Origin of the sequence: Lamprocystis purpurea DSM 4197, from assembly GCF_000379525.1 — a bacterium.
GTDB lineage: Bacteria > Pseudomonadota > Gammaproteobacteria > Chromatiales > Chromatiaceae > Thiodictyon > Thiodictyon purpureum.
Genome location: NZ_KB902507.1, coordinates 1 through 56,719, shown reverse-complemented (window position 1 = coordinate 56,719; position 56,719 = coordinate 1). Strand labels below are relative to the sequence as shown.

At 65.4% G+C, this 56,719-nt stretch carries 52 protein-coding genes (1 of these 52 cut by a window edge); 23 read left to right on the top strand and 29 right to left on the bottom strand.

Annotated features, from left to right (window positions below; genetic code table 11):
- On the bottom strand, positions 1-713 hold the 5' portion of the coding sequence (locus tag A39O_RS0117925) for a phospholipase A (protein ID WP_020506045.1). Its footprint begins 382 nt before the window's first position; the window shows 713 of its 1,095 coding nt (coding positions 1-713); its start codon is at positions 711-713; the stop codon falls past the left edge of the window.
- Positions 714-986: 273 nt separating this feature from the next.
- The gene (locus A39O_RS0117920; protein ID WP_020506044.1) at positions 987-2,456 is read right to left on the bottom strand and encodes a GntT/GntP/DsdX family permease; all 1,470 of its coding nucleotides are present in this window, start codon (positions 2,454-2,456) and stop codon (positions 987-989) included.
- 395 nt (positions 2,457-2,851) lie between these two features.
- On the opposite strand from A39O_RS0117920, the gene A39O_RS0117915 reads away from it, so the two are divergent.
- Positions 2,852-3,976: a patatin-like phospholipase family protein gene (locus tag A39O_RS0117915; protein ID WP_020506043.1), complete on the top strand. Its 1,125-nt coding sequence runs from the start codon at positions 2,852-2,854 to the stop codon at positions 3,974-3,976.
- Between the two features lie 85 nt (positions 3,977-4,061).
- Here A39O_RS0117915 and A39O_RS42735 read toward each other — a convergent pair whose 3' ends face one another.
- A complete protein-coding gene (locus A39O_RS42735) occupies positions 4,062-4,262 on the bottom strand; it encodes a GxxExxY protein (RefSeq protein ID WP_245561924.1) in 201 nt (66 codons plus the stop codon).
- A 520-nt stretch (positions 4,263-4,782) separates the two neighbouring features.
- Between A39O_RS42735 and A39O_RS0117905 the strand changes: the two genes are divergently transcribed.
- Positions 4,783-4,989: a cold-shock protein gene (locus tag A39O_RS0117905; RefSeq protein ID WP_020506041.1), complete on the top strand. Its 207-nt coding sequence runs from the start codon at positions 4,783-4,785 to the stop codon at positions 4,987-4,989.
- A 317-nt stretch (positions 4,990-5,306) separates the two neighbouring features.
- On the opposite strand, the gene A39O_RS0117900 is transcribed toward A39O_RS0117905, so the two are convergent.
- The 6 genes from A39O_RS0117900 to A39O_RS0117875 form a co-directional block, all read right to left on the bottom strand.
- Positions 5,307-7,139: an AMP-dependent synthetase/ligase gene (locus A39O_RS0117900; protein ID WP_020506040.1), complete on the bottom strand. Its 1,833-nt coding sequence runs from the start codon at positions 7,137-7,139 to the stop codon at positions 5,307-5,309.
- Positions 7,140-8,179: 1,040 nt separating this feature from the next.
- The gene (locus tag A39O_RS34035; protein ID WP_020506039.1) at positions 8,180-9,256 is read right to left on the bottom strand and encodes a cytochrome-c peroxidase; all 1,077 of its coding nucleotides are present in this window, start codon (positions 9,254-9,256) and stop codon (positions 8,180-8,182) included.
- A 240-nt stretch (positions 9,257-9,496) separates the two neighbouring features.
- Entirely contained in the window at positions 9,497-9,688 is a 192-nt protein-coding gene (locus tag A39O_RS34030) for a hypothetical protein (RefSeq protein ID WP_020506038.1), read from the bottom strand.
- A 232-nt stretch (positions 9,689-9,920) separates the two neighbouring features.
- Positions 9,921-11,324: a sensor histidine kinase gene (locus tag A39O_RS0117885; protein ID WP_020506037.1), complete on the bottom strand. Its 1,404-nt coding sequence runs from the start codon at positions 11,322-11,324 to the stop codon at positions 9,921-9,923.
- A 228-nt stretch (positions 11,325-11,552) separates the two neighbouring features.
- Positions 11,553-12,245 (bottom strand): response regulator transcription factor, encoded by a 693-nt coding sequence (locus A39O_RS0117880; protein ID WP_020506036.1) that lies wholly within the window; start codon positions 12,243-12,245, stop codon positions 11,553-11,555.
- A complete protein-coding gene (locus A39O_RS0117875; RefSeq protein WP_020506035.1) occupies positions 12,245-12,580 on the bottom strand; it encodes a PepSY domain-containing protein in 336 nt (111 codons plus the stop codon). Before A39O_RS0117875 ends, A39O_RS0117880 begins: the two co-directional genes overlap by 1 nt.
- A gap of 149 nt (positions 12,581-12,729) precedes the next feature.
- On the opposite strand from A39O_RS0117875, the gene A39O_RS0117870 reads away from it, so the two are divergent.
- From A39O_RS0117870 to A39O_RS0117850, 5 genes are all read left to right on the top strand, one after another.
- Positions 12,730-13,359 (top strand): cytochrome b/b6 domain-containing protein, encoded by a 630-nt coding sequence (locus A39O_RS0117870; RefSeq protein ID WP_020506034.1) that lies wholly within the window; start codon positions 12,730-12,732, stop codon positions 13,357-13,359.
- Positions 13,356-13,766: a DUF1924 domain-containing protein gene (locus A39O_RS0117865; protein ID WP_020506033.1), complete on the top strand. Its 411-nt coding sequence runs from the start codon at positions 13,356-13,358 to the stop codon at positions 13,764-13,766. The genes A39O_RS0117870 and A39O_RS0117865 overlap by 4 nt, the downstream gene beginning before the upstream one ends.
- 25 nt (positions 13,767-13,791) lie before the next feature.
- The gene (locus A39O_RS0117860; RefSeq protein ID WP_026199505.1) at positions 13,792-14,370 is read left to right on the top strand and encodes a diheme cytochrome c; all 579 of its coding nucleotides are present in this window, start codon (positions 13,792-13,794) and stop codon (positions 14,368-14,370) included.
- 334 nt (positions 14,371-14,704) lie between these two features.
- The gene (locus tag A39O_RS0117855; protein WP_020506031.1) at positions 14,705-15,439 is read left to right on the top strand and encodes a P-loop NTPase family protein; all 735 of its coding nucleotides are present in this window, start codon (positions 14,705-14,707) and stop codon (positions 15,437-15,439) included.
- Between the two features lie 311 nt (positions 15,440-15,750).
- Positions 15,751-16,080 (top strand): YhbY family RNA-binding protein, encoded by a 330-nt coding sequence (locus A39O_RS0117850; RefSeq protein ID WP_020506030.1) that lies wholly within the window; start codon positions 15,751-15,753, stop codon positions 16,078-16,080.
- Positions 16,081-16,313: 233 nt separating this feature from the next.
- Here the strand turns inward: A39O_RS0117850 and prsT are convergent, their stop codons facing one another.
- Together prsT and A39O_RS0117840 are read right to left on the bottom strand one after the other, a co-directional pair.
- Positions 16,314-19,091 (bottom strand): XrtA/PEP-CTERM system TPR-repeat protein PrsT, encoded by a 2,778-nt coding sequence (gene prsT / locus A39O_RS0117845; RefSeq protein WP_020506029.1) that lies wholly within the window; start codon positions 19,089-19,091, stop codon positions 16,314-16,316.
- A 270-nt stretch (positions 19,092-19,361) separates the two neighbouring features.
- Positions 19,362-20,090: a hypothetical protein gene (locus tag A39O_RS0117840; RefSeq protein WP_020506028.1), complete on the bottom strand. Its 729-nt coding sequence runs from the start codon at positions 20,088-20,090 to the stop codon at positions 19,362-19,364.
- A 280-nt stretch (positions 20,091-20,370) separates the two neighbouring features.
- Between A39O_RS0117840 and A39O_RS0117835 the strand changes: the two genes are divergently transcribed.
- Entirely contained in the window at positions 20,371-21,225 is an 855-nt protein-coding gene (locus A39O_RS0117835; RefSeq protein ID WP_026199504.1) for a hypothetical protein, read from the top strand.
- A gap of 379 nt (positions 21,226-21,604) precedes the next feature.
- On the opposite strand, the gene A39O_RS38705 is transcribed toward A39O_RS0117835, so the two are convergent.
- Positions 21,605-21,781 (bottom strand): DUF433 domain-containing protein, encoded by a 177-nt coding sequence (locus A39O_RS38705; protein WP_020506026.1) that lies wholly within the window; start codon positions 21,779-21,781, stop codon positions 21,605-21,607.
- Positions 21,782-21,995: 214 nt separating this feature from the next.
- Between A39O_RS38705 and A39O_RS0117820 the strand changes: the two genes are divergently transcribed.
- The 9 genes from A39O_RS0117820 to A39O_RS0117780 all read left to right on the top strand — a co-directional run bounded on the left by A39O_RS0117820 (position 21,996) and on the right by A39O_RS0117780 (position 29,313).
- Positions 21,996-22,322, top strand: a complete 327-nt coding sequence (locus A39O_RS0117820; protein WP_020506025.1) for a BolA family protein — start codon at positions 21,996-21,998, stop codon at positions 22,320-22,322.
- A 137-nt stretch (positions 22,323-22,459) separates the two neighbouring features.
- Positions 22,460-23,599, top strand: a complete 1,140-nt coding sequence (locus A39O_RS0117815) for a branched-chain amino acid ABC transporter substrate-binding protein (protein ID WP_211211627.1) — start codon at positions 22,460-22,462, stop codon at positions 23,597-23,599.
- Positions 23,600-23,633: 34 nt separating this feature from the next.
- Entirely contained in the window at positions 23,634-24,557 is a 924-nt protein-coding gene (locus A39O_RS0117810) for a branched-chain amino acid ABC transporter permease (RefSeq protein ID WP_020506023.1), read from the top strand.
- Positions 24,558-24,563: 6 nt separating this feature from the next.
- Positions 24,564-25,691 carry an ABC transporter permease subunit gene (locus A39O_RS0117805; protein WP_020506022.1) on the top strand — a complete coding sequence of 376 codons (1,128 nt, stop codon included), beginning with the start codon at positions 24,564-24,566 and terminating at the stop codon, positions 25,689-25,691.
- A complete protein-coding gene (locus A39O_RS0117800; RefSeq protein ID WP_020506021.1) occupies positions 25,675-26,478 on the top strand; it encodes an ABC transporter ATP-binding protein in 804 nt (267 codons plus the stop codon). Before A39O_RS0117805 ends, A39O_RS0117800 begins: the two co-directional genes overlap by 17 nt.
- Positions 26,475-27,185 (top strand): ABC transporter ATP-binding protein, encoded by a 711-nt coding sequence (locus tag A39O_RS0117795; RefSeq protein ID WP_020506020.1) that lies wholly within the window; start codon positions 26,475-26,477, stop codon positions 27,183-27,185. Before A39O_RS0117800 ends, A39O_RS0117795 begins: the two co-directional genes overlap by 4 nt.
- Before the next feature lie 118 nt (positions 27,186-27,303).
- Positions 27,304-27,978 (top strand): inner membrane-spanning protein YciB, encoded by a 675-nt coding sequence (locus A39O_RS0117790; protein ID WP_020506019.1) that lies wholly within the window; start codon positions 27,304-27,306, stop codon positions 27,976-27,978.
- A 1-nt stretch (position 27,979) separates the two neighbouring features.
- A complete protein-coding gene (locus A39O_RS0117785; RefSeq protein WP_020506018.1) occupies positions 27,980-28,282 on the top strand; it encodes a YciI family protein in 303 nt (100 codons plus the stop codon).
- 110 nt (positions 28,283-28,392) lie between these two features.
- Positions 28,393-29,313, top strand: coding sequence for a peptidylprolyl isomerase (locus tag A39O_RS0117780; RefSeq protein WP_051088847.1), 921 nt, complete (start codon positions 28,393-28,395; stop codon positions 29,311-29,313).
- Between the two features lie 253 nt (positions 29,314-29,566).
- Here A39O_RS0117780 and htpX read toward each other — a convergent pair whose 3' ends face one another.
- The 5 genes from htpX to yajC form a co-directional block, all read right to left on the bottom strand.
- Entirely contained in the window at positions 29,567-30,460 is an 894-nt protein-coding gene (gene htpX / locus A39O_RS0117775) for a protease HtpX (protein ID WP_026199501.1), read from the bottom strand.
- Between the two features lie 344 nt (positions 30,461-30,804).
- Complete coding sequence (locus A39O_RS34025) at positions 30,805-31,887, bottom strand: FAD:protein FMN transferase (protein ID WP_245561923.1); 1,083 nt, start codon at positions 31,885-31,887, stop codon at positions 30,805-30,807.
- Positions 31,888-32,100: 213 nt separating this feature from the next.
- Positions 32,101-33,036 carry a protein translocase subunit SecF gene (gene secF, locus A39O_RS0117765; RefSeq protein WP_020506014.1) on the bottom strand — a complete coding sequence of 312 codons (936 nt, stop codon included), beginning with the start codon at positions 33,034-33,036 and terminating at the stop codon, positions 32,101-32,103.
- A 10-nt stretch (positions 33,037-33,046) separates the two neighbouring features.
- A complete protein-coding gene (gene secD, locus A39O_RS0117760) occupies positions 33,047-34,903 on the bottom strand; it encodes a protein translocase subunit SecD (protein WP_020506013.1) in 1,857 nt (618 codons plus the stop codon).
- Positions 34,904-35,058: 155 nt separating this feature from the next.
- A complete protein-coding gene (yajC, locus tag A39O_RS0117755; RefSeq protein ID WP_020506012.1) occupies positions 35,059-35,409 on the bottom strand; it encodes a preprotein translocase subunit YajC in 351 nt (116 codons plus the stop codon).
- A gap of 613 nt (positions 35,410-36,022) precedes the next feature.
- Here yajC and A39O_RS34020 point away from each other — a divergent pair.
- Positions 36,023-37,102, top strand: coding sequence for a polyamine ABC transporter substrate-binding protein (locus A39O_RS34020; RefSeq protein ID WP_020506010.1), 1,080 nt, complete (start codon positions 36,023-36,025; stop codon positions 37,100-37,102).
- A gap of 5 nt (positions 37,103-37,107) precedes the next feature.
- Positions 37,108-39,585, top strand: a complete 2,478-nt coding sequence (locus tag A39O_RS36785) for a putative bifunctional diguanylate cyclase/phosphodiesterase (RefSeq protein WP_020506009.1) — start codon at positions 37,108-37,110, stop codon at positions 39,583-39,585.
- 9 nt (positions 39,586-39,594) lie between these two features.
- On the opposite strand, the gene A39O_RS0117735 is transcribed toward A39O_RS36785, so the two are convergent.
- The 11 genes from A39O_RS0117735 to A39O_RS0117690 form a co-directional block, all read right to left on the bottom strand.
- Complete coding sequence (locus tag A39O_RS0117735) at positions 39,595-40,032, bottom strand: CoA-binding protein (RefSeq protein WP_020506008.1); 438 nt, start codon at positions 40,030-40,032, stop codon at positions 39,595-39,597.
- A 344-nt stretch (positions 40,033-40,376) separates the two neighbouring features.
- The gene (locus A39O_RS0117730) at positions 40,377-41,276 is read right to left on the bottom strand and encodes an alpha/beta hydrolase (protein WP_020506007.1); all 900 of its coding nucleotides are present in this window, start codon (positions 41,274-41,276) and stop codon (positions 40,377-40,379) included.
- A gap of 3 nt (positions 41,277-41,279) precedes the next feature.
- Positions 41,280-41,597 (bottom strand): hypothetical protein, encoded by a 318-nt coding sequence (locus A39O_RS0117725; protein WP_157640240.1) that lies wholly within the window; start codon positions 41,595-41,597, stop codon positions 41,280-41,282.
- A gap of 133 nt (positions 41,598-41,730) precedes the next feature.
- Entirely contained in the window at positions 41,731-42,120 is a 390-nt protein-coding gene (locus tag A39O_RS42235) for a hypothetical protein (protein ID WP_026199500.1), read from the bottom strand.
- 67 nt (positions 42,121-42,187) lie between these two features.
- Entirely contained in the window at positions 42,188-43,006 is an 819-nt protein-coding gene (locus A39O_RS42230) for a type I restriction endonuclease (protein ID WP_026199499.1), read from the bottom strand.
- Between the two features lie 298 nt (positions 43,007-43,304).
- Positions 43,305-43,865 carry a hypothetical protein gene (locus A39O_RS42225; RefSeq protein ID WP_211211625.1) on the bottom strand — a complete coding sequence of 187 codons (561 nt, stop codon included), beginning with the start codon at positions 43,863-43,865 and terminating at the stop codon, positions 43,305-43,307.
- Entirely contained in the window at positions 43,789-44,943 is a 1,155-nt protein-coding gene (locus A39O_RS34010; protein ID WP_211211624.1) for an AlbA family DNA-binding domain-containing protein, read from the bottom strand. Before A39O_RS34010 ends, A39O_RS42225 begins: the two co-directional genes overlap by 77 nt.
- Positions 44,944-45,456: 513 nt before the next feature.
- Positions 45,457-46,029: a type I restriction-modification system subunit M N-terminal domain-containing protein gene (locus A39O_RS0117705; protein ID WP_020506005.1), complete on the bottom strand. Its 573-nt coding sequence runs from the start codon at positions 46,027-46,029 to the stop codon at positions 45,457-45,459.
- A gap of 213 nt (positions 46,030-46,242) precedes the next feature.
- Positions 46,243-47,391 carry an HsdM family class I SAM-dependent methyltransferase gene (locus A39O_RS0117700; RefSeq protein ID WP_020506004.1) on the bottom strand — a complete coding sequence of 383 codons (1,149 nt, stop codon included), beginning with the start codon at positions 47,389-47,391 and terminating at the stop codon, positions 46,243-46,245.
- Positions 47,392-47,539: 148 nt separating this feature from the next.
- Positions 47,540-47,977: a hypothetical protein gene (locus A39O_RS0117695; protein WP_020506003.1), complete on the bottom strand. Its 438-nt coding sequence runs from the start codon at positions 47,975-47,977 to the stop codon at positions 47,540-47,542.
- Between the two features lie 8 nt (positions 47,978-47,985).
- Complete coding sequence (locus tag A39O_RS0117690) at positions 47,986-48,699, bottom strand: SDR family NAD(P)-dependent oxidoreductase (RefSeq protein ID WP_020506002.1); 714 nt, start codon at positions 48,697-48,699, stop codon at positions 47,986-47,988.
- Positions 48,700-48,977: 278 nt separating this feature from the next.
- Here A39O_RS0117690 and lapB point away from each other — a divergent pair, with 278 nt between their 5' ends.
- The 4 genes from lapB (at position 48,978) to A39O_RS0117670 (ending at position 54,541) form a co-directional block, all read left to right on the top strand.
- Positions 48,978-50,183, top strand: a complete 1,206-nt coding sequence (gene lapB, locus A39O_RS0117685) for a lipopolysaccharide assembly protein LapB (RefSeq protein WP_020506001.1) — start codon at positions 48,978-48,980, stop codon at positions 50,181-50,183.
- 52 nt (positions 50,184-50,235) lie between these two features.
- On the top strand, positions 50,236-51,108 hold the full coding sequence (galU, locus tag A39O_RS0117680) for a UTP--glucose-1-phosphate uridylyltransferase GalU (protein ID WP_020506000.1): 873 nt from the start codon (positions 50,236-50,238) through the stop codon (positions 51,106-51,108).
- A 44-nt stretch (positions 51,109-51,152) separates the two neighbouring features.
- Positions 51,153-53,141 (top strand): hydantoinase/oxoprolinase family protein, encoded by a 1,989-nt coding sequence (locus A39O_RS0117675; RefSeq protein WP_040528109.1) that lies wholly within the window; start codon positions 51,153-51,155, stop codon positions 53,139-53,141.
- Between the two features lie 206 nt (positions 53,142-53,347).
- Entirely contained in the window at positions 53,348-54,541 is a 1,194-nt protein-coding gene (locus A39O_RS0117670; RefSeq protein ID WP_020505998.1) for a DesA family fatty acid desaturase, read from the top strand.
- A 372-nt stretch (positions 54,542-54,913) separates the two neighbouring features.
- Here the strand turns inward: A39O_RS0117670 and hldE are convergent, their stop codons facing one another.
- Positions 54,914-56,350, bottom strand: coding sequence for a bifunctional D-glycero-beta-D-manno-heptose-7-phosphate kinase/D-glycero-beta-D-manno-heptose 1-phosphate adenylyltransferase HldE (gene hldE / locus A39O_RS0117665; RefSeq protein WP_026199498.1), 1,437 nt, complete (start codon positions 56,348-56,350; stop codon positions 54,914-54,916).
- Between the last annotated feature and the right edge of the window lie 369 nt (positions 56,351-56,719).

Here is a 56,719-nt window from a genome sequence, read left to right as displayed (position 1 = left end):
CTGCGCGAGATCGGGTCGGCACGGCCGTTGGATTGGTGGGTGTAGCCGATATTGAACAGTTCCCAACGCCAGCCCCAGAACGCGATCCCCGGCCGGAAGCTGCCGATCAGCTCAGGCATATAGTTGTTCTCGCGAAAGGGGCGCGAGAGTTCGCCGTTATAGACCTGCCACTGGCTCTGCTGCGTATAGGCCGCCCAGACGCCGAAACGGCGATCCTCGGTGCTCCACAGCCGCGCCTTGAAACTGATCTGAAAGCGTGCTTCGGTCGCGTCCAACTCGGCGTCCGGGGCCTGTGCCGCATCGAACAGTTGTTTGAACGGCGTATTGTTCGGCTGGCTGGAAAACCGGGCAACCTGGAGATAATTGGGTCGATAGAACGCAATGGTGTAGCGGCTGGAGTCGGGAGTGAAGCCCCAGGCGTTGTCGATCATTGACGGTGGCGCCGGCGCCGCGGTCTGGGTTGAGCCGGCGGTCAGCGGGGCGGCCGGCGCCGTCATGGGTGCGCTTGGCGGCGCCGTGTCCAGGGCGGGAGCGGTGGGGCGTCCGCTGGCACGATCGTAACAGGCCAGCCGCTCCCGATCGGCGGTCACCGCGGCACAGCCGGCGAGGTCGGCCGGCAGGGACCGCGCGCCGACCGGGGCGCAGCAGGCCGTGCCGAGCCCGATCAGGATGAGCAGTGCGGCCGGACGCTGCCGCTGCAAGCGAGTGTTCATACTTCAGGGTTACTAGAGTTCATGGGTGTACAAGATTCCTGCGCGGGCCTGATCCGGCGAATGACCATGGAGGGAACATCAAGCCACCCCGGAAGATGAAAGTCCCCCGTGGGAGCGGCGTCCCGCCGCGATGCGGTGCCGCGGTGACCGCGAACGCTGCGGTGACACGCCCGACCCCATCGCGGCGGGACGCCGCTCCCACAGGGTCGCTGCGCGACTTTCACCTTCCATGCGCCGCCGGGATGTTGATTCCAGGGAATCGCCATCAACCGCTCAAAACGAGCCGAACATCGTGCCGAGCACAATGATTGCCGCCAGCGCGATGATGGCGCCCACAATGGCGACCATCACCATATCAAAATAGCTTTCCTTGTGGGTCGAGCCGCAGACCGCCAGCAAGGTGACCACGGCGCCATTGTGGGGCAGACTGTCCAGGGTGCCGGCGCCGATCACCGCCACCCGGTGCATGAGCGCGGGATCGATGCCCAGTTCCGCGGCGAGCTGCATGTAGGTCGAGCCGAGTGCTTCCAACGCGATGGTAAGCCCGCCCGAAGCCGAGCCGGTGAGCGCGGCCAGCACGTTGGTGGAGACCGCCAGCGAAACCAGCGGGCCGCCCTCGATCCCGAGCACCCAGGCGCGTACCAGTTCAAAGGCGGGGAGCGCGGCCACCACGGTGCCGAAGCCGACCAGGCTGGCCACGCTGATCACCGGCAGCACCGAGGCGTTCAGACCGGCGTCCACGCTCTCGCGCAGTTTGGGCAGGCGTTTCCAGTTCAACGCGAGCAAGGTCAGGATGGCGGCGATGAGCGCCACGATCACCGACCAGATGCCGCTTACCGCGGCCGGTGAGGTGGGACCCCAGCGGTCTTCGGCCAGGTAGCTCAGGTCCAGGCGCGGCAGGATCAGCAGGCTCATCACCAAATTGACCGCCACCACCACGAGCAGCGGCAGAAAGGCGATGAAGGCCGGAGGCAGCGCGGGGCTGGCCTGGCCCCGCTGCACCTCGGCCGGATCGAAGGCGTTTGCCGTGGTGGCGCGCTCCCGCACCAGTGGGTCATTCGCGGCCTGATCGGGCGCCAGTGCGATACCCAGGTTGCCGCCATACCCGATGCCTTTGCGGCGAGCCGAGGCTTCCGCCCGACCCAGCCACCAGAGCCCGAACAGCAGCATGATGGCCGCGGCGATCAGCCCGAGACCGGGCGCGGCAAAGGGCGTGGTGCCGAAGAAGGGCATGGGGATGGCATTCTGGACGGCCGGGGTGCCCGGCAGGGCGGACATGGTGAAGGTCGAGGTGCCGAGCGCGATGGCGGCCGGCATCAGTCGACTCGGGATGTTGGCATCCCGAAACAGCGTCTGCGCCATGGGTGCCAGCACGAAAAACGCCACGAACAGGCTGACACCGCCATAGGTGACCATGGCCCCGGCCAGCACTACCGCGAGGATGGCGTGCCGCGGCCCCAGGCTGTTGCCGATGAAGCGGGCCACCGATTGCACCGAGCCGCTGTCCTCCATCAGTTTGCCGAACAGCGCACCGAGCAGAAAGATGGGAAAAAACTGTGCTAGAAATCCGGCGGCACCGCCCATGAAGGTCTGGGTCCAATGCGCCAGCAGCGGCTCGCCCGCGAACAGGGCGGCGATCAGGGCCGCGACCGGGGTCAGCAGCAGCACGCTCCAGCCGCGATAAGCGAGCCAGATGAGGAGTGCGAGTCCCAGCAGAATACCGATCAGGCCCATGGTGAACATCCCCCTTGCTACAGACTCCAAAACAGACTTTGGTCGTGGGGACGTTGGTCGCGCCGCGACGGGCCTGAACTCTAACATCGGTTGGCGGGCGTCGCCATAAAGGGTCTCGATCGTGGTTCCAGCCACAAGAAAACCGGTTGAGGCTTTCCCGTGCAAGTCGCCCGGCGACCCCGTGGGAGCGGCGTCCCGCCGCGACGGGCCGGGAGCGAAGCCGCAGCGCTACGATTACCGCGGCACCGCATCGCGGCGGGACGCCGCTCCCACGGGGGTATGAACGACTGCCGGGCACCGGCCGCGACGATGATCGAGATCCCTGAATACCCTCTCCCGCGGGCCGGGCGCTGTCACACCTGCAAGATTGCCACATGGCGTAGGGGTCGAGTAACCTTGATCCCATGTCAAACTTTACAGAGCCCTCGGGGGCCGCCATGACCACCGCAGTCAAGAAGATCGACCTCGGCCTCCAGGGCGGCGGCGCCCACGGCGCCTTCACCTGGGGCGTACTCGACCGTCTGTTGAGCGAAGAGCGGATTCAGATCGAGGGGATCAGCGGCACCTCGGCCGGGGCGATGAACGCGGTGGTCGTCGCCGATGGTCTCGCGCAGGGAGGGCGCGAAGGCGCGCGCGACGCGCTGAAGCGGTTCTGGCGCGCGGTCAGCGAGGCCGGGAAAACCAGCCCGATCCAGCGCACCTGGGTCGACCAGATGCTCGGGCGCTGGTCGCTCGATTACTCGCCCGGCTATATCGCGATGGATCTGATGAGCCGGCTGGTGTCGCCCTATGAGATGAACCCGCTGAACCTCAATCCGTTGCGCGACCTGGTGGCAAGTCTGGTGGATTTCGATCGGGTCAACCACTGCAAGTCCGTGAAACTGTTCATCAGCGCAACCAATGTCCGCACCGGCCGGCCGCATGTCTTCAAGTCACCGGACATCACGGTCGATACGGTCATGGCCTCGGCCTGTCTGCCGTTCGTCTTCCAGGCGGTCGAGATCGACGGTGAGGCGTACTGGGACGGCGGTTTCATGGGCAATCCCGTCCTCTATCCGCTGATCGACGAGACCACCGCGCGCGATCTGGTGATCGTCCAGATCAACCCGCTGATTCGCGAGGGCGTGCCCCGGACCGCCCGCGACATCCTCAATCGCATCAATGAAATCGACTTCAATTCCAGTCTGCTGAAGGACATTCGCGCCATCCTCATGCTCAAGATGCTCGGTGCCGCCCCGGAGCACCAGGATGAACGCCTGCGCGACCTGGCGATCCACCGGATTCACGCTGAGCATGACTTGGCCGATCTCGGTGTGTCCTCGAAGATGAACGCCGAGTGGGCCTTTCTCGAACACCTGCACGACATCGGCCGGCGCGCCGCGGAGCGCTGGATCAGCGAACATTGGGAGGATCTCGGCGTCCGTTCGACCTATCCGCTCGATCACGTCCTGTGGGGTCTCGACCCCGTCATGCGAGGCGCCGCCCGGGCCGCCGCTTTCCCGTTCGAGGCGAAGGGCGACGCGCCATGAGCGGCACAACGGCCTGCTGGCGCTGGCCGGGATTAAGATCAAGGTCTTCGCGCGAGATACTTTTCTCCCCGTGCTCGCGCGAAACCTATTCCGGTCCCCGGTTAATCCGGAGCCGCGACGATGCAGTATCAAGGTGATGATTGACGACCCGCTTAACGCCTTCCTTGAAAGTAGACGCACCAAAATTAATGAGAAGCCCGAGTGGGAGATTCATCAGGCGCAGATAGGTCAAGACTTGCTTGGCGTGAACTGCGGCAAGTTGTTCCACCGATTTCAGTTCGATCAATAAAGCCACCAATGATGTCTGTAACCAGGGGAGTCTCGCGCGAGGATCCGGACGAAGAAGGGTCTCACGCGAAGGCGCGAAGGAAGAAAGCGCACAACTCATCGCGTGCCGTTCATCACCGGACGCTATCGCTCTCCCCCCACATTTCGTCATCGCAAATATTAGATTATCAAATCTCACTTATCTTTCTTTCTTCTTCGCGTCTTCGCGCCTTCGCGTGAGTCATTCGGACTATCGGTTCAGGTGTCCGCAGGGTCGGGGCGCCCGCGGCACCGCCGGGCGTGCGCACTCGATGCGTGTGCTGGTCGACCACCGGGATGCCTGGCATCATGATCCGGCCCTGGTCTCGTTGGCGTCACCGTCCCTGCCAAGCAGAGCCAAGTATTTAAGTAATTTATAATAAAGATGTTGTTTTGCAATAGGTCCGATGGTAGTTTCCGATTGCTGACTCGTAGTTCAGTCGGTACAACGCGCGCGGCTTGGGTCGCGCCAATCCATCCGATCGATAGAGGGTGCGAGCATGTTGACCGGTACGGTAAAGATATGGAACGCGGATAGGGGGGTCGGTTTCATCGCCCGGGATGACGGTGGTCACGATGTGTCGGTACGATCCAATGCATTGATGACGAACGGCTTCAAGGCGTTGGCGACAGGCCAACGGGTGCGGTTCATCGTCGAGCGCGGCGACCGCTGTCCGCGGGCAGGCATCGTCGAGCCACTCATGTGATCTTCGGCGTTTCTTGGGAGTAAGGCTGCCGGCAAAATCCGCATGGCTGTTGGGGCGACTGGAGGGGCGACTTCAGTCGCCCCTGAACGTAGGTCGATCCTCTCCCGAAAATCACCTCAGGTGCTTTCTCTGGCGTTGACCATCGTTCCGGCCTCGCGCACTGGAGGTCGAGGCTTGACCGCGAAAGTGCGTAGTCAGGCTATCCTGGCCTGGCGGCGTCGGGGTTGGAACAGTCAGGGCTGGAAGCCCTGACTACGCCGTTTCCGTCAAAGCCGAGCAAACATCCGGCGTGTCCTGCACGACTCTTTATCCTCCATTCAAGACGGATCCTGTGGGACCTCCCGATGCCGGTAGAGTTGGCGTATGACCGGCGCGAACCGGGTCTCCAGGTCGTAGCGCTTGACCTTGGTGGTCGGCGTGATGAGACCATTCTCGATGGTCCAGGGCTCCAGGCTCAGGTGCACCGCGCGCACCTGTGCGTAGCCCGGGAACGGCCGGAGACGCTCCCGCACCCGGGCCAGGATGGCAGCGACGGCCGTCGGGTGTTGCAGCGCGGTCGGTGCCCGCGGATCGAGCCCAAGACCCTCGGCCAGGGGTGTCCAGAGGTCCGGCTCCAACACCAGCAAGGCCGCCAGATAGGGGCGTCCCTCGCCCAGGACCATGGCCTGAGCGAACAGCGGGTCCATGGTCAGGGCCATCTCCATTTCGACGGGGGACACCTTCTCGCCCGCCGAGGTGACCAGAATCTCCTTCAATCGTCCGCGGATATAGAGGTAGCCATCCCGCACCTCCGCCACATCGCCGGTGCGCAGCCACCCGTCCGCGTCGATCATGCCCGCCGTCGCCTCGGGGTGGTTCCAGTAACCCAGCATCATTCCCGGCGTGCGCACGAGCAATTCATCCGCCGGTCCGCTACGGACTTCCAATCCGGGCAAGGGGCGGCCGACTGAACCTGGGATGCAGTCCTCCGGCCGGGTGTTGCTGAGCACGGGGGAGGTCTCGGTGAGCCCGTAGCCCTCGGTGAGCGGCAGTCCGAGCCCGATGAAGAACCGTGCCACCACCGGCGAGAGGGGCGCACCGCCGCTGACGGCGACCCGCAGGCGACCGCCGAGCCGATCCAGCACCTGCGCGGCGACCAGGCGCCGCAGCAGGCGCAAGGTCAGGCGCTGAACCACTCCGAGCGCCGGGGCCTGCCCCTGGCGCGCGCGGAATTGTCGCCAACCCAGGTCGACGGTGGTGTCGAACAGCCGCCGTTTGAGACCCCGTTCGCCAAGCCGGGTCTGGATGGCCAGGTAGATCTTGTCGTACACCCTGGGCACCGCGAGCAACACGGTCGGGCGCACGATCAGCAGATCCTGGCGCAATAACTCGACCGAGCGTGCGAAGCTGATCCGGCTCCCCGCCATCATCGGCAGGTAGTAGCCGACCGTTCGCTCAAAACCGTGCGCCAGCGGCAGGAAGGAGAGGAAGCTGTCCGTGGGCCAGGCCGGAATGCGGCGCAGCACGGCCTCCGCCGTCCAGAGGATGCCGCGATGCGACAGCATCACCCCCTTGGGTCTCCCGGTCGTTCCCGAGGTGTAGACGATGGTGGCCAGGGTGTCCGGTGCCGTGACCCGCTCCGGCCCAGCGGTTGCGGTGTCCGGCAGCCAGTCGGTGAGGTACCGGACGCTCTCATCCTCGGTGGGGACCTCGCGCAGCAGACAGAGCACCCGCCGCAGCTCCGGGAAGGATTGACGCCTGGAGGCGAGGGCCGACCAGCGGCGGTCCGAGTCCAGGAGCAGCAAACGGGCCCCGGAATCGCCGAGGATATGCGCCAGATTGTCCGGGCTGTCGGTGATGTAGAGGGGCACCGGGACCAGGCCGAGACCAAGTGCGGCCTGGTCGAAACAGACCCAGTCGACACTATTGCGCAGGCTCAGCGCCACCCGGTCGCCGGGTTGCAGCCCTTCGCCCGCCAGTCCCTGTTGCCAGCGTGCGACGCGTGCCGCGACCTCCGACCAGGTGTAATCGCGCCAGGTCTTGTCCTCGAACTGCTGGTAGGCGACCGCCGCGGGGGACTGCGCGACCCGCTGCCGGAAGAGCCCTGGAAGGGTCCCGGCCGCATCGCAGCCGATGCAGCCAATGGGCGTGGAGGATTCATTGAGGTGCATGGTATGACCCCTTGTGGATTGCCTGAAACCGTTGCGGTTCACCGGCAGGGCGCAGGGTCCCGAGGGTGTTTGTCGGTCGGTGATGCGACTGCGCTGCCTCGGTCCGCAACGCCATGGGCGCTGCTCGCGCCGCGGTCCTATTTGTAAGCAGTATAGGCATCCAACGTGATCATCGGATGTAGGGGCGGGTTTTAAACCCGCCTTGCGCCAAGGTCCTGTTCGGATATCAGGTGTGAAGGCGGACCTTAGTCGTCGTTCCGGCCGCAAGAAGACCGGAGGTCGAGCCTTACCGTGAAAGTCGCGCAGCGACCCTGTGGGAGCGGCGTCCCGCCGCGATGGGGCGGGCCGTAGTCCTACCCGTTCGAGGTCACCGCGGCACCCATCGCGGCGGGACGCCGCTCCCACGGGGGACATTCATCTTCCGGGGTGGCTGATGTTCCTTTGGTTTTTGCGGTGTCGCGTTGCCTGATGGTTCGCTGACAAGGCCGCACAGGGTGTGGTCAACCGCGTGGCGTTAGGCTGCACTCAAGGTCGCGATCAGCCGCGGCCGGGTCGCTTTCAACGCAACGATAGGAGCGCGAACCGATGAATGCACATGCGATCACAGGTCTTGAGAATACCAATCCGCCGCGGGCGAAGGCACCGTTTCGCAGGAGAGGCGGCGCGGCATGGGTCGGGAATCGGCGGATGGCGGAGCCTGGCTATAACGCTGCCAACAGTGCTCTCCCGATCGGGAAGGAGGGACTGATCTCGGAAGCCTCCTCAATTGAGGAGGCGATGGCACGATTCGTTGATGCAAATCCCGCACAACTCTATCGTGGCGGAGCATGATCGCAATCAATAACGAGTCGGAAATATCATCTCGATTACGACAACGACAACGACCGAGACGCCAAAGACGTTCACTCATGGACTTGTTTGATCCGGCTCCCGCGCTCCAGCGAGGGAGCAAGCGCGACACGGAAGGCGTCGCGTGGTGCCACGGGCCGCTGGAGCGGCCGGACTGCATTCCCACGCTGGAGCGTGGGAACGAGAAGCGCTTAACGATGCGCTTTGACCTTCAGGTGCGGGTCAACCGGCGGGATTACGCTCATGTTCGGCGTTCCCGGCAGCCGCGGCAGCGCCATCTCCGGGAACTCGCCGGTCAGCGCGTTGAGGAAGGCCACCAGGTCCGCCGTCTGGGCCTCGGTCAGGTCCTTGTTCAACTGGACCTTGGCCATGACCTGTACTGCCATGTCCAGGGTGGGGACCTGGCCGTTGTTGAAGTACGGTGCCGTCAGGGCGATGTTGCGCAGCGTCGGTACCCGGAACAGGTGCCGGTCGGCGGCCTTCTTGGTGACCTCGTAGCGGCCCGGATCCTTGGTCAGCTTGTACTTGGCGTCATAGGCACTGCCCGGATAGGTGGGAAACTTCATGAAGAAGCCCGTTCCGATGGGCAGCGTCGGGCCGCTGAAGTTGGCCCCGGAATGGCAGGAGGTGCAGCCCAGGGTGTCGAAGGTCTCCATGCCGCGGATTTGCTGTTCGGTCATGGCGGTAGCGTCGCCCTTCACATAGCGGTCATAGGGCGAATTGGGGGTGATCAGGGTGCGCTCGAAGGCGGCGATCGCCTTGACTGCATTGTCGCCGGTGACCGGGTTGGTCTCGCCCGGAAAGGCGGCCTCGAACAGCGGCTGGTAACCGGGAATCTTGGCGACCCGGGCCATGGCTTCGTCCAGGCTTGCCATGCCCATCTCGATGGGGTTGGCCACCGGTCCCTTCGCCTGATCCTCCAGGGTGGCGGCGCGCCCATCCCAGAACTGAACCGAGTAAAAGGCCGCGTTCCAGACGGTCGGTGCGCTCCGCCCGCCGCGGGCGTCGTGCATGCCGATGGAGTTGGGGCGGTTGTCGTCCCCGCCGGCCATCACATTGTGGCAGGAATTGCAGGACAGGGTGCCGTGCTCGGAGAACCGCGGATCAAAAAACAGGATCTTGCCGAGTTCGATTTTGGCTTCGTTCGGAGGGTTATCCGCCGGGAACGGGGCTTGATCAGGCAAAGCCTGCCAATCGGCCGCGAGAGACGGATTGGCGACGCTGAGGGTCATGAGACTGCCGAGCAGCAGAGTGGCTTTCAAACGCATGATGAATCTCCTTGGTGCGCTGTTGGGTCGGTGAAAGGAAGCAGATGGGCGGCGAGGCCGCGGGGGGAACAGTCGTTGTCCGTTTCCTGACCCATGGGTTTCTGCTCCTTAGTGCGCGTGCGCTTCGCAGCCTCTGCCGAGCGGCATTATGGACCCACAGTGCTGACGGTTCGCTGACAACTCCCGACAAGAGGGGTTGGCAGCGGACAGTGCGGCCAGGTTCGAGCCGCTTTCACCGGATCAGGTGCTCGGCTTGTCGTCGTCGTCCGATTGCGGCTCGACCGCGTGCGCAGCCGTTTGGTCGTCCGTTTCCTCAACCACTTGCGGTTGGTCGTCACTGGGTGTGGTTTTCCGCTTGCGCTTCTCTTCCTTTTTCTGCTTCTTGGCAAGGTCTCGTTGACGCTTCTCGAACGCATAATTGGGAGTGGCCATGTGACACCTCTTCGACCAGGTTTAGGGGACAGGATGTTGGTGATCGGCGACGGCGCGGGTGTCGGAGTGGCCCAGCCTCGCGAGATGATCCGCAGTTTACCCTAAGGCCGCTCGGGTGGACGGCCGACGGTGACGTTTTCTCGGCGTTGCCCGCGCGTAGCCTCGGCCGCTCGGCGGTCGGGATGGCCGCGCCAGGCGCCGCGGTTCTGTTTCCGCCGCCGCGCTGAGGGCTTCAGGCGCCCCGACCGGGCAGGTGCAGGGTCACCGCGAATCCGCCCAGGTCGGCGCGGCTGAAGGCCAGGTCGCCACCGTAGGCGTCGCAGATGTCCTGCGCGATGGCCAGGCCCAGACCGGAGCCCTGGGTGCGCTCGTCCAGCCGCAGGCCGCGCTGGCCCAGGTTCTTGAGCGCCTCTTCCGGGACACCGGGGCCGTCGTCCTCGATCTGCACCCTGATGCGGTCGCCGGTCTCGGTCCGCACCAGCACCCGCGTGTTGGCCCAGTTGGACGCGTTTTCCAGACAGTTGCCCAGGAGTTCGGTCAGGTCTTCCGGGAGGATCGCCACCGCGAGCCGGTCGGGACAGTCCAGATCCCAGTGCAGCCGTGACCCGTTGGGGGTGCGCTCCAGGGCGCGGACCACGCGGCTCAGGGTGTCGGGCAGATCGGCCCCCGGCTCATTGGCCCGGCGCGCGGGGCCAACGCTCTCGCGGGCGTCGGCGCGGGCGCCGGCCCGTGCCCGAACACGGGCGCGGATCAACTCCCGATCCACGCGTCGGCGCATGGTTTGGGCCAGTCCGTCCAGATCGTCCGCCAACTCGGATTGACCCAGGTCGCGCAGACGCTCGGCATCGGCCGCGAGAACCACCAGCGGGGTCTTCAGGCCGTGGGCCAGGTCAGCGGTCCAGGCCCGCGCACGCTCGATCGCCCGTGCCTGCGCATCGAGCAGCGAGTTCACTTCTTCAGCCAGGGGCTGAACCTCGTCGGGGTAATCGGCCGGCAGGCGTTGCGCCTCGCCCGAGCGGATGGCGCGCACACCCCGGCGCACGGCGTCCAGCGGGGCCAGGCCGATGCGGACCTGGCCCCAGGCGGCCAGGCCCAGCACCGCGCCCAGCAACACCAGATAGGGGACAATGTCGGCGGCGAAGTCGCGGCTCGCTTGGGCCAACTCCCGCCGGTCCAGCGCGACCGCGACCCGCACCCGCCGCTCGTCTGACCCGATCCGGAACAGCACCCCCCGCTCGAGAACCAGCAGCGACTGACCGGCGGGTCCGGGCAGTTGATGACGGTGTAGCGCCCCATCCGGCAGGGTGTCCGCGGGCAGGTCCAGTACGACATCCCAAAGCGAACGTGAGCGCAGCAAGGTCGGCCGGTCCTCGTCCTGAATCTGCCAGTAGAGTCCGCTCAACGGGGTCTGGAAACGCGGATCGGCCAGGGCCAGGTCGAACCGGAGGCGTCCTCCCGCAGTGGCCTCCAGGTGACCCAGGATCTGGCCCAGGGTCTCGTCGAGCTGCGCCTCCAGCCGCCGCGTCACATGGTGCTCGAACAGCGCCGTGAGTCCGACCCCGGCGGCGACCAAGGCCAAGGTGATTGACAGGGCGGCCGCCAGGAGCAGTCGAAAGCGCAGGGAGCGGCGGGTCATCGTGTTGCGGCCGCTAAGGAAGGGTTCACTAACAAGTTAAACATGTCCATTAGTGAAAACCTTGGTGTCTAGGTCGTTGTCGTTGTCGTAATCGTTATCGGATTCCGGATCGATCCAAGGCCGCCTGCAAGCCTGCGAAGCGGCTACCCCAGCCGCGTGCGTCGTGCCTCGATTACGACAACGACAACGACAACGAGTGTATTCGTTGTTTTACGCATTACCGACGCGTTACGCATCATCGTTGTTTTGAGTGGATGCCTGCTCGGGATCGTCCACCAGGTACCCGAAGCCGCGGCGGGTCTGGATCAGGTCGGCGCCGAGTTTGCGGCGCAGCCGGCCGACCAGGACTTCCACGCCGTTGGTGTCGCGCTCGATTCCGTCGGCGTAGATTTGATCGGCCAGTTCGCCTTGCGAGACCACCGAGCCCTTGTGGTGCAGCAGGACACACAGCAGCCGGTACTCCTGAGGCGAGAGATGGATGGGGATGCCGTCCAGGGTCACTCCCATTTGCCGGGTGTCCAGGGCCAGCCCGCCGGCCCGCAGGACCGGCGAGGTCTGCCCGGCGGCACGCCGCAGAATGGCGCGCAGGCGCGCCAGCAGTTCTTCCACCCGAAAAGGCTTGGGCAGGTAGTCATCGGCACCGGCATCGATCCCCTCCACGCGCTCGCTCCAATCGCCACGGGCGGTGAGGATCAGCACCGGCAGGTCGCGGCCGGCGGCGCGCCAGCGCTTGAGCACCGCGAGCCCATCCATGCCCCGCAGCCCCAGGTCCAGGATGACCGCCGCGTAGGGTTCGGTATCGCCGCGAAACCAGGCGTCTTCACCATCGCCCGTGTGGTCCGCCAGATAACCGGCGGCGGTCAACGCGCGGATCAGGATATCGACGGTGCGGGGATCGTCCTCGACCACCAGGATGCGCATCACTCTTTCTCCTCATGGTCCAGGATCGCGCCGGTGCGCGCATCCAGTTCGATCTCCTGGAGCCGACCGCGCGGGTCCAGGATCTTCAGTTCATAGACCCAGCGCCCGTGCTCCCGCTCCAGTTCCGCCTCCAATACGCGGCCTGGGACTTGGGCTGCGACCCGGGTGTAGACCTCGGACAGGTTGAGGATCTCACCGCGTTCGGTGGCCCGTCGGGCGCGGTCGTGGCTGTGATCGTCGTCTTCCCAGTCATGTGCACGACCATAGGCGGCGGACCATCCAGTTGCCAGCAGCAGCGGCAAACCAAGGATCAGGCGAAAGTGATGTGTCTGCATAACCTTGATTGTAGGCCAATCTATCCTGTCGATCCGCTGACAGTCCCGCTCAGTCGGCGTTCATGGCCAGTCCGGCATGCTGTGCCCAAGCGCTGGATCGAGACTCGTATCGAACCAGGAGCCAAACCTACCGGGAGCGATCGACCGCCATGAGCAACACCAATGAACCTGTCGCCGGCCATCAGGGCCCGCGCGCTACCGCGACGCCGTCGGCGGATCGGGTACGCGTCTGGGATCCCTTTGTCCGCTTTTTCCACTGGGCGCTCGGCGCCGCCGTGCTGATTGCGTTTCTGACCGAGGATGAACTGCTGGGACTCCACACCTGGGCCGGCTATGCCGCGCTCGCCCTGATCGGTGCACGGTTGCTGTGGGGCCTGATCGGTCCGCGCCACGCCCGTTGGTGGGATTTCGTGTGCGGCCCGCGGGTGACCCTGGCCTATCTGGGGGATGTCCTGCGCGGTCGGGCCGACCGCTATCTGGGTCACAACCCGGCTGGTGCGGCGATGGTGATCGCGCTGCTCACGGGCGTCACTGCCACCGCCGTCACCGGCATGGCCGTGCTGGGTGCCGGGGAGTTCGCCGGACCCCTGGCGCCTTATCTGCGGGGGGTCTCGGCGACGACGGCGCATGATCTGAAGGAGGTCCATGAGTTTATCGCCTACGCGACCCTGTTCCTGATCCCCCTGCACGTGCTGGGAGTCGTCCTGGCCAGCCTGCAACACCGCGAAAACCTGATCCGCGGCATGATCGATGGTTACAAGAGAGGAGCATCGCAATGACTGTGAAACCAATAAGTGTATTCGCACTGGCCGTCGGCCTCGGGCTGGGCACCCAGTTGGTGTCCGCGGCCACCGGCGACGACCTGATCGCGACCTACCAGGGGCAGGGCGCCGGTCCCTTCAGCGCCGCCGCCGGCGCGCGGGCCTGGACCACGAAGCATCAACCGGAAGGGGCTGGCGAACAGCGCAGTTGTGTCACTTGCCACGGAACGGATCTGACCAAGCCCGGAAAACATGCGACGACCGGCAAACCCATCGAGCCCCTGGCCGTCTCCGCCAATTCCGAGCGGCTGACGGATCCCGCCAAGGTGGAGAAGTGGTTCGGCCGCAACTGCCGCTGGACCCTGGGACGCGATTGTACGCCCCAGGAGAAAGGCGACTTCGTGCGGTATATCCAGTCCCTGTGAGATGCAACAACCGGAGATCGGACTGATGAGCAAGGCATTCATTGCCGCCGCGGGCGCGGCCCTGATCGCCCTCGGGGCGAGCGGTCTCGCCTGGAGCGGGCACGACGATGACGACCACGACCGCAAGGGCCATCGTGAAGGCAAGGGCCTGATGGCCCGCGGCGACCTGGCCCCGGTAACCAATGCGCGTTATCGCGCCGAATGCGGCGGCTGCCACTTCGCCTACCAGCCGGGGCTGCTGCCCGCCGCGTCCTGGGCGCAGGTCATGGGCACGCTGGACAATCACTTCGGTGACGACGCCACCCTGGAACAGGCGGTCACTGCCGAACTGCTCGCCTACCTCGAGGGCAATGCCGCGGACCGCAACGACCGGGTCCGCTCGCGGGCCTTCGCCGCGCGGCCGATCCAGGGCGAGGGACCGCCGCGGATCACCCAAACGGCGTACTTTCAGCGCAAACACGACGAGGTTCCGGCGCGCTACGTCAAGGACAACCCGAAGGTCGGCAGCTTCGGCAACTGTCAGGCCTGTCACCGCGGGGCGGATACCGGAGACTTTGACGAGCACCAGGTGAACATACCGGGTGTCGGCCGCTTCGAGGATTGAGACGATCCGTCGGTCGTCGGTCGTCGGTCGTCGGGGATTTTGCCGTGAAAGTCGCGTAGCGACCCCGTGGGAGCGGCGTCCCGCCGCGATGGGGCTTGGCGCGCAGCCGCAGCGTTCGAGGTCACCCGCGGCACCGCATCGCGGCGGGACGCCGCTCCCACGGGGGACGGGAGCCTTCAGTACGCGCTTCCCGGGCACTGGCCGGAACCATGGTCAAGACCGGTTCATGCTGAAGAGCACTCCGGCTGCTGGCAGCCGGCCGCGTGAGGCTCTACCATGCGGCCCCGGCGAGTCTCCGCTCGCCGAGTCCATTTACACACAGACAGGCGGCAGCATGAGCAAGATCCATTTCGTTGGCGGTGAGAAGGGTGGGGTCGGCAAGTCCGTCCTGGCGCGACTCCTGACTCAGTATCACATCGATCACCAGCGTCCCTTTACCGCCTTCGATACCGACCGTTCCCATGGCGCCCTGCTGCGCTTCTACGCGGGTTTCAGCCGGCCCATCGCGCTGGATGAGTTCGAGAGCGCCGATCAGTTGATGGAGGCCGCACTGGCGGCCGACCAGGATGTCCTGGTGGACCTGGCCGCCCAGACCTCGCTGCCGCTGCACCGCTGGATCGAGCAGAACGATCTGCTCAGCCTGGCCGCGGACGAGCAGGTTCCGGTGGTGTTCTGGCATGTGCTCGACGACGGCGCCGACGGCATCGCCCTGCTCGACGCCCTGTTCGAGCGTTACAACCATGCGGCTTCCTATGTGGTGGTGAAGAACTATGGCCGCGGCAAGGACTTCTCGGCCTTCGAGTCGTCCCCGGTCCGGACCCGTGCCCAGTGGCTGGGGGCGGCGGTCATCGAGCTGCCGGAACTGCACGCCGGTACCATGCGTAAGATCGACCATCAGGGCACCAGTCTGTGGGCCGCGACCCACAACCGTGACTCCGGCCTGGGCCTCATGGACCGCCAGCGGGTGAAGGTCTGGGTGCGGCGGGTTTATCAGCAGCTCGATCAGGTCAGTGCCGACCTCTTTACCCCCGCGCCGGCACCGGTTCCCGAACCGACTGACCCGGCGTAAACCTGTGTTCTGGCCTGCGGGCCTTGATCATCAGTTCCGGCCAGCGGCGCTCGTTTGGAGTCCAGGGCCGTAGGGTGGACAAGCGTTACCGCAGTCCACCGAATCCCGTGCCGCCGCTGGTGGACTGCGCTACGCTTGTCCACTCTACGATGCCGCGTGGCCGAAACGGTGATCGAGGCCGCGCCGGGTTTTCGCCGGCCAAGGTTGCCAAGGGTCACATCCGTAGCGGCTATAATCAGGGCCACTGCGCAAGTCACCGCCGCGTCCGGCGGCGGACTCAACGCATCGGCGCGACTAACGGATACAGACTCATGATGGCGATCTCAAGCTCGATCACTCCGGCGATCACCCCGGCGCAGCGGCGTTGGCTCAGGGGCGAGGCCCATCCACTGAAACCGGTGGTCATGGTTGGTCAGGCGGGACTCACCGAGGCGGTACTGGCCGAGCTCGAACTGGCGCTGAGTCACCATGAGTTACTCAAGGTCAAGATCAACGTCGGGGACCGGGCGCTGCGCGACGCCATCCTCACCCCGATGGTCGAGCGCACCGGGTCGGAGCTCGTCACCCGCATCGGCAATGTTGCCGTGCTGTTTCGGGCCAACCCGAAAAAGCGCAGCCCCATGGTGCTGCCGGCCGCCTGAGTCCGGCGGGCGGGCCTTGGTCATAGAGCATTCGGACGTGATAACCGGACGTAGGGGTGGGTTTCAAACCCGCCCCTGCACCAAAGGTCTGTCTGGATATCAGGTACGAAGGCTATAAAACCTGCCATCGCGCGATCTGCACGGCGGGCGGTCCGGTCCGCACAGCGGACCCTACGGGTCACGACGTTACCGTAGGGTCCGCTATGCGGACCGTCCGCGGCAGCCGCGGCTGTTCAGGGCGCAAGCTGTTTGAGCAACTCCTGGGCTTGCACCTGCTCCGGAAACGCGAGATCCGTGATGGTCAGTAACACCGTCTGGGCCTGGGCCGGATCGCCGTCCGCCGCCAGGGCGCGCGCGTAGTGGAAGGCGACGGTGGGTTCCTTGGGCAGGGCGGCATAGGCCTTGGCCAGTGCCTGCACCGCGCCCCGGGTGTCACCGGCGGCGAGCAGCGCCAGACCCAGGGTGTCCGCCACCGCCGGGTTCTGCGGTGCCGCCGCGGCGGCCGCCCGTGCGGAGGTGACGGCCCCGGCCGGCTCCCGATCGATCAGCAGCATTGCCAGGTTGTTGTTGTATTGGGCGTTTTGCGGTTCTTCCCGCAGCAGTTCACGGTAGGCCTGGAGTGCTTGCGCGACCCGCCCACGCCGGGCATCGATCTGGGCCAGCAGAGCGCGGGCCTCACGATCGTCGGGATGGGCGCCGACCCAAGCCTGGGCGGCCTGGCTTGCGGGGAAGAGTTCATCGGCCTTGACCTGGGCATTCAGGAACTCCATGAAAAGCGCCCGATCGTCCGGCCTCGCCTGCACCAAGTCCCCGAATAATCGCAGGGCGTCCGGGTAATGCTCCGCGGCGAGTAAGAGACGGGCCTGCAACAGGAGGATCGCGGCGCCGGCGCCGGCTTGATCTCGCAGCGTGTTTACGAGAAGGTCTTTGAACGGCGAATCCGGTATAGCGGCAGCCACGCGATCGAGGGTTGTCGCCGCCAGTGGGGATTTGGGATCGATCCGGTAGCCTTCCAGTAACTGCCATTGCATCTCCAAGACCCTATTGCCGGCGGCATAGGCGGCGGCGAGCAGGAAGTGGGCCGGCGCCGAATCCGGCTGCAACTGAATCAGGGTTTCCAGGGTCTGGACGGCCTCGCGGGTCTGACCGGCCGCCAGCTCGGCTTGCGCCTGCACCATCAGAAAGGTGGGGTCGGCGGCCGCGGACTGCGGTCGGTCTTTGAGGATGCGCTGTGCGGCCGGGATCGCGCCCGCGGCGAGATAGCCGCGCGCGAGGTTGAGCCGCAGGGCCAGGTTCCCCGCATCCTTGGCGAGCGCCTCACTCAGCCGTTCGAGCGCGGCCGTGCGCCGGCCCGCCGTGACCTCGAGTTGGGCCAGCAGCAGCAAGGCGTTGGTGTGCCCGGGCTGGGCGGCCAGCACCTGTTCGCACAGAGCCCCGGCGACCTGGGGATCAGGCTCGCGCCGCGCGGCGGCGACCAGATTGAAGGCCGCGTCGGCAAAACCGGGTTCGCTCTCCAACGCACGCGCAAAGGCGCCGCGTGCCGCCGCCGGGTCACCGTTGACCTGATGGGCAAGGCCCAGGGCGTTCAGGGCGCGGGGATCTTTCGGAGCGATGGCGATCAGGCTCTCGGCCTCGGTCAGTGCGGCCTTGGGGTCCGGCTTCTCCAGGTAGATACGGATCAGCATCAGCCGTGCGATTTGATTCCCTGGGCTGGCCTGCAGCACCGCCCGCAGTTCCGGCTCGGCGCCGACCGGATCCCCGGCCGCCAGCATGGCTTCGGCAAGCCGCAAGCGGGTTATGGCGCCATCAGGACTTGCGGTGACCGCCGTGGTCAAGAGGTCGCGCGCCTCAGCCGCCCGCCCCTGGCCCCGGACCGCCTGACCCAGGAGTTCCTGGATTCCGGGGGGCGCGTCCGGCTGATCGGCCAAGGGCCGTAACACAGCCTCGGCACCCGCGAAATCCTGATTCGCGAGCCGCACGGCCGCCAGGGCGGCGGCGCGGGTCGGTGTTGCCGGAGCGGCGCGGTAGGCGCGTTCCAGATATTCCTCCGACTCATGGTAACGGCCCAGTTGGTAGAGCGCGGTTCCGGCCAGATAGGCCGCCTGGGGGTCCTTGGGCCGCTCGCGCAAGTACAGCAGGAGGTCTGCAAGGGCCTGTTCCGGTTGTTCTTGCTTGAGCAGCAGAATGCCGCGGGCATAGCTGAGCCCCGGAAAATTGGGACTCTGCTTGGCGGCTGCCGCGATATCCGCCGCGGCCTGATCCAGTTGACCAAGCTCCAGGCGGGTCATGGCGCGCTTGTACTGGGCCATCCAGTCGCTGCGGCCGTAGGCGATCACCTGGGTGAAGGCCGCGTCGGCTTCGCCGAACTGTCCGTCACCGAACTGAACCTCACCAAGCGACTCCAAGACCCGCGCATCCTGCGGGTGGAGCGCCACGGCCTGGTTCAGGAACTCCCGCGCGCGCTCCTTATTGCCCTGCGTCAGCGCAAGCTTGGCCTGACCCAGCAGGGTCCGGGCGTGGTTTGGGACGAACCCCAAGGCCATGTGGAACTCGGTGTCGGCTTGTTCCTGTTGGCCCAGCGCGAGATAGGCTTCACCCCGAATGGCGTGCAGTTGCGCCCGATCGGCCGGATCCGAGGCGGCCAAGGTCGCGGGATCTTCGACGATCTGCGTGAACTTGCCTTGCAGCAGGCGCGCCTCGGCCAACTCGACCTGATGGTCCGCCGCCGCGAAACCCCCATCTCTTGAGGCCCGCTGCAACGTCTGTTCAGCGGCCGCTCCTGCCGACTGGTCGAGATAGACGCGTCCCAGCAGCAGGCGGGCGGCGGCGTCGGAGCCGTGACGCTCCAGATGATCTCTAAGCAGAATCATGGCGGTGCGCGCATCTCCCGCGTGCCAAGAGGACATGGCGTCGCCGATGACGTCCGCGCGAACCGTGATTGCATGAAGCAACAGCAAGGGCGTGACAAGCGCGGCAGTCAGGGCCAAGCGCAGGCTGGCGATGAACGACATAGCAGGTAAAACCCCAGGTGTGAAAGCGACGCGGCACCTGCCGCGACCCCGCATCGAGGCCGCTAAGGCGCTTGCCCAAGAATCCTATACCAGATCGCGAAGGATTATCGTCCGCCTTCAAGGCGCGCAGGCAGGAGCATGGCCGGGCGAGGTAACGGTCGGCTCGAGGCGGAAGGCTGGCGAAAACTCAGGGGCGCGAATCCAAAACACGCGAGGTAGACATGGCGTCTGCCTTTGAGCGGCAAGCGCGTTTCGATAGGAGGTTTCCGATCAGCGGTGTGACCCGGAGCGCTTGCCGCGGCGGACCAGTGCCAGTAATCCTGCGCCCAACAGCAGCAAGGTTCCAGGCGACGGGGCGGGGCTGCCGGTTTCGAAAAGATCGACCGAGCCGTCCCAAGCCTGCGGGCCGTCAAGCACCAGTCGGATAGCACCAACGCTCTCGAAGTCAATCCCGGTAAACTCGGCAAAAGGGATAAAAAACCGATCGATGGGAGCTGGGAACTGATAGACGTAGGTGTGGTTGTTGTTGTCGAGATCCCAGATGGTCAGGGCCAATTCGACGTTCTGATCGATGGTCGGGATGGTGAACAGGAATCCGGTATCATTATCCGCCAACAAGTTCACGCCGCCTAAACCCGTCGTGTTCACTAAAAACGGGTCATTGGTCGTGCCATCCCAGATCACGGTGACGGTGCTGTCGACCCGGTCGGCATTGCTGACCGACAGCAGGTTGGAGCCGCCCGGCGTCAGGTCGTCGATCTCATCGATCAGGGCGGCGGCAGTCCGGCTTGCGGTTGCACCCGTCACATTCGTTACATTGAACTTGCGGGCGCCGCCGATAACATCATCGACCGGCTCGCCGATTCCCAGATTGCTTCCGGGGGCGTTTGCCACAAGAAGCATCTCGTGTTCGTTGAACCCGTCAATGACCAGAGCCTGAGCTGACCAAGCGGCGAGAAGGCTGGTCGCGGCAAGGGCCAGCGAAAACGATCTGTTCATAGCGTCAATCTGGATGTCCAGTGGACTAAGCCGATGGCGGCAATCTTGCCGAGAACAAAAGCATGAATCGCGCCACCAACGTAAATACTCTTTTTAATCATATATCTAGCATGAAAACAGGAGCCTTGCAGCCTTCGGGAGCCAGGCGAGTGTAAGATATTCTGACAGCGATAGACCGTGAGGACGGGGTCCCGCCACCGGTCACGGCGACCGAATGCGCGCAACCGCCGCGGCTGGTCACCGCTCCCCAATCCCCCGCAACCGGGTTATCATCATGGATATGCCGAGCTTGCGCGAAAAGATGGCCCAGTGCGGATTCGAGTCGAACGACGACTACGAGTTCCAGGTCCGTTGCGTGCTCGAAGGCCCGACCCGCATGCTGCGCACGCTCGCTATCGAAGGTGACGGGGAGCGCCGTAAGACCGCCTTCGCCACCGCGCTGGCGCGCGCGCTGGAGTTTCCCCACTGTCTCTATCTGGACTTCACCGAGGCCCATCCGGCCCTGCCGGAGGTGATCCTGCCGCCCAGCCAGGACGAACTGGGTCGGACCGAACCGCCCATCGACGCGCTGGACCAAAAGGTCAGCGAGGCCTGCGCCCAAAGCGAGGGTGAGCCGACGGTCTTGATCCTAGATCAACTCCAGGCCGCTGATTTCCGTGAGCATATCCGTATCCATCGGCTGATCGCGGATTGCTTCTGGGAGGTGCGCGGCGGTCGGTATTTCGCCAACCCGCGTCATCTGCTGCTGTTCCTGATTTCGGAAACCCCGCTCTACCACGCCATTCAAAAAGCGAGTTTTCGCGTCTGGGTCGGGCGGGTGTCCGAACAGCAGATCGCGTACGCGCCCGCGGAATTCGGTCTGGGCGCGGAGGCGCTGCCGCTGTTCGGCGCCCTTGCCGAGTTGTTTCAGGCACTGGGCACGGCCCCGACCCGCAGCGAGTTCGAACACATCCTGACCGACCTGCAACTGCATGTCCGCACAGTCGAACACCTGCGGCTGAGCCTCTACGGCCGGGCGGAGGGGGTCACCCGCGAGTCGATAGCCCAGCCGTCCTTGATCGGACCCTTACAGGCCGTGGTCACGGCGACGCAGGACCTGCTGCTGTCGGACCATATCGAAGTCCGCGGGGATTAGTCTCGCGGCGCCGCATTGCCGCTCCAGGTATACCTCACGCATCCGCGCGGCACAGTGCTTTGTCGTCGTGATCCGGGTCGATCTCGACCTGGTCGAGCAGAGCCGAGATGTCGCGCCGAAGGTATTGACACTGGTGGCGAATTGCGACTAAGTGGGCGCATCCGCCGCACCGGATTGGCTCAGACCCGGAATGTCTCACGCCAAGGCGCCGAGACGCCAAGGTTCTTCAAGGCGATATCGAAACCGGAGGCGCTCGCGGAGTTGGGGTTACCGCAGGATGGCGCTCTCCTTGGTGTGCTTGGCGCCTTGGCGTGAGATGCGTTCTGTGGACGACGGCTTGACTTGTTGGGGTTCCTCCCCTCATTCAGAAAGCGCGGCATCAGGCCACTCGCTGTAGGGTGTAACGGTGGGCCATCAGCTCCGCGGCAAAGCGCAGGCAGGCGTCGATGTCCGCCGGCTCAAGGGACGGATACTGACGCAGAATCTCATCCTGGGATTCGCCGGCGCTCAGGAAGCCGTCAAGAGACGGCTTGCCGAGTGGGCGCGTCGGCCTCACGTTTCGCCCGACCCGATCCAGCGTCGCGCGGACCTAAGTAGCCTTCGGACGTGATAACCGGACGTAGGGGCGGGTTTCAAACCCGCCCCTACACGAAGGTCTGTCTGGATATCAGGTGCGAACGCTATCAACGTGTGCTCGCCCCGAATACCCAGCTTCGCCGAACCTGACCGGTCATGCACCGCTGTCATGCCGACCCACCGAGAGTACCCCAATGAATCGACACGACCGTATCGAGTCCGCTGTAACCACCGCTCTGACCCCGCTGCATCTGGAGGTGGTGGATGAGAGTCACATGCACGCGGTGCCCGCGGGGGCGGAGTCGCACTTCAAGCTCCTGGTGGTCAGCGATCAGTTTGCCGGTCAGGGTCTGGTCGCCCGTCACCGGACGCTGAACCGACTGTTGCGCGAGGAGTTCGACCACGGGCTGCACGCCCTGGCGCTGCACGCCTGGACTCCGGATGAGTGGCTCGCCAAGGGCGGTGCGGCTCCGGAATCACCTCTGTGTCTCGGCGGATCCAAGAGCGCGTCCGCGGCCTGACCCACATCGCCAAGGTGTTGCAGGCGTTCTGTTGGTAATATGCCCGTCCAGCAGGACCCCCGTGCGGCGGCGATCGTCGGATGCGCTGCCGTGGCCCGCCTTTGTCAACCTTGCCGACTAGCATTCGGAGTAGACCTATGACTTCCAAGTTATTGATCGCTTTCGTTCTCGGCGCCGCCTCCTGGTCAATGCCGGCGTGGTTGACCGCTGCCGAGACGATCGAGATCGGGTGTGTGGCCCCCTTGACCGGGCCGCAGGCGCACCTCGGCAAGGATATCGAGAACGGGGCGCGCCTCGCGGTGGACACCATCAACGCGTCCACGCCGACCATCGGCGGCCAGCCGGTGCAGTTCGTGCTCTTGGTGGAAGATGATCAGGCGGACCCGAAGACGGCGACCGTGGTCGCCCAGAAGCTGGTGGATGAGGGCGTCAAGGGGGTGGTCGGGCATTTGAACTCAGGGGCCAGCATCCCGGCCTCCCGCATCTATGCCGAAAACGGCGTCCCGCAAGTGTCGCCGGCTTCCACCGCGGTCGCCTATACCAATCAAGGGTTCGACACCACCTACCGGCTCATGGCCAACGATTCCCAGCAGGGTAAGGCCCTGGGTCAGTATGCGACGGGGCTGGGCAAGCGGGTGGTGGTGGTCGACGACCGCACCGCCTATGGTCAGGGGTTGATCGACGAGGTGGTGAAAAGCGTCGAGGCCTCCGGCGGCAAGGTCGTCGGACGCGAATACACGACGGACAAGTCCACCGATTTCACCGCGATCCTGACCTCGCTGAAGGCCAAGCGGCCCGATGTGGTGGTCTTCGGCGGCATGGACCCCCAGGCCGCCCCCATGATGCGCCAGATGCGCACTCTCGGCATGAAAACGCCGTTCATGGGCGGTGACGGGATGCAGTCGGCCGAGTTCATCAAGCTCGCCGGGCCGGCCGCGGAGGGCGCCATCGGGTCCTCGCCCGGTCTGCCGCTCGAACAGATGCCGGGCGGTGCCGACTTCACCAAACGGTTCGGTGAGCGCTTCGGCAAGGTGCAGATTTACGCTCCCTTCTCGCACGATTCCGCGGTGGTGCTGATCCAGGCCATGCTGCGTGCCGGCTCGGCCGAGCCCAAGCAGTACCTGCCGGAACTCGCCAAGACCCAACTCGATGGGGTGATCGGCCCGATCGCCTTCGACGCGAAGGGCGATCTGCGCGACGGTCCGGTGACGCTCTATCAGGTGAAGAACGGCCAATGGCAGCCGGTTGAGACCATCGGCGGACCCGCGGCCAAGTAGCCGTCGCGCGCACCGAATTCCCGGCCGCTCGCCGATGGACGTCCTGCTGCAGCAACTCATCAACGGATTGATCCTGGGTAGCCTCTATGCCCTGGTGGCCCTGGGGTACACCATGGTCTACGGCATCCTGGAACTGATCAATTTCGCCCATGGCGAGATCGTGATGGTCGGGGCCATGGTGTCGGTGAGTGTGCTCGCCGCGCTCACCGCCGCCGGGGTGCCGGTCGCGCTGGCGCTGCCGTTGGCGCTGGCCGCGGCGGTGGTGGTGTGCGTGGTGACCGGTGTCCTGGTGGAGCGGATCGCTTACCGACCCCTGCGCAATGCCCCGCGATTGGCCCCGTTGATCACGGCGATCGGCGTTTCCATCGTCCTGCAGAACCTGGCGATGATCTTTTGGGGGCGGCAGTATCTGTCGTTCCCGCCGGTGATCGAGGTGCGGGTCTACGATGTGCTAGGGGCCACGGTGAGCAATATTCAAATCCTCATTCTCGTCGTGGCCGCGCTGACCATGGGCGGGTTGCTGTTGCTGGTGAACCGGACCCGTCTCGGCCGCGCCATGCGTGCGACCGCCCAGAACCGCGAGGTGGCGGGGCTGATGGGGGTGGATGTCAATCGGGTGATCGCCGCCACCTTCATCGTGGGATCGGCGCTGGCGGCCGTGGCCGGGCTGCTGATCGCGTCCTATTACGGCATCGCCCATTACAATATGGGGTTTATCCTGGGGCTCAAAGCCTTCAGCGCGGCCGTGCTCGGGGGCATCGGCAATATCCCCGGCGCCCTGCTCGGCGGGCTGCTGCTGGGGGTGATCGAAAGCCTGGGGGCGGGCTATATCGGCGACTTGACCGGGGGCTTTCTGGGCAGCCACTACCAGGATATCTTCGCTTTTCTGATTCTGATCCTGGTGCTCACCTTCCGGCCCTCCGGGCTCTTGGGCGAGCGCGTGGCGGATCGCGCGTGATGCGGCATGATTGGACTGCTGCCTGACCGACTGTACCGGGACCGGCGCATCGCCTGGGCCGCCTTTGGCGTCCTGGCGGTGTTGCTGATCGCCTTGCCGTTCCTGGTCGAGGCCGGCCTGGGGCGCACCTGGGTACGCATCCTCGATTTCGCGATGCTCTACGTGATGTTGGCCCTGGGTCTCAACATCGTGGTGGGTTTCGCCGGGCTGCTGGATCTGGGCTATGTCGCATTCTATGCGGTCGGCGCCTATTTCTACGCCATCCTTGCGTCACCGCAGTTCGGACTGCATTTACCGTTCTGGGCCCTGCTGCCCATGGGCGCCGGGATCGCCTGTCTGTTCGGCGTTCTGCTGGGTGCTCCCACACTGCGCCTGCGCGGCGACTATCTGGCCATCGTGACCCTGGGTTTCGGTGAGATCATCCGGATTTTTCTCAATAATCTCAATGCCCCGGTGAACGTGACCAACGGCCCCCAGGGCATCAACATGATCGACCCGGTGCGCATCGGCGGCCATGCGCTCACCCGTCCGATCGAGATTCTTGGAGTCCAGATTTCCGGTCCCCACGCCCATTACTATCTGTTCCTGGGGCTGACCTTGCTCGTGATCTTCGCGGCGATCCGACTCCAGCACTCGCGGATCGGGCGCGCCTGGGCGGCGATTCGCGAGGATGAGGTGGCGGCTGAGGCGATGGGCATCCATACCCGCAACGTCAAACTGCTGGCGTTCGCCATGGGGGCGACCTTCGGTGGCCTGGGCGGCGGGCTCTTCGCGGCTTTCCAGGGGTTCGTGAGTCCCGAGTCATTCACCCTGATGGAATCCATCATGATCCTGTGCATGGTGGTGCTGGGCGGCATGGGTCATATTCCGGGGGTGATCCTGGGGGCGGTGCTGCTGACCATGCTGCCGGAGGCGCTGCGTTACGTCGGGCCGCTGCAACAGGAACTGATCGGTCGCGTGGCGGTCGACCCTTCCGATCTGCGGATGCTGCTCTTCGGTGTCGCCCTGGTGTTGGTGATGCTGTTCCGGCCCCAGGGGCTATGGCCGTCGTCGATGCGGGCGCGGGAGCTGCGGCCGGACAATCCCGATCAGGTCCGCCAGGAACAGGAATCGCTCTATGACGCCGAGCGCTGAGCGGGACGGCGGCGGGGGCGGGGAGCCGCTGCTCGCCGCGCGCGCCGTAACCAAACGCTTTGGCGGCCTGACCGCGCTCAGCGAGGTGTCGCTCACCGTCCAGGTCGGCGAGATCGTCGGTCTGATCGGCCCCAATGGGGCGGGTAAGACCACCCTGTTCAACTGTTTCACCGGGCTCTATCACCCCAGTGCCGGGACTGTCCACCTGGAAGGCCGGCCGCTGGCCGGGCTCAAACCACACGCGGTGGCGGCCTTGGGGCTGGCCCGTACCTTTCAGAACATCCGCCTCTTCGCCAATATGAGCGTGCTGGAGAACGTGATGGTCGGGCGTCATGTCCGCACCCGTGCCGGAGTCCTGGGCGCGGTGCTGCGCGGCCCGCGGACCAGGGCCGAGGAGCGGTCGATCCGCGAGCGTTCACTGGACCTGCTGGACGGTGTTGGGCTAGGCGGACGCGCCGACCAACTCGCCCGCCATCTCCCGTACGGCGATCAGCGGCGACTGGAGATTGCGCGCGCACTGGCCACCGAACCGAAGCTTCTGGCGCTCGACGAGCCCGCGGCGGGTATGAACCATACCGAGACCGCGGCGCTGAAGGGGCTGCTGGAGACGATCCGCGGGCGCGGCGTGACGCTGCTGCTGATCGAGCATGATGTCCGGCTGATGATGGACCTGTGCGACCGGGTGGCGGTGCTCGATTACGGCCGCAAGATCGCCGACGGTCCGCCGGAGCAGGTGCAGCGTGATCCGGCCGTGATCGAGGCCTACCTGGGGGCCGGTGCGGCATGAGCTTGCTCGAGGTCCAGGGGCTCGCGGTCCACTACGGCGGTATCCGCGCCGTCAAAGGGATCGACCTGCAGGTCGAGGAAGGGGAGGTGGTCTGCCTGATCGGCGCCAACGGGGCCGGCAAGACCACCACGTTACGCGCACTGGCCGGTCTGCTGCCCGCGGCCGCCGGGTCGATCCGTTACGCGGGGTCCGCGGTGACCGACCTGCCTGTGCATGCGCGGGCGCGGATCGGGATCAGCCTGGTTCCCGAGGGCCGCGGCGTCTTCCCCCGCCTCACGGTCGCGGAGAACCTGGATATGGGGGCGTACAGCCGCCGGGATCGGGCGGGGATCAGCGCCGACCTGGAGCACGTCTACGGTCTCTTTCCCCGCCTCTACGAGCGTCGTGCCCAGACCGGGGGGACGCTGTCCGGGGGTGAACAACAGATGCTCAGTCTGGGGCGTGCGCTGATGAGCCGGCCGCGCCTGCTGTTGCTCGATGAGCCCAGCATGGGGCTCGCCCCGCTGGCGGTGCAGAAGATTTTCGAGACGATTCGCTTGATCGCCGATCAGGGTATGACGCTGCTCCTGGTCGAACAGAATGCCCGTCTGGCCCTGGAGTCCAGCCGTCGCGGTTACGTTCTGGAGGGCGGGTGCATCGTTCACCAGGACGACGCGGCGGCCCTGCTTGCCAGTCCCAAGGTGCGCGCCGCCTATCTGGGTGCCTGAGCGCCGTTCAGCGCGCGGGAAATCCCGACTTTACCAATTTTTGCCAAGGTCTTATGCTCCGCATCCCGTCACGGTGGCGGACGCTTGGCCTGACCGCAACCCGATAAGAACCCGGAATATGAAGTTCGTATTCGATCTGCTCCCGATCATTCTCTTCTTCGTTGCCTACAAGTTCGCCGGCATCTACTGGGCCACCGGCGTGGCGATCGGCGCTGCCGCCATTCAGGTCGGCTGGGTCTGGCTGCGCCGCCGCCGGGTGGAGCGGATGCACCTGGCGACCCTGGGCTTGTTGGTGGTCTTCGGGGGCTTGACCATCGCCCTGCGCGACCCGATCTTCGTCATGTGGAAACCAACGATCGTCAATTGGCTGTTTGCGGCTGTCTTCCTGGGCAGCCAGTGGATCGGCGGGCGACCGCTGACCGAACGGATGATGGGGCACGCGGTCGTGGTGCCGGCCTCCATCTGGACGCGATTGAACTGGGCCTGGGTGCTGTTCTTTCTCGTTTCGGGGATCGCCAATCTGCTCGTGGTCTATTGGGCCAGCGGTTTCTATCAGGCCCAGCAGACGCTGATCCAGGCAACCGGCAGCACGTCCATCGATCTGAGCACCTGCGCTGCCCAGTACGCGGGTGACCTGCTGGCCCTCTGTAACGATGCCCAAGGCCGGGAAGAGGTCTGGGTCAACTTCAAACTGTTCGGTATGATGGGGATGACCATCCTCTTCGTCATTGCCCAGGCCCTTTATCTGGCGCGCCACATGAAGGACGAACCCAAGGCCGTGGAGGCCGACTAACGTGCTCTATGCCATCATCGCTGCTGATCATCCCGGGAGTCTTGAGGCCCGTCTGCAAGCCCGCCCGGCTCATCTGGAGCGGCTGCACGCCCTGCAGGACGCGGGTCGCCTGATTCTTGCGGGCCCTCATCCGGCAATCGACAGCCCAGATCCCGGGCCGGCCGGATTCACCGGCTCACTGATCGTCGCCGAGTTTCCCGACCTGCAGGCGGCCGAAGCCTGGGCCGGCGCTGATCCCTATGCGGCTGCCGGCGTCTATGCGCAGGTTCAGGTCAAGCCGTTCAAACAGGTCTTTCCGGCTTGAGCCGGAGCTTCATTTCCCGACTGACGACGGACCCGTGGAACTTGTGGACCCAGGTTCCGCGGACCTGGACTTCAATCACCGATCGCTATCAACTGACGGAACTTCAAGCAATGTTCAAGACTCGCATATCTCTGCTGATTAGTGCCCTGCTCGCTTCCGGTCTCTGCTTGGCGGAAGACAAGGCCCCGGCCGCCGACGCGGCGCTCCCCGCAAACGTCACCATCGCCACCGTCAATGGTGTCGCCTATCCGCTGGACGTGTTCCGCATGTTTTTCATGGAGCGGCTGCAGGAAGCTCAGGGTGAAAACGACCCGGCCTTTCAGCAGCAGGCGTTCAACGAATTCATGACGATGGTCGTCGCGGCCCAGGAGGCGCAGAAGCGCAAGCTCCAGGATGCGCCGGATGTGACCGCCGCGCTCGAAGTCCAGCGTCTGAAGGTCCTTTCCAATGCGGCCCTGGCGGATATGGCGCGTGGCATTCAGGTGACGGATGACGAGCTGAAGAAGGCGTACGACGAGGTCAAGAAGAACGCCACTCGCACCGAGTACAAGGCGCGCCATATCCTGGTCAAGGATGAGGCCGAGGCCAAGAAGGTCATCAAGGAGTTGGATAAGGGCGCGGATTTCGGTGAGTTGGCCAAGAAGAAATCAGAGGGTCCGACCGGTAAGAGTGGCGGCGACCTCGACTGGTTCAATGCCGATCAGATGGTCAAGCCGTTTGCCGAAGCAGTGGCCAAGATGAAGGCGGGAACCTACACGAAGGAGCCGGTGCAAACCCAGTTCGGCTGGCATGTCATCGAACTCCAGGAGACCCGCACCGCCGAGCCCCCGAAATTCGAGGACGCCAAGCCGCAATTGACCGCGATGGTGCAGCGCCAGAAGCTCGGCCAAGAGATGAGTCAGCTGCGCGACGGGGCCGTGGTCGATCTCAATGAGGAAGTGGTGAAGGTCTCGCCCAAGACCGATGAGGCGGCTGCGCCTGCCGCGACGGATGCCGACAAGAAGGACGAGGATAAGAAGGATAAGAAGTAGCAGCGCGTAGGATGGGCAGAGCGAGAGCGATGCCCATCCAACCACCGCGACGCTTGAGGATGGGCATCGCTCTCGCTCTGCCCATCCTACCGAGAGGCCCGGCCCCATCAGTTCTGATCATACCCGTCAAAGCGAGCACCCGAATTTGCCTACAGATGTCACAGATGAAAAACAACATCTGTGACATCTGTGGATCAAATCTCCGCCTTAAGCGATCGGCGGAAGCTGCCCGAAGCGATGATCAAAGCTGACGTCAGGCCCCCGACTCCAACGCCGCAATCCGCTGCTCCAGCGGCGGGTGGCTCATGAACAGGGCCTGAAGACCCCCACCGATGCGTCCGGAGATCCCGAACGCGGCGAATTCCCCGGCCGGCAAGTCGCGCGGCTCGTGGATGCGTTGCAGGGCACGCAGGGCATCCGCCATCTGGCGCCGGCTGGTCAGGCGCGCCCCACCCGTGTCGGCATGGAACTCGCGGTAGCGGGAGAACCACATCACAATCATGGTCGCGAGGAAGGACAGCAGGATTTCGGCGATCATTGAGGTAATGAAATAGCCGATACCGGGCCCCGAGCGCTCGTCGTTCGGGCCGCGCAAGGCCGAGTCCACCAAGCTTCCGATGATGCGTGACAGGAACACCACAAAGGTATTGACCACCCCCTGAATCAGGGCCAGGGTGACCATGTCGCCATTGGCCACATGGCTGATCTCATGGCCGATCACGGCTTCCACCTCGTCCTTGGTCATGGTCTGCAAGAGCCCCGTGCTGACGGCGACCAGGGCGGCGTTGCGGTTCCAGCCGGTGGCGAAGGCATTGGGGTCCGGGGTGTCGAAGATCCCGACCTCGGGCATCTGAATTCCCACCTGCTGCGCCTGGCGGGCGACCGTGTCCAGCAGCCAGTGCTCGAAGGGGGTGGTCGGCTGATCGATGATCTGCACTCCCATGCTGCGCTTCGCCATGAATTTGGACAGGAAGAGCGAGATCAAGGAGCCGGAGAAGCCGATGATTGCCGCCATCACCAGCAGCGAAGTCATGTTGATGCCGCCGCCGGCCTGGAGCGCGCTGTCCAGGCCAAACAGCCGGAAAACCAGGCTGATGACGATCAGCACGGCGATGTTGGTACCGAGAAACAAGAGAATGCGCATCATGGTCGAGACTCCCATGGGGTGATTACAAAAGCACGCAGATAGCCTTCGCACCTGATATCCAGACATACATTTGATGTAGGGGCGGGTTTGAAACCCGCCCCTACGTCCGGTTATCACGTCCGAATGCTATACCATGCCCTCAAGGCGGGTCGCGCGCAATCGCAGAAAGGATCCGCCGCAAAATGGCCGTGATCATCGCTCCGGCCAGCGTCCGCCGAGGCTTCGGGGCGGAAATTCTATGGACAAAGCTTCGAGTGATCGCTTTGGCCGAATCAGCGATCGTGGCCGGCAACATGGGGACAGGTTCAGCGGAACCCAGGGCTGGGTCGACGGAGCAGCCTGGGTTAGGGTGCGTGTAGTCGCTCGAATGCCGTGCTGGTCTGTTCCCGGAAACCCGCATCGTCACGGATGATGAAATAGGCGGCAAGGATCTCCGATTCGGCCAGGGCCGGTCCGCGCTGCTCGCCGAGCACCAGCAGCGCGGTGGCGAACCCGTCGGCCATCATGGCGCTGTCTGCCCCGGCAGGGCGGATCACGGTGGTCGACGCCAGCCGCTGGGCGACCGGGGCACCGGTCTTGGGGTCGATATGATGCGAGAAACGCCGACCGTCGGCCTCGAAGAAGTTGCGGTAGTCTCCTGAGGTGGAGACGGCTTGATCCGTGACCGGCAGGATGCGTTGGACCGCCTGCTGTCCAGGAGTCGGCTGCTCGACGGCGATGCCCCAGGGCTGCCTTTTCGCGTTGGTTCCGCGCACCCGCATGGTTCCGGCGACTGCCGCCATGTAGTTGGTCGCCCCCAGGCCATCCAGATAGGCCGCGAGCCGATCCGCCCCATAGCCTTCGCCCAACGCCGAGAGGTCGATATAGATATCCCCGCGCTGCTTGCGCAGGGCCGGTGGGTCGGCGCGCAGTTCAAGCTTGCCGTAGCCGACCCGCTCCAACGCCGCCCGGACCTGTTCCGGCGCTGGTACCGCGTCCAGTCGCTCCTCGGGTCCGAAACCCCAGAGGTTCACCAGCGGTCCTACCGTCACGTCGAAAGCACCGCCGCTCAGTGCGCTGATCCGCTGGCCGGCAGCGATCACCCGATAGAGGTTGGCGGAGACCGGAACCCAGTCGGTACTGGGGTTGCGGTTCAAACGTGACAGTTCGGACTCCGGCTCGTAGGTCGAGATCTCGGCGATGACCGCGGCGAGCACCTGTTCGACCCCGGCGCGCAGGGCCGCGGTATCCAGCCCCGCCGCGGGCTGCACCACCTTGACCGCATAGTAAGTCCCCATCGTGGGGCCAGTGATCTCGATCTGGGGTGCCGGCGTCGGACCACAGGCCGCGAGCGCGCTGCACAGCAGCACCAGCCAGCCCAGGATCAGCGACCGTCCAACTTGGCGGCCGAACAACCTGGGCACCTCACCGGATGCTGCTGAATTCACAACCAGGTACATCCGATAAGCCCCGTGTTCTTTTTGGTGTGAATAAAGCGGAAAATCCGGCCTTGATCGTAATCCCGGCCAGCAACTTGCGTAGTCAGGGCTTCCAGCCCTGACGGTGTCAGGCCAGGATGGCCTGACTACGCACCCGGCGAGCCCAAGTGGCCGGAATCTTGATCGAGACCGAAAATCCAATGCTATCCACCTAGCCGAAGTTCAGGGCCGGGCATCCACCCCAGGTCCCTCCTTGGGTGTCGGCATCAGGTCCTGGCGGCTCACACCCAGCAGAACCGCGACGTTGCTCGCGATATAGATAGTGGAATAGGTACCGGAGATGACGCCCACGATCAGTGCCAGGGAGAACCCGCGCAGGGTTTCGCCGCCGAACAGATAGAGCGCCACGACCACCAGGAAGACGGTGCCGGCGGTGATGACGGTGCGCGACATCGTCTCGTTGACCGATTGATTCATGATGTCGAGCGGGGTGCCCTTGCGTATCTTTCGGAAATTCTCCCGCACCCGGTCGAACACGACGATGGTGTCATTCAACGAATAGCCGATGACGGTCAGGATCGAGGCGAGCACATTGAGATCGAACTCGAACTGGAAGAGCGAGAAGAATCCCAGCGTGACGATCGCATCGTGGACCGTTGCGGCCACGGCACCCAAGGAGAAGCGCCACTCGAAGCGCAGCGCGACATAGATCAGGATGCCGATGACCGAATACAGGACGGCAAGCCCGCCTTGTTCGGTCAATTCCTCGCCGACCTGGGGGCCGACGAACTCCACCCGCCGCAGTTCAGCCTTCCCGTCCGCGGCCGCCGACAGCGTATCGAAGACCTTCTGACTCAGGGCGGCGTTATTGGTCTCTCCGCTGGGGGGGATGCGCAGCAGCACCTCGCGCGTGCTGCCGAAGTGCTGCACCGTGATGCCGGTCAGTCCGCCGGCTTCCAGGGCGCCGCTGAGTTCGGCGATGACGGTCGGTTCCTGGAACCCCACCTCAATGACGGTACCGCCGGTGAAGTCCAGTCCGAGGTTCAGCCCCTGCACCGCGAGCGAGATGAAGGTGATGCCGATGAGCACGCCGGAGAAAACCAGCGCCTTCCAGCGCTGGGACATGTAGTCGAGATTGGGGAAGTTGATCTGACGCATGGTAGGTCCCTCAGACGGGCAAGCTCTTCAACCGCCGACCGCCCCAGTACCAATTGATCATGGCGCGCGAGCAGGTGATGGCGGTGAACATGGAAGCGATCAGACCCACGGTGAGGGTGACCGCGAAACCCTTGATGGGGCCGGTACCGAAGCTGAACAGGACCACCGCGGCGATCAGGGTGGTGACATTGGCGTCGATGATCGAGGACAGGGCTTTGTCGTAACCCGCCGCGATGCTTGCCTGGGGCGAATTGCCGTTGCGAATCTCCTCGCGCATTCGCTCGAAGATCAGCACGTTGGCATCCACCGCCATACCGATGGTGAGGACCATGCCGGCGATGCCGGGCATGGTCAGGGTGGCTCCCAGCAGGCCCATGACCGCCACGATCAGCACCAGATTCAGCAGCAGCACCACATCGGCGACGACCCCGAACCAACTGTAGTAATAGGCCATGAACACCACCACGGCGAGAAAGCCGATGGCGACCGACAGCATACCCTGATCGATATTGTCCTGGCCCAGGCTGGGACCCACGGTGCGCTCCTCCACGATCTGGATCGGCGCGGCCAGCGCGCCGGCGCGCAGCAACAGGGCCAGGTTGTGGGCTTCCTCGGAGGAGTCGAGGCCGGTGGTCTGGAAACGCTTGCCGAAAGGTTCGCGGATGTTGGCGACGCTGATCACCTCCTCGACCTTCTCGGTGCGCTTCACCGGCTTGCCGTCCACCTGTTGGGTCGTGGTGCGGTTCTCGATGAACACCACGGCCATGGGTTTACCCACGTTCTCGGTGGTCACATCCCGCATGCGTCGGCCGCCGGGTCCGTCCAGATTGACCGAAACCATCGGGGTGCCGCTCTGGGCGTCGAAACCCGAGGCGGCATCGGTGATCTGATCACCGGTGACGATCACCCGCCGCTTCAGGAGCACCGGGCGGCCTTCGCGGTCGTGATAGAGCCGGCTGCCGACCGGGACCCGCCCGGCCTCCGCATCCGTTGCGCTGCCTTCCGTATCGACCAGGCGATACTCCAGGGTGGCGGTGGCGCCGAGAATCTCCTTCAGCCGGCCCGGGTCCTGGGCGCCCGGCAACTGGACGACGATGCGCCGATCGCCCTGACGGGCGATGTTAGGCTCGGCGACGCCCAAGGCGTTCACCCGGTTGCGCAGGGTCGTGATGTTCTGCTGGAGTGCGAAGTCCTGGATCTCTTTCTGCTGGGCCGGTGTCAGGGCCAAGGTGATCAGGAACGCCTCGCCGTCATCCACCGACGCCATCACGAGGTCGCGGAACTCCTTGGCAATCACTTTCTGGCCCGCGTCACGCGCCGCGGCGTCGGCAAACTTGAGGACGACCTTGCCCTGTTCGCGGCCGACCGTCAGATAGCGCACCTTGGCATCGCGCAACTGGGTGCGGATATCCTCGACATAGCGTTCCAGTGACTGATCCACCGCCGACTCCATGTCCACGTCGATCAGCACATAGATACCGCCGCGTAGATCAAGCCCTAGATTCATGGGCTTGAGGCCCAGCGCGCGAACGATGCCGGGCAGATCGGCGGAGATCGTCAGGGCGCCGCGGTAGCGGTCCGACAGGGTGTTCTCGATCACCTCGGCGCCCCGCAACTGGTCTCCGGAGGCGTTGAAACGGACCAGGAGCTTGCCGCCTTCGAGCGTGTCGATCCGCTTGAACGGGACCTTGGCGTTCTCCAGGGCGGCGCGGATCTCATCGCTGCCGGCGGCGGTCATCGTCGCCTTGCGGGCGGCCGAGATCTCGATGGATGGGTCCTGAGAGAACAGGTTCGGCAGGGCCAGTACCAGACCGGCCAGGAGGGTTCCCAGGATCAGCAGGTTTTTCCACAGGGGATATTGGTTCATCGCATTTCCAATCGCTTGCGCGGCGGGGGAGGGTCGCGCGGCGCCGGGCCGGGGGTGCGCCGTACCGACGCTGAAATTGAAACTGGAACTGGCCGGCGGCAGCGGATGGACGATGGAAGCACGCAACGGGCTCCCATGCGTCCTCGAGACTCCGGTTAGAGGTCCTTGAGTGAACCCTTGGGCATCACCGCCTCGATCGCGGCGCGGCGGACTTTAACTTGGACGCCGTTGGGGACGCCGTCGGCGATCTCCACCTGGACGAAGTTGTCGCCCAAATCGGTGATCCGTCCGGCGAGGCCGCCCATGGTAACCACCTCGTCACCCTTGGTCAGGGCATCGATCATGCGTTTGTGTTCTTTCTGACGCTTGGCCTGGGGCCGAATCAGGAGAAAATAAAAGACCACACCGAAGAGGACGAGCGGCAGCAGGCTCAGCAGCGGGTCGGTCACGGCGGACGCGGCGGTTGCCGCGTCCTGGGCCATGGCGTCGGAGATCAGGAGGCTCATCGAGGTTATCCCCGTGGTTACAGGAGGTTGAATGGCTTGGGCGGGCAGCGCAAACCCGGATAAAATCAGCCTTGCATTATGTCATAGCACCAGCAAAATCGCTCGCCTTACTGCTAAACCGCAGCAATTCCAAATTTGGGCGGCATCGCGCGATCCCTGGTGGATGCGGCGCGCGCGACCGCTGTGCCGGGCCCCTGACACCGAGCAGCGCGCCTTATCCACCCTACAGCGGAGCCGGTTTTGTAGGGTGGATAAGCGCAGCGCATCCACCATCAGCCTCGCGGCCGGCACGCTGTTGGCGGCGGCCACCCAAATTTGGAACTGCTGGCTAAACCGCGCCCAGCGCGGTATGCGATCGGACCTTCGTGCGGAGCATGCGCACCTGACGGCGGTCTCATTTCCGCTCCTCGCTGGGTGGTATGATCAGCATCGCTGCTGGCGTGGGATCCGCCGGGCAGCAGTCAGCGGATCGGGCCGATGCCGTTACCGCGTCCCGATCAGGATCCGCGGCGGCTATCGTCCGGCCGACCAGGTTCTGCCCGTGTTCCTGACCGTGCAAGCGCGCCTACTGATGCATCTGCCCGCTCCCTAAAGAACACCGCGAAGAACATCCATGCGACGGTCCGCCCTGTCTTTGCTCGTCTTGTTGGTGCTGTGCGCCGGTCCGGCAACAACGGGACCGTCGGTCGCCGCAGCGCAGGGTGCTGTCGCGCGTCCGGAATTGGTCGTTTTCAATTGGCCCGACTATCTTGCGCCGGCCGTGATCGCGGCGTTCGAGGCCGCGTCCGGTGCCCGGGTCCGTCAGGTCTATTTTGAAACCGATGATGCGCGCGACCAGGTGCTGAGCGCGACGGACGGGGCGGGCTTCGACGTCCTGCTGGTTGACAGCAATGCCCTGGAGGTTTATCGCAAACACGGTTGGCTCGAACCGCTGGACCCAACCGCGATCCCCCATCGGCGCCACATCGACCCGCGCTGGGATGCGGCCTATCCCGGCAGCCGTGACTATGGGCTCCCCTACCTGTGGGGGACCATGGGAATCGTCTATCGACGCGATCTGGTAGGCCGCGAGCTGGACTCCTGGCTCGACCTGCTGAATCCCGCCCCGGCGTTGCGCGGGCGTATCTTGATGATCGCCGATCACTTCGACCTGTTCGCGGTCGCCCTCAAAGCACTGGGGTTCTCGATGAACACCAGTAACACCGCCCAGATCCAGGCCGCGGCTGACCTGCTGAAGGCGCAGCGACCCGCGGTGTTCCGCTACGGCGCCCTGGCCCTGGATGCCCGCTCCGAGCTGTTGACCGGGCAGGTCGCCGCCGCCGTTTCCTTCAACGGCGATGCCGCCGCCCTGATCGATCGTAACGATCAGGTCGCCTATGTGGTCCCGCGCGAGGGTGGCGCCCTGTGGCTGGACTTCCTGACGGTGGCCGCCCGGAGCGCTCAACCAGCGCTGGCGGCAGCCTTTCTCGACTTTCTCAATCGCCCTGAGATCGCGGCCCGCAACGCCCGCGACCTGAACTATGCCACCCCCAACCTGGCCGCCGAGCGCCTGCTGCCGGCGACTTTCCTCCAGGACCCGCTGGTTTATCCGGACCCTGCCACGTTCGCGCGTTGCGAGTTCTATGCCCGGCTGCCGGCACCGGCCGTCAGCGCACGGATGCGGGCCTATGCCGCCCTGGTGCATGGGGACTGAGGGCGGTGCGCCTCCAACTCAAACTCGCCCTGGTGCTGGTTCCCCTGGTGGCGGGGCCGGTGCTGGCGCTGGGCTGGGTGTCCTACGACGCACTGCGTCAGGACCTGGAAGACGCGGCGGTCCAGTCCCTGGATACGGCCCTGGACGCGACGGCCCAAGGTCTGCGCGGCCTCGTGGATGCGGCACAGGCCAACAGCGCACTGTTCGCCGCCGCCGGTCCGGTGGAGCGGTATGTTCGCGCCGCGGATGATCAGGAGCGGACCGAGTTGTTGCAAGCCCCGCTGCTCAAGCTGTTCTATCAGTACCGTGACGCTTATCCGGAGTATCAGGAGATTCGTTTACTGCGTCCGGACGGGACCATGGATATCCGGGTGGCGGCGAGCGATCGGCCCGCTCAGGTGTCGGCGGGCGGCGCTGAGCCGGGGTTTGCGTCGGTCCAGACGGCCCCTGATCCGGTCAGCGTGAGGCTGAGCCAGGATCCGGAAGGTGGCGGTGCACTGCAGGTCTACCGCCGTATCGCGTTGGCCGATCACTACCTGACGCGGGCGGACGACACCCTGCGTACCCGCGGCTATCTGGTGCTGCGGGTCTCATTGGACCCAATTCTTGAGCGGCTGCGCGCGCTCCCCATTGCCGCGTCCGGCCGCCTGATCCTGGCGTTCCCCGCCGGCGAGGTCCTGTTCGACTCCAGCGGCGTCTGGACCGGCCGGCGATTGCCGTCGGCACTGCTGCATCCTGACCCGGTGTCCGCGCACTCCGATCGGAGCGGGTCGCGGGCCGCTGGGATCAGGACCTGGGATGCGAGCCCCTGGCTGGTCAGGGTTCGCTTCATCGAACCCGGCATCCTCGCCCTGGCCGCCCTGCCGGAGCACAGCCTGGCGACACCGCTGCGCCGCCTGGGGCTGACAACACTGATCATGACGGGGTTTGCCGTCCTGCTGCTGACGACGGCCCTGATCGCCTGGCTGCGGCGTCTGGTGTTGCGCCCCTTGGCCGTCCTGCGCGACGCGGCGGGCCGCATCGGCGCGGGCGAACTGCGTACACCGATTCCTATTCATTCGGCCGACGAGATCGGCGCCCTGGCGGCGGCGGTGCGGGTCATGGGCGAAGACCTGGCGGATCGTCGGGAGCAGATCGAGTTGCTCGCCTTCCACGATCCGCTCACCGGCCTGCCCAATCGCCGCCTGATCCGGGAACTGCTCAGCGCCTGTGTCGCGGCGGCCGCGGGTGCTGACGGGTACCTGGCGGTATTGTTCCTTGATCTGGATAATTTCAAGCAAATCAATGATGCACTTGGTCATGCCCAGGGCGATGAACTGTTGCGGGGCCTGGCACGGCGCCTGGAGGGCGTGTCGGCGCCCCCCGCGTCGAGGGTCCACCTCAGCCGCTTCGGCGGCGATGAATTTCTGATCGTCGCCGACCGGCTGAGCAGTCCCGATCAAGCCGCGGATTTGGCGCAGTCCATTCTGGACGCGGTCGTGCAGCCCAGCGACCTGGGCGGCGCCCAGTACATCGTCACCGCGAGCATCGGCATCACCCTCTATCCGCGTGACGCCGCCGACGCCGATGGGCTGATTCGCTGCGCGGATCTCGCCATGTACGGGGCCAAGGCCATGGGTCGCAACACCCTGCATTTCTTCTCCGCCGAGCTGGACCATCGGGTCGCCGCCCGCCTGCAGATGGAGAGTCAGTTGCGCCTGGCGCTGGGCCGCGGTGAACTCACCCTGCACTATCAGCCCATCGTCCGCCTCGAACACGGGTGCCTGGCCGGTTTCGAGGCGCTGCTGCGTTGGCACAACGAGGTCTTGGGCTGGGTCCCGCCCGGGCAATTCATCCCGGTGGCGGAGGAGACCGGGTTGATCCGCGAGATCGGGCGCTGGGTGCTGGCGGAGGTCTGTCGTCAAATCGCCGCCTGGCGCCTGGCCGGGCTGGCGACGGTTCCGGTCTCGGTCAATGTCTCCGGTGGTCAGCTTCAGCGGGAATCGCTGGCGCAGACGGTCAGTACTCTGCTGGCGGAGCATGGGTTATCGGCGGCGGACATCCATCTCGAGATCACCGAGTCGGTGCTGATGGAACAGACCCTGCACGACACCGGCCGGCTTCAGGCCCTGCGTGCACTGGGACTGGCCATCCACATTGATGACTTCGGTACCGGTTACTCCTCCCTGGGCTACCTGCAACAATTGTCCGTGGACTGCATCAAGATCGACCGCAGCTTCGTCGCCCGGTTGTGCACGGTGGATGGGGATCGCACACTGGTGACCGCGATGATCACCCTGGCCCATGCCCTGCACCTGCGGGTCATCGCCGAGGGGGTCGAGACCGCGGATCAGTTGGCGATTCTGCGTGGGTTGGATTGCGATCTGGGCCAGGGCTATTTGTTCGCCCGCCCCGCCGAGGCGGCGGTGGCGGCGAACCTGTTGCGCATGGCCGCGCGCGAGGCCGAGGGGTCGCCGGTCATCCGTCGGGCAAGCTGCGCGTGAGATCTCGCCTCAGTACTTACCGGTCATCTTCATGATGAGCTTGTGGATACTGTGGTACGAGAACCCAGGATTCAGATACATGACGGCACAGGTGCCGGTGCGCAGGTTGATGCCATGCTGCGCGGCCAGCGCCACCGCCTCCGGGGTGTCGTGAGCCATGTGCACCCAGACATCGCGGATGCCCGCGGCGGCGGCCGCGCTGATCCAGGCGCTGGTCTCTGCCTTCGGTACCTCGACGATCAGGCCCTCGACGGGGCTCGGTAGTGCACCGAGGTCGGGGTAGGCCGTATCGCCATCGATGACGTCGGTGTCGGGGTCCACCGCGTAGACCGTTTTGCCGGTCGCTTTCAGTCGCCGATAGCTGAGCAGCGGAAAGGGTGTGACCTGGGAGCGGCCGACGACGGCGAAACTCGCCAAGTCGAAAAAGGTTTCGTAGTTCGATGCCATGATGTCGTTGATGTTCTTGTTGGTGGTGAAGTGGGTCAGGACCAGCGAATGCTGGCCGGACAGTGAATGGGGTTCCTGGCTGCCGTCGCTCTGGCCGTAAGCAAACTGGAGGCCGAGGCTTTAGCCGGTGGACCTCGCGTTTGGGCGGCCGAGGTCCGGCTAACGACCATGGCGCCGGCGCCACCCCGGAACATGAAAGTCTGCTCGACCGCTGCGTAGTCAGGGCTTCCAGCCCTGACCGTTCCAGTCCCGACGCCGTCAGGCCAGGATGGCCTGACTACGCACTTTCACGGTATAGCCTCGACTTCCAGTGCGCGATGTCCAAGCGCCGGCCGGAACGAGGATCAATCCCTTGTCGCCGCTGGATGAGCGATGCGCGCTTGCTCCGCCTTGGCGGGGCAGGTGTCGTCGAGGAACCGCGTCAGCTCGCTGACGTGCTGCTCGATCTTGTCCACCGAATCGTGCCCGGCCCCATCGACCTCCAGCAGGCTGGCCTGGGAGGTCCGGCAGTTGGCCAGGATGCGGCGCGCATCCTCCACCGGGACGGTCTGGTCGTCCGTGCCGTGCACCAGCAGGATGGGGCACGCGATGCGGCGGACACTGTTCATCGGCGCGATGGTCTCGAACGGGAAGCCAATGATCCATTCCACATAGCGGATGACCAGGCGGGTGACCAGCCGCGGCAGATGCAGGTGACGCAAATAGCCCTCGGTCACCCGTGCCGGATCCGCGAACGCGGCAATACTGATAACCGCCGTGATGTCCGGATTGCGTGAGGCTTCAAACAACGCGGCACCGGCCCCGACCGAGTGGCCGAGGACCACGATGCGCGCGGCGCGGTGCGGGTGATGGCGTTTGAGCCATGCCATCGCCATACCGAGATCTTCGGCAAAGCGCGGCAAGGATGAAAAGCTGTCCGAGTCGCTGCTGCCGTGATTGCGGGCATCATAGAGCAACAGGTTGAATCCGGCCCGTTGCAGCGGGGCCGCCAGGGGCAGCATCAGCTCGGCGTTGCTGCCCCAACCATGCAGCACGATGACGGTGCAGTCGGCCCCCGGTTGCGGCAGCAGCCAGCCGAACAGGTGACGCTGACGCACCGTAGGGATACGCACGGCATCATAGGCGAGGCCATAGTCTGCGGGCGAGCCGGTCTCGCGGATGCGCGGTGCCCGAAAGCCCAGATGCACCCCGGTCGGAATCGCGGCGGCGGCCAAGACGATGAACAGGCCGAAGACCGTAAACATGGGTCAGCGAGGGGCCGGCTCAGATCCAGCCGCGACGGCCTTGTCCGCCGCCGACACCGCGTCCCGCGCCGCGGCCCGGACCTTGCCCGGCTGCGCCGCCGTTGTTCCGGCAGGCACCAGCACCGCGGCCGCCGCCGAGCCCGCGTCCCCGCGGTTGCGGTTCTCCACGCGCCGCCGGGTTTTCGGCTGGTCCGGCAACGGCTCCAGTCGGCGTGGTGTCTTGGGTTTGGTTGCCGCCGGGTCGCGTGTCCGTGGCCACCGGGAGGCCCAGGTTGCGGCACCAACCGGCGCCCCGGCGCCGCAGGCGGCCGACGAATCCACGCGCGTTGTTCGTGGTGAGATCGATCGTTTCCATTGTGCGTTCCTCGTGATCGGGAAAAAGCCGTCAGGTCTGACGGACCATCCCATTAGAATGCAAACGCGTGCGTTTCTCATTGATAAAAGTCTGGGCAATTTAGTAGGGTAAGCGCACGATGCGCACGATCTGGTCGATGTCCTCGACCACGCGCTCGACAACGACCGGGGTTGCGGGATTGCGTACCTCCTGGAACAGCGCGGTGAGCGCGGCCCGGCCGCGGTCCTCATCCTCGGCGGGCGGAGTCTCCTGCTCCGCGGCAACCAGGTCGCGGGCCAGATCCAGCAACTCCTTGAGGAACGCGATGCTGTGCAACTGACCGGCCTCGTGGCGCGCCTTGAGCTGTTCCAGCCGCTCGGACAGCCGCTTGAAACGCGGGTTGCCAAGATGGCGGCGCAGCCGCGCGGCGACCTTGATCGCGATCTCCTTGGCCTTCTGCTGCTGGCCGGCGGGGTCCAGGATCGCTTCGATCACATCGGCGTCGAACACCAGATCATCGAGATCGTCGTGGATGGTCCCGACGCGGACATGCGCATGGATCAGCGCGATGGTTTTCTCACCCAGTACATGCCAGAGCAGTGCCCCCTGACCGGTGGACGGCTTGAGCGATTCGTAGACCCGTGGGCACCGCGTCCTCGTCCATCCGCCAGGGTCCCCAAAGGTCGATCGGCAGGTGGATGGCACCAAAGCGTAGCTCCTTGCCGTCGGTCGCTACGCTGAATACGTTGCAGACAAAGAGTTCAGGGACGTATTTTTCATAGTCGTCATGGATCTGAAGCGCGGCGTCGACCCAACTCACCGCCGGCCGCACCGGGGTCTTGGTCTCGATCAGGATCAGCGGAAAGCCATTGACCAGCAGCATGGCATCCGCGCGGCGCTCGGCCGGGCCGGCGCGAAAGCCGTATTGCGTAGTGACGACGTATTGATTGTTCTCCAGGTCCTTGAAGTCGATCAGGCGCACCGTGACATGTTCATTATTCGGCCCGAACGGCATCGAGCGCTCACCGCGCAGCCAGGCGGTGAACTCCTCATTGCACTTGATCAGCCCATCGCTGCGCACAGAGAGCACGATAGCGCGCAGCTTGTAGAGCACCTCATCGGCGCGTTCCGGCCGCGCGGCGATCTCGGGATTGAGCCGGATCAGCGCCGCACGGACCTGAGACTCGACAAAGACCTCCTGCGGCTGGCGTTGCAGGTCAGCGGCAGCGACCGGTTGCCACCCCAAAGGAGCCGGGGCGTCCCGCCCCGGCGGATAAGGCGCGCCCAGCCCAACACCATAGCCCCCCGCCGCATCCCGAACCGCGTTCCGCGCCATCGGCCGGGCGAGCAGATCGCACAGGTAGGCTTCGATGGTGTTGGATTCATTGAAGGTCATGGTTGACTCCCCGGTTCCCGATGATTACAACGAACGGCAAAGAACTCACTCTGCGCCTCCGCGTCTCTGCGTGAGTCACTTGCGGATTATCTCACGCAGAGACGCGGAGAGAAGAAGGGATCCTTTAGGTTGGGGTGAGGAACGAACCCCAACATCCTCCGGCCGACATGAGCGTGTTGGGGTTCCTTCGTCACCCCAACCTACGGGCTCGACCCCGGATTGCCGCGGGTCATCGACGCGATCGTTGACGCTCTGCGCCATCTGCTCGAAACGCCAGCGCCGCCAGCCGGTCTTCAACTCAGTCATACCCAGCCTCCGAATAACTACCCGGCACCACATACGCTTGGTGCGGATGTTTGGCGCTTTCCGGATAGAGTAAGGCCAATTGGCCGATCTCTCGCATGGGTTTCAGGTGGCCGCGAGTCAATTCCCGCGGGTCGCTGCGCCCCAGTATCTGGCACAGTTCATCGGCCGAGAAGGGACGCAGGGCGCAGAGTTCCAGCAGGAATCCGCGCAGGATGGCCTGGCGGGGTTTCTGACCGGCGGCCTGGATGCGTTCCCACAAGGCGTCGGGGATCCCCACAAGCACTTGTGTGGATTCGGGTCCGAGCTTGTGGGGATTTGGCGGATCCCCACAAGTCGGCCGGGTGCCGTGGTCTTCTGCGTCGGCGGCTTCAAGCAGCCAGGCTCCTGGCGCCGAGGGTGTCACTGAGCGATCTTCCATGCTCTCCAAGGTGTAATAGGTTCGACTGCCGCTGCCCTGTTTGATCAGCAGTCGGCGATCACGCAGACGGCGCAGCACGCCGCTGGCGGTCAGGGTGTCCAACCCGGAGAAGTCGCGGCACGCGGTGTTGTCCACGGCGCCGGTTTCGCGGGTGTAGATTAGGACCTTGGCCTCGTCGGCGCTCAAAGGACCGCCCGCCAGAGTTTCGAGCCAGCGGTAATCTTCTTCCGTCAGCAGGTTGTGCAGGAACAGGATGCATGGTAACGTTGGCGAGGGCCTCGTGGATCACCTTATCCGGCAGGATGGGGTTCTGCCGGCTCTGAAGCTCACCCGCATCCAGCCGAAAGCCGCGTGGCAGGTCGTCGAGGATGGCGCTCTGGAGTTGCCGCAACGCGAGCAACAACGGCTTACGCACGTCGAGCGTGGCGACGAAACGCTCGTCCGGATCGCTGATCCACTGGGTGCCGGACACGCGGATATAGTCGATGCGCAACGCAGGCATCAGGCGGCGGAGCGCGAGCGACTTGCCGAACAGTACGATGCCGGCGACGGTCGGTTTCAGCTCCCCGTCGGCCCGGCGTAAGGCACAGAGTGCCTCCAGCAAGTCGTCATCATCGTAGGCCAATTCTTCGGCGCTGGGGTTAACCTTGGCGCGCAGGCGCCGGTATTCGCTCACGGCCAGCGAATCAATGTCCTGGCGCGTGGCGTCATGTATCAGCGCCATGTCCGGTCCGCTCTGTGGCTGAGTTTCGCCGCGCAGGACCCAGAGGTCTTCATCGACGCAATGCTGATCGGTCGAGCCAACCCGCCGGTACGCGCCGCGCGGCAGTCCCGTGGCCTTGAAATACACCGGCTTCTGGGTGACATCGACCTCGGGCACGAAGACCACGAGCACCGACCTGCCGTCAACGGTTTCGACCTGCATCTCGGGGCGCAGGACGACGTTGAACATGCTGGCACACTGGCTGGCTAGGTCGCTTTGAACCTTGTCAGGATTAGATAGACCCGCGGCCCAATAGACGACATCGCCTTTCTCGTCGGTCTTCCACTCCGCGCCCAGCAGCAGGTAGCCGCCGCCCAGACCGGGCTCATTGGCAAAGGCGACGACGGTTTGCTGCACCGACTTGCCGCTCTCGCTGGCCCGTTTGGCTTCGATCTGGACCGACTCATCAAGGGCGTTGAGTTCGGCGAAGAGTTCGGCGGCGCTACGCATCCACGTCATCCTTTAGCGACTGGTTCCAACATAACTTAAGGTGCCGCATAGGCCCCTCTCTGACTTGTCATCGTGTATCCAGGGCAATAAAAACCCGCCATGGTTGCGCCGCCCGGTCGAAACCGGCCAAGCGTGGCGGGTGTGTGAGCGGCATTATAGTGCTCTTGTTGGTCAGCAACCGAGGTCGTGGCCGGGACCAGCAATTCCAAATTTGGGTGGCATCGCGCGATCCCTGGTGGATGCGGCGCGCGCGACCGTCGTGCTGGGCCTCTGACACCGAGCGGCGCGCCTTATCCACCCTACAGCGGATCCGGTTTTGTAGGGTGGATAAGCGCAGCGCATCCACCATCAGCCTCGCGGCCGGCACGCTGTTGGCGGCGGCCACCCAAATTTGGAACTGCTGGGCCGGGACGCCCGGACGGGTTTCTCGCCGACGGCTGGAATGCCTTTCAACAAGGCGAGAGGTATCCCCACAAGCGCTTGTGGGGGTTTGGCTCTGAGTGTTTGGGAATTCTACGAAAGCCCGCAAGTCAGCACGATGCGAGCGTCTGCCGTGTCGGTAGGTTCGCGCGGCGCTGCTCCCTGCAAAGCCGCGCGATACGGCGCCTCGCGGGTGAGCCAGAACCGGGAGGTGCCGCCGAAGACCAGATCCAGACGCTGGGCCGTCTCCGGGTTGGGGCCGAGTCCCAGCACGCAGTCGACCAAGTTGGCCTCGATCAGCTTACGTCGCATCTCGCCCTCTCCCTTGCGAAACAGGACACCGTGCGGAAAGAGGATGGCACAGCGTCCGGTCCGCGGGTCCAAACTCTTCAGGATGTCCTTGCCAACGTCCTTGGCGACGGTGCGTACTTGGTTCCAGTGGGCGCCCGCGGGGACCCTGAAACGCTCATCGGCCTCGGCGCGGGCGAGTTGCGCGTCGTCGGCATAGCTGGTCAGTGCCTGTGCATAGTCCTCGTCCCAGACATCCGACAGGCGCTTGTAGAAGACCAGCGGGAAGATGAACTGTTTGTAGTCGCCTGCATCAATGAGCCCGCGTAGGATGGTGGCGGCGCCCCACAGATAGGATTCGAGTTGCTGGAGGCTCATGGGGCTATTCAATTGGGACATCCCTACGTTTAATGCGCCACTGATGACCGCAACGGTTGCATTGACGCTCTGGTCCGTCCAAATCGATACAACAACCACCTAAAGCGATTTCCTCGCGATTGGCCGCTTCGAATGCTTCGTGGCTTGGCAGTCCGTATAGGATAGCAACGCCAGTCGTCTGTCGACATGCCGGGCAGCGGTATTTTCTATAGGTCATAACAGCCAACCACCCTCGGTCATCTCCCGCCGCAAGGCCGCCTCCGCGTCCCGGCAACGCTCCAGCGCGGCCTTGAAATCCGCGACGGCTTCCGCCAGCGGGGGGATGTCACGCCCGATCGGCGGCAGCACATAGCGCGAGATGTTGAGCGTCCAGCCTTCCTGCTCGATTGCGTCGAGCCCGACCACGCGGACGTAATCTTCCATATCCTCGAAGGTCTGGTACCAGCCCAGGATGCGGTCGGCGTGCGCCGGCTCCAGATGATTCTGCGCGCGGTCCTTGCGAAACAGGGTGGAGGCATCGACGATGAGCACCCGGCTGGCGCTCTCGGGGGGCTTTTGCCGCCGCAGCACCAGGATGCAGGCGGCAAGGCCAGTTCCGTAGAACAGGTTCGGCGCGAGGCCAATCACCGCCTCGACCAAGTCCTGTTGCAGCAGGTGTTGGCGGATCTTGCCCTCAATGCCGCCGCGGAACAGCGCCCCCTGGGGCAGCACCACGGCCATACTGCCGTGCGGGGCGGCCATCGACTTGACCATGTGCTGAACCCAGGCGAAGTCGCCCGAACTGTCGGTGGGCACGCCGGCAAAGGCGCGTCCCCAGGGGTCATTCTCCCAGACCTCACGGCCCCATTTTTCGAGCGAAAAGGGCGGATTGGCGAGCACGATATCGAAGGTGGCGAGCCCGCCGGTACTGGGGTCGGTGAACACCGGGTTGCGCAGGGTGTCGCCCCGTTCGATCTGGAAGTCCTCCAGGCCGTGCAGCAGCAGGTTCATGCGGGCCACGGCCGAGGTGGTGAGGTTTTTTTCCTGACCGTAGAGCTTACCGAAGAAGGTCCGCGGGTCGCCGCCCTGGGCGCGGACATGTTCGACGGCGGCCAGCAGCATCCCGCCGGTGCCGCAGGCGGGGTCATAGATTGTCTCGCCCTCCTGGGGGTCGAGGATCTCGATCATCAGCCGCACGACGCTGCGCGGGGTGTAGAACTCGCCGGCTTTCTTTTTGGTGGCGTCGGCAAAGGTCTTGATCAGATACTCGTTCCAGTCGGTGCGATCGACCGGGCTGCCGCGCAGGATGTTGGCGGCGCCCCAGAGATGGGACTCGAGTTGCGCAAGCGTGACTTCAGGCGATTGGACGGTTTCTGGTTGCATCCTTAAGAGTAGGGGTTGCTCTGTTGTCGGTCTAAGGCGATTTCCGGGAACAAACCTCCCGACTGCGCATGCCTGCAGGATTCCGTAGGGGTTTTAGGGGCGACTGAAGTCGCCCCTACAGGTTTGTACACTTTTTCCCGGAAATTGCCTAAGGCAGCGCCTCAATGGCCGCTATGCTGCCGCGATAGCGGTCGTTGAGTTGCTCCGGGACCCCGGCGTCCTTGGCGCCCTGGCAGCCGCCGGCTTGGCGTAAATCCTCGGTGAACTGGTCTTGCAGGCGCCGTTGGACGGCGCGGAAGCTGCGCTCCGGAAACAGGTCGTCCTGGACGCCCATGATGGTGACGTGGAGCTTGCTGGCCAGTTGTTTGTTGAGGTTGTTACTGTGCCGCCCGGAGCCGTCGCTGCGGCAGCGGGCGTTGTAGAAGTCGAGTGCCGCGGCAGCCTCGACCGCGGTCACCAGGGCTTGACGGGTTTCCGGGGTCAGGTCGGGCGGCGCCGCAACGGCGACCGCGACCAGCCAGGGCAGGAGCGGGATCAGACGGGTTGCGGGCGCGCGCAGCCCGCGCTCGGCGGTGACGAATGGCATGCGGCTGCTCAACTGCGTCCGTAGACCGGCACGGCGGCGCCGGTGACGGCGCGTGCCGCGTCCGAGGCGAGAAACAGGATCACGTCGGCTAGTGCCGCGAGCGATACCCAGCGGTCATGGTCCTGATCGGGCATGGCCGCGCGGTTCTGGGGGGTGTCGACCGTGCCGGGAAGGATGCAGTTGACGGTGATCCCCTGATCTTTGAGCTCATCCGCCAGACTCTCGGTCAGGGTGATGACGGCCGCTTTGGATGCGCAATAGGGTCCCATGCGGCCGATGCCGCGGGTCGCCGCGCGGGCCGCGACGTTGACGATGTGCCCGCCCCCGCCGGCCAGCAGCAGCGGCACCACCGCCCGGCAACAGTTGAAGACGGTGCGGGCATTGAGATCCAGCATGAAGGTCCAGTCGTGGTCGGCGGTCTCGTGGATGGGCGGGCCCATGGTGAACCCGCCGGCGAGATTGGCCAGGACATCCACCCGCCCGAACTGCTCCATCACGGCGGCACTCATCCGGGCGACCGACTCCGGGTTCATGAGGTCGGTGGTGATCCCGATGGCCACCGTGCCCGCGGGCAGTGCCGCGCGGATCTGCTCCAGTGCCTGCGCGTCCCGGTCCACCAGGGCGATGCGGGCACCTTGGCCGGCGAACGCCCAGGCCACGGCCCGCCCCATGTTCCCGGCGGCACCGGTGACGATGACAACTTGATCCGTGAATTTTGACATAGGGTTCATTTCCTCATGCTGATGGGGTGGGGGAGACTGCTGCTGAACCGCGGGCCGTCACCGCCGATGCCCCGGCCGCTGCACGCCGCCGCAGGAGCCAGTCCCCTCGATCGGCAGACAATCGGGGCGCAGCGGCAGATCCCCACCCATGCGACCGCGCGGGGATGCCTGTATTATGGCGGGGTGAACCTTACACCTCTTTTCGTTGCCGCTATAGCCCCCGCGCGCCCTGCCGGGCCGGGAGACGACCGTCGCGTGGCGGCCGGGGGCGCGCGTCCGTGATCGAACTGCTGTTTTTGTTGCTTCCGGTGGCCGCGGCCTCCGGGTGGTGGATCGGTCGGCGGGACGCCGGACGCAAGGGTCCGGTTGCGCCTCCTGGTGCCCATCCGGCGTTCTTGCGCGGACTCAACTTTCTGTTGGACGAACAACCGGATAAGGCGATCGATGTGTTCCTGGAGATCTCGGAGGTCGATGGCGAGACGGTGGAGACCCATCTGGCGTTGGGGAGCCTGTACCGGCGCCGGGGTGAGGCCGACCGGGCCATCCGCATCCATCAGAACCTCGTTGCCCGCAACACCCTGAGCGCCGAGCAGCGCGGGTACGCCCTGTTCGAGTTGGGACAGGACTACATGCGTGCCGGATTGCTCGATCGGGCGGAGATTCTGTTCGAGGAGTTGGCCGAGATCGGCTTGCAGCGCGAGCGCGCGCTGCGCGGGCTGCTCGACATCTATCAGCAAGAGCGCGACTGGTCGCGTTGTCTGGAGATCGCGGAACGGCTCAAACCGTTCAGCGAACACCCGATGAACCTCGAGATCGCCCAGTATCACTGCGAACTGGCGGAGGAGGCGCGTCGCCGCGCCGAGCCCGCGGCCGTCAGACATCATTTGGACCGGGCGCAGGACGCCGACCCCTTGTGCGTGCGTGCCACGCTCATCGCGGGAGAGATGGCGCTCGCGCAACAGGATCAGGAGGCGGCCTTGGCGCTGTTCCTGCGGGTTGCGGATCAGGGTGCGCGCTATCTGCCGGAAGTCCTGCCGGGGCTGATACAGGCGCTGGAAGACTTGGGGCGCGGCGATCTGATCGACGTGCTCGAATCGCTGGTATCACGCCACCCCTCGCCGCCGGTGTTGTTGGCCTTGAGCGATGCGCTGGAGCGCGCGCGCGGCCCCGAGGCCGCGCTGGCCGCGCTCACCGACTATCTTGCCGGTCATGTGGATCTGGCCGCCCTGGAGCGCTTGCTGCAACTACAATCGCAGCAGGCCACGGCCGCGCGGGCCGGGTCTGGTCATCGCGCGCATGTGGTCCATGAAGTGGTCCGCTATTTGCTCGCACGCCAACCCGCGTATCAATGCGACCATTGCGGTTTCGCGGCGCGTGCCGTGCACTGGCAGTGCCCGAGCTGCAAGCGCTGGGGGACGGTCCAGCCGGTCCAGCCGGAACGCATCCCGGGGGATGACGTCTTGCACGAACGGCGGCTCGCCTGAACAGTCTTACCGGGGACTGCCCCGGTCTTCACCCGTTGGAGTGTCATCAACCATGAAACAGATCCGTAAGGCCGTATTCCCTGTTGCCGGACTCGGCACGCGCTTTCTGCCGGCCACCAAGGCGAGTCCCAAGGAGATGCTCCCGGTAGTCGACAAACCCCTGATCCAGTATGCCGCCGAAGAGGCGGAGACGGCCGGGGTCGACCAACTCATCTTTATCACCGGCCGGCACAAGCGCTCCATCGAAGACCACTTCGACAAGGCGTATGAGTTGGAGGCCGAGTTGGAGAGCGCGGGCAAGACTGAACTGCTCAAGATGGTGCAGAACATCCTGCCCTCCGACGTGGGCTGCGTCTATGTTCGCCAGGCCGAGGCCCGCGGGCTGGGGCACGCGGTGCTCTGCGCCAAGGGGGTGGTGGGTGATGAACCGTTCTTCATTCTGCTGGCGGACGATCTGATCCGCGGCCATGGCAAGGGGGTGTCGGGCCAGATGGCGGACATCTATGCGCGCCATGAGTGCAGCGTGCTGAGTGTCCAGGAGGTCCCGCGGGAGGACACCCGGCAATACGGCATCGTGGAGGTCGAGCCGGGGCCGGGGGGATTGTTGCGCGTGGTCTCCATCGTCGAGAAGCCCGCCCCGGCGGATGCCCCGTCGAACCTGGCCGTGGTTGGGCGCTATCTGCTGACGCCGCGGATTTTCGACATGCTGGAGCAGACCGACACCGGTGCCGGCGGTGAGATTCAGTTGACCGACGGCATCGCGGCACTGCTGGAGTATGAAACGGTGATTGCCCATCCCTTCGAGGGCAAGCGCTATGACTGCGGCAGCAAGCTCGGTTATCTGGAGGCCACGGTCGAGTACGGACTGGCCCATCCGGAGTTGGGTGAGCAGTTCGCCGCGTTCCTGCGTGCCTTTCGGGATTGACCCCCGGAGTGACCGCGGGATTGAGCGCGGGATCGACCGCGGGTTTGGTTCTGCTCGGTATCGATACCGGCGGCACCTTCACCGACTTCGTGCTCCGGCGCGACGGTGAACTGCAAATACACAAGGTGCTGTCCACCCCGCGGGCGCCCGAGCAGGCGATCCTGCGTGGGATCGCCGACCTGGGGCTGGACCCGGCCGGGCTGGGTCTGGTCCACGGCAGTACCGTGGCGACCAATGCGATATTGGAAGGAAAGGGCGCGCGCACCCTGTATGTGACCAATCGCGGGCTGGGTGACCTGCTGACCATCGGTCGGCAGGCGCGCCCGGATCTCTATGACCTGCAACCGCCGCCGCGGCAGCCGCCGGTGCCGCCCGAATGCTGCCTGGAGACCGGCGGGCGTCTGGGCAGCGACGGCCGCCGGGTGGAGCCCTTGACCGCGGCGGACCTCGCCGAGTTACGCGCCGCGGTCGTCCGGCTCGCACCCGAGGCGGTCGCCGTCAACCTGCTCTTCTCCTATCTGGACGACAGCGCCGAGCGGGCGATCGTGCACGCCCTTCCCGCGGATCTGTTCGTCACCTGTTCGTCGCAGGTGCTGCCGGTCGCCGGGGAGTACGAGCGCGGCATTGCCACCTGGCTCAATGCCCGCGTCGGGCCGGTGGTCGCCGGTTACCTCGAGCGGCTGCGCGCGGGCCTGCCCGGCGCCCGGATCGCGGTCATGCAAAGCACCGGTGAGGCCATCGCCGCGGAGCAGACCGCGCGCCATGGCGTGCGTCTGCTGCTCTCCGGCCCGGCCGGCGGGCTGACCGGCGCCGCCTTTGCCGCCGCCGCGGGAGGCGCCCGGCGGCTGCTCAGCTTCGACATGGGCGGTACCTCCACCGATGTCGCCCTGATCGACGGCGAGCCGCTCCTCGCCGCCACCGGGCGTATTGCCGGCTACCCGGTGGCGGTGCCCATGGTGGACATGCACACTATCGGGGCCGGCGGCGGGTCAATCGCCCGGGTGGACGCGGGTGGTCTGCTGCTGGTCGGTCCGCAGTCCGCGGGGGCTGACCCGGGTCCGGCCTGTTACGGGCGCGGCGGGCAGGAGCCGACCGTGACCGACGCCAATCTGGTCCTCGGCCGCCTGGACCCGGAGGCGTTTCTGGGCGGCCGCATGGCGTTGGACCCGACCGCCGCACGCACCGCCGTGGCGCGGGTCGCGGCCCCGCTCGGGTTAACGGTCGAGGCCGCGGCGCTCGGCATCGTGCGGATCGCCGATGAGCACATGGCCCAGGCGTTACGGGTGATGTCGGTGCAGCGCGGACGGGATCCGCGCGACTTCACCCTGACCTCTTTCGGCGGGGCCGGCGGACTCTCGGTCTGTGCGCTGGCCGAGGCGCTGGGCCTGGACGAGGCCCTGGTGCCGGTGCACGCGGGAGTGCTCTCGGCCCTGGGAATGCTGGCCGCGCCCCCAGGGCGCACCCTGACCCGCACCCGGCTCGGGGTGCTCGGCGACCTGACCGACGCTGCGCTGGATCAGGCTCTGGCCGACTTGGCCGAGCAGGGGGTTGCCGAGTTGGCATGCGAGGGTCAGGACCCCGCGGGGCTGCGTGTCGAGCGGGTCCTGGACCTGCGCTATCGCGGTCAGTCCTACACCCTGGACCTGCCCTGGACCGGGGTGGACGCGACCATCAGCGCCTTTCATGCGCGGCATGAAGCATGCTACGGCCACCGACTGAACCTGCCGGTCGAGTTGGTCAACCTGCGGGTACGGGTGCGTGCACCGGCGCTGACCTGGCAATTGCCCGGCATGGCCGCGTCGCGCGCGGCGGCGGGAGCGCTCCGGCAGGTGCGCGCCTACGGCTGCGCGGACCTGGTGCCTGTCCTGACGCGCGCCGCGGTGGCCGCGGGCGCTGGCCAGCCCGGCCCCGCCATCGTCGCGGACCCGGTCGCGACCACCTGGGTCGCCCCGGGCTGGAGCGCCCGCACCGATCCGGTCGGCAACCTGCGGCTGCGCCGACTACCGTTCGTCGCTTGCCATGGAATCGACTGAAACGGTCAGCTATAGTGAAGCAGAGTGGGTGCTGCGCGCCTGAGGCTCCGACCCTTCGGGCATGCGTCAGCGCGCACCTCCACTCATCATCTCGCCCCCCACCCGGCCCCGTGTCGGCATTGGTTACCACTCCAAGCGCCGCCCCGGTCGCTCGCAGGTGCGCCGACCGCTCGGCCTGCGCCCCCGCATCCACCATAGGAGACTCCATGACCCTGCACGGCATTCTCGACCCGTCGCTCTGGCAGGCGGTGCTCATCACGCTCGCCATGACGCACCTCACCATCGCCGCGGTGACCATTTTCCTCCATCGCGCTCAGGCCCATCGCGGTCTGGATCTGCACCCGGCGGTTGCTCATGTCTTTCGCTTCTGGCTGTGGCTGACCACCGGCATGGTCACCAAGGAGTGGGTCGCGGTGCATCGTCGTCACCATGCCAAGGTCGAGACCGCGGAGGACCCGCACAGCCCGCAAATCCTGGGCCTGCGCAAAGTGCTGACCCAGGGGGCGGAGCTCTACGAAGCGGCGTCCGACGATCAGGCGATCGTGGAACGTTATGGTCACGGCACCCCGGACGATTGGCTGGAGCGCAACCTGTACAGCCCCTATCACTGGCAAGGGGTGGCGCTCATGCTGATGCTGGATCTGCTGCTGTTCGGGCTCTATGGGCCGGTGATCTGGGCGGTGCAGATGCTATGGATCCCCATCCTGGCGGCCGGCGTCATCAACGGGATCGGTCACTCCTGGGGTTACCGCAACTTCGAGCCGCCGGACGCGTCCACCAACATCATGCCCTGGGGCATCCTGATCGGCGGTGAGGAGTTGCACAACAATCACCATGCCTTCCCCAGTTCCGCGCGGCTCTCGTATCAATGGTGGGAGTTCGACATCAGTTGGCTGTACATCCGTACCCTGAGCGCATTGCGGCTCGCCCGCATCAAGCGGGTGGCGCCGCGGCTGACCATGGTCCCGGGCAAATTGCTGGTGGATATGGATACACTGCGGGCCGTGGTGGTCAGCCGCATGTTCGTGTTCGCACGCTACACCAAAGAAGTGCTGGCCCCGGTGTCGCGGGACGAGCTGTGCCGGGACGCGGCGCACTGCCGCCGCCTGATCAGGCGCAACCGCCGACTGCTTGCGCGCGAGGCGAGTCGGTTGGATGCGGCGGCGCGCCAGCGGCTGGATCAATTGCTGGCCCAGAGCCAGACGCTGGCCACTGTCTATCAGTTCCGGGAACGGCTGCAGGCAATCTGGCAGCTCAAGACGCCGAGCCAGGAGGTGCTGCTGCGCTCGCTCCAGGACTGGTGTCACCAGGCCGAGGCCACCGGCATCCAGTCATTGGAGCGCTTTGCGCAAAACCTCAAAGGGTTCTCGCTCCAGCCGGCGGGCGGGGCCTTGGCATAGGATGCGCGGCCGCGCACGGTGACCCCGTGGGAGCGGCCTCCGGCCGCGAAGGGGCGCGCGGGATCGTGCAACGTCGCAGTTCACGACGGCCCCGATCGCGGCCGGATGCCGCTCCCACGAGAAAGCTATAGCATTCGGACGTGATAACCGGACGTAGGGGCGGGTTGTAAACCCGCCCCTACACCAAGGGTCTGTCTGGATATCAGGTACGAAGGCTTATAACCTCCGGTAACCGGGCGACGCGACTGGAGGCCGACGCTTTAGCGGGCGGCGGCGCCGCATTCGGCTGAAGCCTCGACCTGCGGTCTGTTATGCGGGTGCAGCAAGATCCGCAGAGGCTGTCGGGGCGACGAAAGTCGCCCCTACAGGCCCCTACAGGTTGTTAGACCCCTCCTGCAGCCGCTGGAGCATGGCTGTCGTCGACTCGCCGTCGAGATACTCCAGGACGACGATCTCGCCCCCGTTGGCCGTGACGCAGGGACCTCCCGCAATCGCGTCCGGTGCATAGTCGCCGCCCTTGACGATCACATCGGGTAACAGCCGGCAGTAAAGCCGTTCCGGCGTCGCTTCACTGAACGGCACCACCCAATCGACACTCTTCAAGGCGGCGAGCACGGTCATCCGCCGTTCGAGCGGATTGACCGGCCGGCCGGGGCCTTTCAATGCCTGCACCGAGGCATCGGCGTTGACCGCGACCACCAGCCGGTCGCCGAGCCGGCGCGCCTGCTCCAGGTAGGTGACATGACCGGCATGCAGGAGGTCGAAGCAGCCGTTGGTCATGATGATCCGCTCGCCGCGTGAGCGGGCCTGATCCAGGGCAACGGCCAACTCGTCTTCGGTCAGGATGCCGAAACCGGTGTCGTCGGACGTGCGCAGCGCCTGGTTCAATTCGGCCACGGTCGCGGCGGCGGTCCCCAACTTGCCGACCACGATCCCGGCAGCGGCGTTGGCCAGCACCATGGCCTCCGGCGGCGGCGCCCCGGCGGCCAGGGCCAGGGCCAGGGTCGCGATCACCGTATCCCCGGCGCCGGTCACATCGAAGACTTCCCGCGCCCGGGCCTGCAGATGCAGCGGCTCCTGATCCTGCCACAGCAAGGTCATGCCCTGCTCGCCGCGCGTGATCAGCACGCCGGTCAATCCGGTCGCCAGGCGCAGGCGCTCACCGCGCTCCACCAGCGCCGACTCGGTAGCGCAGGGCCCCACCACGGCCTCAAATTCGGCCCGATTCGGGGTGATCAGGGTCGCGCCCCGGTATTTCGAAAAATCAGTGCCCTTGGGGTCGACGATCACCCGCTTGTGCAGCGCCGCGGCCTGTTCGATCAGTGTGCGGGGCGACCCCAGGGTGCCCTTGCCGTAATCCGACAAGACGATCAGATCCGCTTGAGCGGCCAGCCGCGCGTAATCGGCCAGCAGCGCGGCGGCATCGACTTCGGCCAGGCCGCCTTCGAAATCCGCGCGCACCAGTTGTTGGTGGTGACTGAGAATGCGCAGCTTGGTCGAGGTCGCGGCGCGGGTGTGCGCATGCAGATGGCAGCCGATGCCGCTGCGGCGCAGCAGACGCTGGAGCGTCTCGCCCGCCTCATCGACGCCGATTGCCCCCAGCAGGTCGACCTGCCCGCCGAGTGTCAGGATATTGAGCGCGACATTGGCGGCGCCCCCCAACCGGTCCTCGGTCGCGGTGACATGCACCACCGGGACCGGCGCCTCCGGCGAAATCCGGGTGGCGCGCCCGGTCCAATAGCGGTCGAGCATGACATCGCCGACCACGAGCACGCGGGCCTTGCTGAACGGGGGTAGCCTGGTCTTCAAGAACGCACCTTGATGCCTTGTCCTACACCGAAACCGGCGGGTCGCGAAGTATAGCCGTTGTCGGCGCGTCCGGCAGGTCTGCGCGGCGTCGCGCAGCCCTGAAGCATAACCCTGCCGCCAGCTGACATCGGGCGTCGTCGGCACCGGTCGGCGCTGGCGTTGGCCGTTGCGGAGTGGGTTTGACCTAACCAGGGGGGCAGCGGGACGCCCTGGCGGGTGCCGGGAGGGTGGTCGAATCAGTCCTCGCGCCGGTGTCACGGTCGCCAGGCAAGCGATTCCCGGCGCCGGTGGTTGCCGGCGAGCGGAATCCGACGCCGTGCCCGGCGGCGCTTATTCGAGCTGAAGCTGCAACGGCTGGGCCAGCAGGCG

What these genes read in the sequence shown, in the direction of transcription:
- A39O_RS0117920 (WP_020506044.1), bottom strand. Translation starts at nt 2,456, where the DNA reads ATGTTCACCATGGGCCTGATCGGTATTCTGCTGGGACTCGCACTCCTC.
- A39O_RS0117915 (WP_020506043.1), top strand. Translation starts at nt 2,852, where the DNA reads ATGTCAAACTTTACAGAGCCCTCGGGGGCCGCCATGACCACCGCAGTC.
- A39O_RS0117905 (WP_020506041.1), top strand. Translation starts at nt 4,783, where the DNA reads ATGTTGACCGGTACGGTAAAGATATGGAACGCGGATAGGGGGGTCGGT.
- A39O_RS0117900 (WP_020506040.1), bottom strand. Translation starts at nt 7,139, where the DNA reads ATGCACCTCAATGAATCCTCCACGCCCATTGGCTGCATCGGCTGCGAT.
- A39O_RS34035 (WP_020506039.1), bottom strand. Translation starts at nt 9,256, where the DNA reads ATGCGTTTGAAAGCCACTCTGCTGCTCGGCAGTCTCATGACCCTCAGC.
- A39O_RS34030 (WP_020506038.1), bottom strand. Translation starts at nt 9,688, where the DNA reads ATGGCCACTCCCAATTATGCGTTCGAGAAGCGTCAACGAGACCTTGCC.
- A39O_RS0117885 (WP_020506037.1), bottom strand. Translation starts at nt 11,324, where the DNA reads ATGACCCGCCGCTCCCTGCGCTTTCGACTGCTCCTGGCGGCCGCCCTG.
- A39O_RS0117880 (WP_020506036.1), bottom strand. Translation starts at nt 12,245, where the DNA reads ATGCGCATCCTGGTGGTCGAGGACGATCCCCGCACCGTCGATATCCTG.
- A39O_RS0117875 (WP_020506035.1), bottom strand. Translation starts at nt 12,580, where the DNA reads ATGCAGACACATCACTTTCGCCTGATCCTTGGTTTGCCGCTGCTGCTG.
- A39O_RS0117870 (WP_020506034.1), top strand. Translation starts at nt 12,730, where the DNA reads ATGAGCAACACCAATGAACCTGTCGCCGGCCATCAGGGCCCGCGCGCT.
- A39O_RS0117865 (WP_020506033.1), top strand. Translation starts at nt 13,356, where the DNA reads ATGACTGTGAAACCAATAAGTGTATTCGCACTGGCCGTCGGCCTCGGG.
- A39O_RS0117860 (WP_026199505.1), top strand. Translation starts at nt 13,792, where the DNA reads ATGAGCAAGGCATTCATTGCCGCCGCGGGCGCGGCCCTGATCGCCCTC.
- A39O_RS0117855 (WP_020506031.1), top strand. Translation starts at nt 14,705, where the DNA reads ATGAGCAAGATCCATTTCGTTGGCGGTGAGAAGGGTGGGGTCGGCAAG.
- A39O_RS0117850 (WP_020506030.1), top strand. Translation starts at nt 15,751, where the DNA reads ATGATGGCGATCTCAAGCTCGATCACTCCGGCGATCACCCCGGCGCAG.
- prsT (WP_020506029.1), bottom strand. Translation starts at nt 19,091, where the DNA reads ATGTCGTTCATCGCCAGCCTGCGCTTGGCCCTGACTGCCGCGCTTGTC.
- A39O_RS0117840 (WP_020506028.1), bottom strand. Translation starts at nt 20,090, where the DNA reads ATGAACAGATCGTTTTCGCTGGCCCTTGCCGCGACCAGCCTTCTCGCC.
- A39O_RS0117835 (WP_026199504.1), top strand. Translation starts at nt 20,371, where the DNA reads ATGCCGAGCTTGCGCGAAAAGATGGCCCAGTGCGGATTCGAGTCGAAC.
- A39O_RS0117820 (WP_020506025.1), top strand. Translation starts at nt 21,996, where the DNA reads ATGAATCGACACGACCGTATCGAGTCCGCTGTAACCACCGCTCTGACC.
- A39O_RS0117815 (WP_211211627.1), top strand. Translation starts at nt 22,460, where the DNA reads ATGACTTCCAAGTTATTGATCGCTTTCGTTCTCGGCGCCGCCTCCTGG.
- A39O_RS0117810 (WP_020506023.1), top strand. Translation starts at nt 23,634, where the DNA reads ATGGACGTCCTGCTGCAGCAACTCATCAACGGATTGATCCTGGGTAGC.
- A39O_RS0117805 (WP_020506022.1), top strand. Translation starts at nt 24,564, where the DNA reads ATGATTGGACTGCTGCCTGACCGACTGTACCGGGACCGGCGCATCGCC.
- A39O_RS0117800 (WP_020506021.1), top strand. Translation starts at nt 25,675, where the DNA reads ATGACGCCGAGCGCTGAGCGGGACGGCGGCGGGGGCGGGGAGCCGCTG.
- A39O_RS0117795 (WP_020506020.1), top strand. Translation starts at nt 26,475, where the DNA reads ATGAGCTTGCTCGAGGTCCAGGGGCTCGCGGTCCACTACGGCGGTATC.
- A39O_RS0117790 (WP_020506019.1), top strand. Translation starts at nt 27,304, where the DNA reads ATGAAGTTCGTATTCGATCTGCTCCCGATCATTCTCTTCTTCGTTGCC.
- A39O_RS0117780 (WP_051088847.1), top strand. Translation starts at nt 28,393, where the DNA reads ATGTTCAAGACTCGCATATCTCTGCTGATTAGTGCCCTGCTCGCTTCC.
- htpX (WP_026199501.1), bottom strand. Translation starts at nt 30,460, where the DNA reads ATGATGCGCATTCTCTTGTTTCTCGGTACCAACATCGCCGTGCTGATC.
- secF (WP_020506014.1), bottom strand. Translation starts at nt 33,036, where the DNA reads ATGCGTCAGATCAACTTCCCCAATCTCGACTACATGTCCCAGCGCTGG.
- secD (WP_020506013.1), bottom strand. Translation starts at nt 34,903, where the DNA reads ATGAACCAATATCCCCTGTGGAAAAACCTGCTGATCCTGGGAACCCTC.
- yajC (WP_020506012.1), bottom strand. Translation starts at nt 35,409, where the DNA reads ATGAGCCTCCTGATCTCCGACGCCATGGCCCAGGACGCGGCAACCGCC.
- A39O_RS34020 (WP_020506010.1), top strand. Translation starts at nt 36,023, where the DNA reads ATGCGACGGTCCGCCCTGTCTTTGCTCGTCTTGTTGGTGCTGTGCGCC.
- A39O_RS0117735 (WP_020506008.1), bottom strand. Translation starts at nt 40,032, where the DNA reads ATGGCATCGAACTACGAAACCTTTTTCGACTTGGCGAGTTTCGCCGTC.
- A39O_RS0117730 (WP_020506007.1), bottom strand. Translation starts at nt 41,276, where the DNA reads ATGTTTACGGTCTTCGGCCTGTTCATCGTCTTGGCCGCCGCCGCGATT.
- A39O_RS42230 (WP_026199499.1), bottom strand. Translation starts at nt 43,006, where the DNA reads ATGACCTTCAATGAATCCAACACCATCGAAGCCTACCTGTGCGATCTG.
- A39O_RS34010 (WP_211211624.1), bottom strand. Translation starts at nt 44,943, where the DNA reads ATGCGTAGCGCCGCCGAACTCTTCGCCGAACTCAACGCCCTTGATGAG.
- A39O_RS0117705 (WP_020506005.1), bottom strand. Translation starts at nt 46,029, where the DNA reads ATGAGCCTCCAGCAACTCGAATCCTATCTGTGGGGCGCCGCCACCATC.
- A39O_RS0117700 (WP_020506004.1), bottom strand. Translation starts at nt 47,391, where the DNA reads ATGCAACCAGAAACCGTCCAATCGCCTGAAGTCACGCTTGCGCAACTC.
- A39O_RS0117695 (WP_020506003.1), bottom strand. Translation starts at nt 47,977, where the DNA reads ATGCCATTCGTCACCGCCGAGCGCGGGCTGCGCGCGCCCGCAACCCGT.
- A39O_RS0117690 (WP_020506002.1), bottom strand. Translation starts at nt 48,699, where the DNA reads ATGTCAAAATTCACGGATCAAGTTGTCATCGTCACCGGTGCCGCCGGG.
- galU (WP_020506000.1), top strand. Translation starts at nt 50,236, where the DNA reads ATGAAACAGATCCGTAAGGCCGTATTCCCTGTTGCCGGACTCGGCACG.
- A39O_RS0117670 (WP_020505998.1), top strand. Translation starts at nt 53,348, where the DNA reads ATGACCCTGCACGGCATTCTCGACCCGTCGCTCTGGCAGGCGGTGCTC.